The sequence below is a fragment of the Burkholderia sp. AU33423 genome, assembly GCF_002223135.1.
Lineage (GTDB): Bacteria > Pseudomonadota > Gammaproteobacteria > Burkholderiales > Burkholderiaceae > Burkholderia > Burkholderia lata_D.
Window position 1 is genome coordinate 113,081 of sequence record NZ_NKFH01000009.1, and the last position, 57,671, is coordinate 170,751.

Annotated in this window: 47 protein-coding genes (2 of these 47 running past the window's edge); 34 read left to right on the forward strand and 13 right to left on the reverse strand. The window is 66.1% G+C overall.

Annotated features, from left to right (window positions below; genetic code table 11):
• The 3 genes from CFB50_RS33770 to CFB50_RS33780 form a co-directional block, all read left to right on the forward strand.
• Positions 1 to 473, forward strand: partial view of an NAD(P)H-quinone oxidoreductase gene (locus tag CFB50_RS33770; RefSeq protein ID WP_089449050.1) — the 3' end only. It extends 526 nt beyond the left edge of the window; only the last 473 of its 999 coding nucleotides appear in the window; its start codon lies off the left edge, out of view; its stop codon occupies positions 471 to 473.
• 52 nt (positions 474 to 525) lie between these two features.
• Complete coding sequence (locus CFB50_RS33775) at positions 526 to 1,173, forward strand: flavin reductase family protein (protein ID WP_069249689.1); 648 nt, start codon at positions 526 to 528, stop codon at positions 1,171 to 1,173.
• Between the two features lie 154 nt (positions 1,174 to 1,327).
• Entirely contained in the window at positions 1,328 to 2,131 is an 804-nt protein-coding gene (locus CFB50_RS33780; RefSeq protein ID WP_089448804.1) for a hypothetical protein, read from the forward strand.
• 369 nt (positions 2,132 to 2,500) lie between these two features.
• Here the strand turns inward: CFB50_RS33780 and CFB50_RS33785 are convergent, their stop codons facing one another.
• The 3 genes from CFB50_RS33785 to CFB50_RS33795 form a co-directional block, all read right to left on the reverse strand.
• Positions 2,501 to 3,049, reverse strand: coding sequence for a flavin reductase family protein (locus tag CFB50_RS33785; RefSeq protein WP_256979394.1), 549 nt, complete (start codon positions 3,047 to 3,049; stop codon positions 2,501 to 2,503).
• A 101-nt stretch (positions 3,050 to 3,150) separates the two neighbouring features.
• Positions 3,151 to 4,179, reverse strand: a complete 1,029-nt coding sequence (locus CFB50_RS33790) for a methionine synthase (RefSeq protein ID WP_089448806.1) — start codon at positions 4,177 to 4,179, stop codon at positions 3,151 to 3,153.
• A gap of 26 nt (positions 4,180 to 4,205) precedes the next feature.
• Complete coding sequence (locus tag CFB50_RS33795) at positions 4,206 to 5,192, reverse strand: DUF1852 domain-containing protein (protein ID WP_089449051.1); 987 nt, start codon at positions 5,190 to 5,192, stop codon at positions 4,206 to 4,208.
• 303 nt (positions 5,193 to 5,495) lie between these two features.
• On the opposite strand from CFB50_RS33795, the gene CFB50_RS33800 reads away from it, so the two are divergent.
• A complete protein-coding gene (locus tag CFB50_RS33800) occupies positions 5,496 to 6,404 on the forward strand; it encodes a LysR family transcriptional regulator (protein WP_069249693.1) in 909 nt (302 codons plus the stop codon).
• A gap of 408 nt (positions 6,405 to 6,812) precedes the next feature.
• Here the strand turns inward: CFB50_RS33800 and CFB50_RS33805 are convergent, their stop codons facing one another.
• Positions 6,813 to 7,475 (reverse strand): OmpA family protein, encoded by a 663-nt coding sequence (locus CFB50_RS33805; protein ID WP_089448807.1) that lies wholly within the window; start codon positions 7,473 to 7,475, stop codon positions 6,813 to 6,815.
• A gap of 125 nt (positions 7,476 to 7,600) precedes the next feature.
• Positions 7,601 to 12,241, reverse strand: a complete 4,641-nt coding sequence (locus CFB50_RS33810) for a YadA-like family protein (protein ID WP_089448808.1) — start codon at positions 12,239 to 12,241, stop codon at positions 7,601 to 7,603.
• Positions 12,242 to 13,682: 1,441 nt separating this feature from the next.
• Here CFB50_RS33810 and CFB50_RS33815 point away from each other — a divergent pair.
• Both CFB50_RS33815 and CFB50_RS33820 read left to right on the forward strand, forming a co-directional pair.
• Positions 13,683 to 14,519 carry a response regulator transcription factor gene (locus tag CFB50_RS33815; protein WP_069249696.1) on the forward strand — a complete coding sequence of 279 codons (837 nt, stop codon included), beginning with the start codon at positions 13,683 to 13,685 and terminating at the stop codon, positions 14,517 to 14,519.
• Entirely contained in the window at positions 14,512 to 16,860 is a 2,349-nt protein-coding gene (locus tag CFB50_RS33820) for a sensor histidine kinase (RefSeq protein WP_089448809.1), read from the forward strand. Before CFB50_RS33815 ends, CFB50_RS33820 begins: the two co-directional genes overlap by 8 nt.
• Before the next feature lie 133 nt (positions 16,861 to 16,993).
• Here CFB50_RS33820 and yjfF read toward each other — a convergent pair whose 3' ends face one another.
• The 4 genes from yjfF to CFB50_RS33840 all read right to left on the reverse strand — a co-directional run bounded on the left by yjfF (position 16,994) and on the right by CFB50_RS33840 (position 21,667).
• On the reverse strand, positions 16,994 to 18,082 hold the full coding sequence (gene yjfF / locus CFB50_RS33825; protein WP_089448810.1) for a galactofuranose ABC transporter, permease protein YjfF: 1,089 nt from the start codon (positions 18,080 to 18,082) through the stop codon (positions 16,994 to 16,996).
• Positions 18,079 to 19,119 (reverse strand): ABC transporter permease, encoded by a 1,041-nt coding sequence (locus tag CFB50_RS33830; protein ID WP_089448811.1) that lies wholly within the window; start codon positions 19,117 to 19,119, stop codon positions 18,079 to 18,081. The genes yjfF and CFB50_RS33830 overlap by 4 nt, the downstream gene beginning before the upstream one ends.
• Positions 19,116 to 20,630 (reverse strand): sugar ABC transporter ATP-binding protein, encoded by a 1,515-nt coding sequence (locus CFB50_RS33835; RefSeq protein ID WP_089448812.1) that lies wholly within the window; start codon positions 20,628 to 20,630, stop codon positions 19,116 to 19,118. Before CFB50_RS33835 ends, CFB50_RS33830 begins: the two co-directional genes overlap by 4 nt.
• Before the next feature lie 74 nt (positions 20,631 to 20,704).
• Positions 20,705 to 21,667 carry an ABC transporter substrate-binding protein gene (locus CFB50_RS33840; protein WP_089448813.1) on the reverse strand — a complete coding sequence of 321 codons (963 nt, stop codon included), beginning with the start codon at positions 21,665 to 21,667 and terminating at the stop codon, positions 20,705 to 20,707.
• Between the two features lie 628 nt (positions 21,668 to 22,295).
• Here CFB50_RS33840 and CFB50_RS33845 point away from each other — a divergent pair.
• The gene (locus CFB50_RS33845; RefSeq protein ID WP_089448814.1) at positions 22,296 to 23,342 is read left to right on the forward strand and encodes a DNA topoisomerase IB; all 1,047 of its coding nucleotides are present in this window, start codon (positions 22,296 to 22,298) and stop codon (positions 23,340 to 23,342) included.
• A 274-nt stretch (positions 23,343 to 23,616) separates the two neighbouring features.
• Positions 23,617 to 25,086, forward strand: a complete 1,470-nt coding sequence (gene proP / locus CFB50_RS33850) for a glycine betaine/L-proline transporter ProP (protein WP_089448815.1) — start codon at positions 23,617 to 23,619, stop codon at positions 25,084 to 25,086.
• Positions 25,087 to 25,163: 77 nt separating this feature from the next.
• Here the strand turns inward: proP and CFB50_RS33855 are convergent, their stop codons facing one another.
• The 4 genes from CFB50_RS33855 to CFB50_RS33870 form a co-directional block, all read right to left on the reverse strand.
• Positions 25,164 to 25,988: an alpha/beta fold hydrolase gene (locus CFB50_RS33855; RefSeq protein WP_089448816.1), complete on the reverse strand. Its 825-nt coding sequence runs from the start codon at positions 25,986 to 25,988 to the stop codon at positions 25,164 to 25,166.
• A gap of 196 nt (positions 25,989 to 26,184) precedes the next feature.
• Positions 26,185 to 27,177, reverse strand: coding sequence for a LysR substrate-binding domain-containing protein (locus tag CFB50_RS33860; RefSeq protein ID WP_069249705.1), 993 nt, complete (start codon positions 27,175 to 27,177; stop codon positions 26,185 to 26,187).
• Positions 27,178 to 27,791: 614 nt separating this feature from the next.
• The gene (locus tag CFB50_RS33865) at positions 27,792 to 28,664 is read right to left on the reverse strand and encodes a ferritin (RefSeq protein ID WP_089448817.1); all 873 of its coding nucleotides are present in this window, start codon (positions 28,662 to 28,664) and stop codon (positions 27,792 to 27,794) included.
• Between the two features lie 37 nt (positions 28,665 to 28,701).
• Positions 28,702 to 29,649 (reverse strand): fatty acid desaturase family protein, encoded by a 948-nt coding sequence (locus tag CFB50_RS33870; protein ID WP_089448818.1) that lies wholly within the window; start codon positions 29,647 to 29,649, stop codon positions 28,702 to 28,704.
• 417 nt (positions 29,650 to 30,066) lie between these two features.
• Between CFB50_RS33870 and CFB50_RS33880 the strand changes: the two genes are divergently transcribed.
• The 26 genes from CFB50_RS33880 to CFB50_RS39235 all read left to right on the forward strand — a co-directional run.
• Positions 30,067 to 31,836 (forward strand): fatty acyl-AMP ligase, encoded by a 1,770-nt coding sequence (locus CFB50_RS33880; protein ID WP_306427294.1) that lies wholly within the window; start codon positions 30,067 to 30,069, stop codon positions 31,834 to 31,836.
• Positions 31,833 to 32,543: an ABC transporter ATP-binding protein gene (locus CFB50_RS33885; RefSeq protein ID WP_069249709.1), complete on the forward strand. Its 711-nt coding sequence runs from the start codon at positions 31,833 to 31,835 to the stop codon at positions 32,541 to 32,543. Before CFB50_RS33880 ends, CFB50_RS33885 begins: the two co-directional genes overlap by 4 nt.
• A complete protein-coding gene (locus CFB50_RS33890) occupies positions 32,515 to 33,732 on the forward strand; it encodes an ABC transporter permease (protein WP_089448820.1) in 1,218 nt (405 codons plus the stop codon). The genes CFB50_RS33885 and CFB50_RS33890 overlap by 29 nt, the downstream gene beginning before the upstream one ends.
• The gene (locus tag CFB50_RS33895; protein ID WP_089448821.1) at positions 33,729 to 34,469 is read left to right on the forward strand and encodes an outer membrane lipoprotein-sorting protein; all 741 of its coding nucleotides are present in this window, start codon (positions 33,729 to 33,731) and stop codon (positions 34,467 to 34,469) included. The genes CFB50_RS33890 and CFB50_RS33895 overlap by 4 nt, the downstream gene beginning before the upstream one ends.
• On the forward strand, positions 34,459 to 35,778 hold the full coding sequence (locus tag CFB50_RS33900; RefSeq protein ID WP_089448822.1) for a hypothetical protein: 1,320 nt from the start codon (positions 34,459 to 34,461) through the stop codon (positions 35,776 to 35,778). Before CFB50_RS33895 ends, CFB50_RS33900 begins: the two co-directional genes overlap by 11 nt.
• Positions 35,779 to 35,793: 15 nt before the next feature.
• Positions 35,794 to 36,903: a hypothetical protein gene (locus tag CFB50_RS33905; protein WP_089448823.1), complete on the forward strand. Its 1,110-nt coding sequence runs from the start codon at positions 35,794 to 35,796 to the stop codon at positions 36,901 to 36,903.
• Between the two features lie 58 nt (positions 36,904 to 36,961).
• Positions 36,962 to 37,216: an acyl carrier protein gene (locus CFB50_RS33910; RefSeq protein WP_011350104.1), complete on the forward strand. Its 255-nt coding sequence runs from the start codon at positions 36,962 to 36,964 to the stop codon at positions 37,214 to 37,216.
• 7 nt (positions 37,217 to 37,223) lie between these two features.
• The gene (locus CFB50_RS33915) at positions 37,224 to 38,108 is read left to right on the forward strand and encodes a hypothetical protein (protein ID WP_089448824.1); all 885 of its coding nucleotides are present in this window, start codon (positions 37,224 to 37,226) and stop codon (positions 38,106 to 38,108) included.
• Position 38,109: 1 nt separating this feature from the next.
• Positions 38,110 to 38,733, forward strand: coding sequence for a hypothetical protein (locus CFB50_RS33920; protein ID WP_089448825.1), 624 nt, complete (start codon positions 38,110 to 38,112; stop codon positions 38,731 to 38,733).
• A gap of 1 nt (position 38,734) precedes the next feature.
• Positions 38,735 to 39,718, forward strand: a complete 984-nt coding sequence (locus CFB50_RS33925; protein ID WP_179254267.1) for a ferritin-like domain-containing protein — start codon at positions 38,735 to 38,737, stop codon at positions 39,716 to 39,718.
• Positions 39,719 to 39,721: 3 nt separating this feature from the next.
• Entirely contained in the window at positions 39,722 to 40,705 is a 984-nt protein-coding gene (locus tag CFB50_RS33930) for a ketoacyl-ACP synthase III family protein (protein WP_089448826.1), read from the forward strand.
• On the forward strand, positions 40,695 to 41,870 hold the full coding sequence (locus CFB50_RS33935; protein ID WP_089448827.1) for a PLP-dependent decarboxylase: 1,176 nt from the start codon (positions 40,695 to 40,697) through the stop codon (positions 41,868 to 41,870). Before CFB50_RS33930 ends, CFB50_RS33935 begins: the two co-directional genes overlap by 11 nt.
• Positions 41,871 to 41,894: 24 nt before the next feature.
• A complete protein-coding gene (locus tag CFB50_RS33940) occupies positions 41,895 to 43,469 on the forward strand; it encodes an acyl-CoA ligase (AMP-forming), exosortase A system-associated (protein WP_089448828.1) in 1,575 nt (524 codons plus the stop codon).
• Positions 43,466 to 44,557: a hypothetical protein gene (locus CFB50_RS33945; RefSeq protein WP_069249720.1), complete on the forward strand. Its 1,092-nt coding sequence runs from the start codon at positions 43,466 to 43,468 to the stop codon at positions 44,555 to 44,557. The genes CFB50_RS33940 and CFB50_RS33945 overlap by 4 nt, the downstream gene beginning before the upstream one ends.
• Positions 44,557 to 46,407, forward strand: coding sequence for an acyl-CoA dehydrogenase (locus CFB50_RS33950; RefSeq protein WP_179254268.1), 1,851 nt, complete (start codon positions 44,557 to 44,559; stop codon positions 46,405 to 46,407). The genes CFB50_RS33945 and CFB50_RS33950 overlap by 1 nt, the downstream gene beginning before the upstream one ends.
• A gap of 1 nt (position 46,408) precedes the next feature.
• Positions 46,409 to 47,665, forward strand: a complete 1,257-nt coding sequence (locus tag CFB50_RS33955) for a citrate/2-methylcitrate synthase (RefSeq protein WP_089448830.1) — start codon at positions 46,409 to 46,411, stop codon at positions 47,663 to 47,665.
• 35 nt (positions 47,666 to 47,700) lie between these two features.
• A complete protein-coding gene (locus tag CFB50_RS33960) occupies positions 47,701 to 48,363 on the forward strand; it encodes a class I SAM-dependent methyltransferase (RefSeq protein WP_069249723.1) in 663 nt (220 codons plus the stop codon).
• A gap of 3 nt (positions 48,364 to 48,366) precedes the next feature.
• A complete protein-coding gene (locus tag CFB50_RS33965) occupies positions 48,367 to 49,440 on the forward strand; it encodes a TauD/TfdA family dioxygenase (protein WP_089448831.1) in 1,074 nt (357 codons plus the stop codon).
• Between the two features lie 13 nt (positions 49,441 to 49,453).
• Entirely contained in the window at positions 49,454 to 50,467 is a 1,014-nt protein-coding gene (locus tag CFB50_RS33970) for an ATP-binding cassette domain-containing protein (protein ID WP_089448832.1), read from the forward strand.
• Positions 50,460 to 51,539, forward strand: coding sequence for an ABC transporter permease (locus CFB50_RS33975; RefSeq protein WP_089448833.1), 1,080 nt, complete (start codon positions 50,460 to 50,462; stop codon positions 51,537 to 51,539). The genes CFB50_RS33970 and CFB50_RS33975 overlap by 8 nt, the downstream gene beginning before the upstream one ends.
• A 45-nt stretch (positions 51,540 to 51,584) precedes the next feature.
• Positions 51,585 to 52,127, forward strand: a complete 543-nt coding sequence (locus CFB50_RS33980; RefSeq protein ID WP_089448834.1) for a permease — start codon at positions 51,585 to 51,587, stop codon at positions 52,125 to 52,127.
• A 2-nt stretch (positions 52,128 to 52,129) separates the two neighbouring features.
• Complete coding sequence (locus tag CFB50_RS33985) at positions 52,130 to 53,548, forward strand: FAD-binding oxidoreductase (RefSeq protein WP_089448835.1); 1,419 nt, start codon at positions 52,130 to 52,132, stop codon at positions 53,546 to 53,548.
• A 32-nt stretch (positions 53,549 to 53,580) separates the two neighbouring features.
• Complete coding sequence (locus CFB50_RS33990; RefSeq protein WP_089448836.1) at positions 53,581 to 53,823, forward strand: hypothetical protein; 243 nt, start codon at positions 53,581 to 53,583, stop codon at positions 53,821 to 53,823.
• Positions 53,824 to 54,391: 568 nt separating this feature from the next.
• Positions 54,392 to 55,432 (forward strand): ParA family protein, encoded by a 1,041-nt coding sequence (locus tag CFB50_RS33995; protein ID WP_089448837.1) that lies wholly within the window; start codon positions 54,392 to 54,394, stop codon positions 55,430 to 55,432.
• The gene (locus tag CFB50_RS39230) at positions 55,429 to 56,058 is read left to right on the forward strand and encodes a HEPN domain-containing protein (protein WP_144020735.1); all 630 of its coding nucleotides are present in this window, start codon (positions 55,429 to 55,431) and stop codon (positions 56,056 to 56,058) included. Before CFB50_RS33995 ends, CFB50_RS39230 begins: the two co-directional genes overlap by 4 nt.
• Positions 56,059 to 56,669: 611 nt before the next feature.
• Positions 56,670 to 57,671 carry the 5' portion of a hypothetical protein gene (locus tag CFB50_RS39235; RefSeq protein WP_144020736.1) on the forward strand. 60 nt of this gene lie beyond the right edge of the window, so the window shows 1,002 of its 1,062 coding nt (coding positions 1-1,002); its start codon is at positions 56,670 to 56,672; the stop codon falls past the right edge of the window.

Sequence of the window (57,671 nt, forward strand, 5' to 3'; positions counted from 1 at the left end):
CGCACCGCACCGCAAGCATCGCGCTAGGTGCCGATGTCGCGGTTAACTACCGCAACGAGGATTTCGTCGAGGAAGTCATGCGCGCGACGGATGGGCGCGGCGTCGACGTGGTCGTCGATATCGTCGCCGGTGATTACGTCGCGCGGAATTACGCGGCGGCCGCGATGAACGGCCGCATCGTGCAGATCGGCGTGATCAAGGGGCCCGCGCCAGCACTCGACCTGTTCCCGATGCTGGCGAAGCGCCTCATGCACATTGGCTCGACGCTGCGCTCGCGCACGCACGAGGAGAAGGCGGAGCTGATCGAGGATCTCAAGCGATCGGTGTGGCCGCACATCCGGCGTGGCGCGGTGAAGCCCCTGATCTATCGGACCTTCGATCTCGACGATGCGCGCGGCGCGCATGCGCTGATGGACTCGGGCACGCATATCGGCAAGATCGTGCTGACGACCCGGGCGGCAGGCGTAGACTGACGCGCAGCTCCGGCCACCTGACTTGCCATTACTCACCTCTCCGATCAGAACCATGACTGATGCACGCTACCACTACTACGAACCGTCACAAGGCCATGGATTGCCGCACGATCCATTCAATTCGATTGTCGGTCCAAGGCCCGTCGGATGGATTTCCACGCGCGGCAGCAACGGCATGCTGAATCTCGCGCCATACAGCTTTTTCAACGCCTTCAACTACCATCCGCCGATCATCGGCTTCTCGAGCATCGACGCGAAGGACAGCCTACGCAACGTGCAAGAAACGGGGGAGTTTGTGTGGAACCTCACCACACGCGATCTCGCCGAAAAGATGAATGCAACGTGCGCAATGGTGCCTTACGAAGTCGACGAGTTTGAAGTGGCCGGGCTGACCCCCGCTCCGTCCCGGCAAGTCGCCGTTCCACGCGTGGCGGAGAGCGGTGTCAACTTCGAATGCAAGCTCACCGATGTGATCCAGCTTCGCGATCACAAAGGCACGCCTGTCACCACATGGCTCGTGCTGGGAGAAGTCGTGGCTGTTCACATTCGCCAGGACTTGCTTAAAGACGGCACCTTCGACACCTTCGGCGCAGGCATCATTCTTCGGGCAGGCGGCCCATCGGCCTATGCGCTCGTCGCACCCGAGAGTCGATTCGATATTGGGCGCCCGCCCGGGGCGAATCCCCCCGTCGCACGATGACGGAGATGGCGCAGTCGGCTCGTGAAGGGCCGTTGGACCTCGGAAGCTGCGTTGACTTGATCCCGGGCCAAGCGGCTGTTGAGGGTCGAAAGTGCCTGTTCGCCGAGCCTGACAGCAGACGTTTGGAACTATACTGGGCAACCAGGAGGCTTCCATGACCGATCACGACAGACTGCATCCACTCCGTCCGCTCCTGAAAAATTGGGTTTGGGAGCATGGTCGAATCGGGACTCGCTATCTGGACTGCGTTGATGGCGAAATCAGGTTTGACGAGGGCAAGAAGTCGCATTTCGCGGCCGAGAAATATATCTATGTGCCCCTTGGCAAGGGCGCTGAAGACGATGCATCCGCGGAGGGGCCTGCGATCCACGACGCTGGACTTGCCCGTTTTTTGCGGGCCGCTCAGTTGGTTACGCCGGAGGAAGCCGGTTCTGCAGCGGATGTCCAGCGCGCGGTGCAGGACTGCGTGGAGATTGGCCTGTTCAGCGCATATCAATGGGACGCTCGAAAGGCGTTTGCCCGATACGCGCAGGAACCCATGTTCGATGACGAGATCCGCGCGGCGGTTGTCGATGACATCCGGCGTATTTACGCCGGCATGCGGGATCAACTGGCGCTGTACGATTTCAGTGTGCTCCACGGCTTGCCCATGCCGCTGCTGATCGGCGACACGCCCTTCATCGACTGGCGCGTGCGTGCCAGTCCGGCACTTCCGTTTGTATCGCTCCCGCTGGGTCCTTACTGCCTGCTGGTAGGCGCGCCGTCAGGCAGGAAAAGCCGCATCGCCCCGGTCGTCTGGAAGGCCGCTGCCGCGATGGGCCCGTTGAAGGATCACAACCGCCAGATCGAGGAGCAGGCACGTCTGTGGCTGGTGGCGACCACGGATGACCAACTCGTCGCTGCGCAAAATCGCATTGCTGCGGCCGCAGGCGCCAGGCAAGGGAATGTGAAACCCTGACCGAAGTTCACCTTGAGCGGATCGTCGGCGGTGGCTGAGTGATGAGCGGTAGTCCGGTTGCCTCGTCGGGCGGTTACTGCCTGCAAATATCGCCGGATCACCGGGTTTCCCTGTTTTGCCGTACGTTGCAACGGGTAACGTCGCCGTGCGGCCACCAACAGTCAGTCAAATAACACATTGAATGACCGTTCAGGGCGTGCTTTCGGCCACCGATCACTTTCGGCATCGTGAAGACCGGCAGACCACCTGCCATTCTCCGAGGTGTGATTCAGCGCCCTGCGTCGTATCGTCCGGCTCGAACCATTCGGGCCAGGAGCAGGCTGGCGGCATGGAAGAACACGTGCGCGGGCGCTGAGCGCAGGAAAGCATTCAACCCGCGCCATGCGCGGCGATGTTGCGATATTGCCCTTTGAAATACAGCAACGGCTGCGTAGCAGCAGCTTCCTGCAGATCCAGCGCCTTCACTTCACCGATCACGATCAGGTGATCGCCCGCGGCGTGTTCGGCATAAATTTCGCAATCGAGCCAGTGAAGGCTGCCGGTAATGATCGGATTCCCCAGCGGCGATTCCTGCCATTCGACGTCGTGCCATTTGTCCGTGCCGCGCCGAGCGAATTGGTTGGAAATCCCGACTTGTTCGTCCGACAGGATATTGACGACGAACCGACCTGCCCGGCGAATGCCTGGATAGCTGGCCGAACTGGACATGACGCTGAACGACACCAGCGGCGGGCTCATCGACACGCTGTAGAAAGACTGGCAGGTGAAGCCGACCGGCTCGCCGTCGACGTGTGATGCAATCACCGTGATACCGGATGCGTAATGGCCGAGCGCTTCGCGAAAGCTCGAAGGCTCGATGGCCGTGCTGGAAAGTGACATGGTAGATACCGAATACTGGGTGCGGTTCGGAAAGGTCAAGGCGGTGTATTCCGACAGATTCAGGGAGCCGTTTCAATGCACTCCCTGAAATCCACACGGCCTTCAATTTCCCGATCACTACGTCCGACGTCAGTTCGGAACTAGTTCGAGAGTTCCTTGCGAACGATTTCCGCACCCGCGCTCAAGGCACTCAGCTTGCCTCTCGCGACTGCGCGCGACAAGGGAGCCATGCCGCAGTTGGTGCAGGGATAGAGCTTGTCGGCATCCACGAACTGAAGTGCTTTTCGCAACGTACCGGCGACTTCCTCGGGGGTTTCAATGGTATCGGTCGCCACATCGATGGCCCCGACCATCACCTTCTTGCCCCGAATGAGTTCGATCAGATCCATCGGAACGCGCGAGTTGTGGCATTCCAGCGAGACCATGTCGATACTGGATTTTTGCAGCTTGGGGAAGGCTTCCTCGTATTGCCGCCACTCCGACCCCAGCGTCTTCTTCCAGTCCGTATTGGCCTTGATGCCATAGCCATAGCAAATATGCACGGCGGTTTCACACTTGAGACCTTCGATCGCTCGTTCCAGGGTCGCGACGCCCCAATCATTCACCTCGTCGAAGAAAACATTGAAAGCGGGCTCATCGAATTGAATGATATCGACGCCGGCAGCCTCCAGTTCCCTGGCTTCCTCGTTCAGGATCTTTGCGAACTCCCAGGCCAGTTTTTCGCGACTCTTGTAGTGATCGTCGTACAGCGTATCGATCATGGTCATCGGACCCGGCAACGCCCATTTGATGGGCTGCGTGGTTTGCTGGCGCAGGAACTTGGCATCTTCAACGAAAACCGGCTTCGGTCTTGCCACCGCATCAACGACCGTCGGCACGTTGGCGTCATAGCGATCGCGAATTCGAACGGTCTTGCGGTTCTCGAAATCGACGCCGCTGAGGTGCTCGATGAACGTGGTCACGAAATGCTGGCGCGTTTGCTCGCCGTCACTGACGATATCGATGCCCGCATGTTGTTGCTCTTGCAACGACAGTCGCAACGCATCCTGTTTGCCCTCGACCAGCCCCTCGTCTTGCAATTTCCACGGTGACCAAAGTGTCTCGGGTTGTGCGAGCCACGAAGGTTTAGGCAAACTGCCGGCGGTTGAAGTGGGTAGAAATTTTTTCACGGTAGACGACCTTGCGTTTTTGTTGGTCAAAGAGCGTAGTCCGCAGACCACTGCTCAAGAACGGTCTGGTATGGCTTGATAAATTGCTCTTCAACAAACCTGCCCTGTTCGATAGCCAACCGGCTACGCTCTTCCCGATCGTAAACAATTCGAGTGAGCGAAAAATCCTGATGCTTCAAACTCGGTTGGTAGGATTTTCCTGCCGGAGAATTCGCATTGTAAATTTCGGGACGGTAAATTTTCTGGAAAATATCCATCGTGCTGATGGTGCCGATGAGCTCCAGACTGGTGTAATCATTCAGCAAATCACCGGTAAAATAAAAAGCCAGCGGCGCGACGCTATTCGGCGGCATGAAATAGCGCACCTTCATTCCCATTTTTTCGAAATACTCGTCAGTCAAGGAATACTCGTCCTGCCGGTATTCGATACCCAACACAGGGTGCCGATTTGCAGTCTGATGATAGGTCCTGCTACTCGAAACGCTCAGGCATATAACGGGCGGTTTCGTGAAATTATCCGTGTAGGCGCTCGACTTCACGAAAGACTTGAACAGATTCCCGTGCAGGTCCCCAAAATTCTCCGGCGTGCTGAAGCCGTGCCGATCCTTGTTGTGCTCCAGCAATACCACACTGAAATCGTAATCTCGCACATAAGAGGAAAAATTATTCCCTGCGATGCCTTCAATGCGTTTGTTGTTTTTTCGATCGAAAATATTCGTTTTCAATATTTCGATCAAGGGCAGCGCGGCGCCACTCCTTTCACCGCCGATATTCATTTCGACCGAAATGATTTCAAGCTGGACGGCATAACGATCGCCTTCAGGGTTGTCCCAATGCGCCAACGCATTGAAGCGATTGTCGATCATCCTGAAGGTATTGCGCAAATTCTCCTGACGACTCTTTCCTCTGGCGAGGTTGGCAAAATTGGTCGTGATGCGCGTATTGTCCGAAGGCTGATAGTCTTCATCGAAACGGACACTTTTAATAGCAAATGTAAACTCTTTAATCGTCATGATCTTGCGCTCCGATTCCCGGAATGAAAACCGCATCTGATCCATGCCTTTCGATGCGGCTCGCTTTTCTGTTCCGACGCTTTGCTCAGTAGTCTCATTGGCCTCGACATTCGGACGAATGCGACGTTGGGCCATGGCCGACTGGATATGAATCGATTTCAACCAACCATGAGCGATGCTCACGGTGCGTGCGTCTGGTTCACATCGGAAGAAAAGTAACTGGCAGCGATGATATAGTTTCCGTTGCATGAATAAAAATGGATTTATTTCATGCAAACATTAAATTTGCTCATGGAGTGGTCGATGCTGGATCGCAATCATCTGATGGTTGTGCGGGAAGTGGAGCGGCAGGGCTCGCTCACGGCCGCCGCCGATACGCTCAATCTCACGCAGTCGGCGCTCAGCCATGCGGTGAAGAAGCTGGAGCAGCAGCTCGGCACGCCCGTGTGGACGCGCGAAGGGCGTAGCATGCGGCTCACGCAGGCCGGACAGTACCTGCTGAGCCTCGCGAACCGGTTGCTGCCGCAATTCGAACTCGCCGAGGAGCGCATGAGGCAGTACGCGCAGGGCGAGCGCGGCACGTTGCGGATCGGCATGGAATGCGCGCCGTGCTATCAATGGCTGCTGAAGGTGGTGTCGCCGTATCTCGCGCACTGGCCGGATGTCGATGTCGACGTGAAGCAGCGCTTCCAGTTCGGCGGCATCGGTGCGTTGATCGGCTATGAAATCGACGTGCTCGTCACGCCCGACCCACTCAAGAAGCCCGAATTGCATTTTGAGCCGGTGTTCGATTACGAGCAGGTGCTGGTGGTTGCCGATGATCACCCGCTGGCCGGAGAAGCGTATGTCACGCCGGAACAGCTGACGCACGAGGTGCTGATCACGTATCCCGTCGAAACGGACCGGCTCGATATCTACACGCAGTTCCTCACGCCCGCGAACAGGGTGCCGAAGCGCCACAAGGTGATCGAGACGACCGACATCATGCTGCAGATGGTGGCGAGCGGCCGTGGCGTGGCGGCATTGCCTCGCTGGCTCGCGGAAGAATATGCGGGCTGGATGCCGCTTACCCCCGTGCAACTTGGAAAGAAGGGGATCGCGAAGCAGATTTTCCTCGGCACGCGCAAGACCGATGACGACGTCGATTATCTTGCGGCGTTTGTAAAGGCTGCGCGGGAGTGGAAATGGGCGGAAGCGAAGATGCGAGACTAGTTTTGCATCGGGACATGAACAAAACCAATCGCTACCGCAACGGGTCGCTTTCCGCGCCTTCGTGCTTGTCGACCCGCGCTGCAGTCGAACCCGTTTCAGCCACGCGACCATTGCCGCCCCGCACCCCGGCCGCCGTCTCTCACTTCCCTTTTCACGCAGCAGCACCGGGCATCGCTTGCGCCCTATGCAGCTACACGTTGGCAGGCGCCGATGAACCCACGACATCGGCACCCGTCAACCGGCCCGCATGCCGTCGCGCCGCATCGTCGTCCAGACGACGGCGGCACCGCACACGCGCGTCGTGACGCGTTGCCGGACCCGACCGCCAGCGTCCCCGGACGGCACCGCTGTCGCAAGCGAGCCGTCCGGTTGCGACGGCCACGCCTGCGGCAAGCCGGTGGCTACGTCTTACTTCTGCAGCGAGATTTCCACGCGGCGATTGCGCGCCCGCCCTTCGGCGGTCTCGTTCGACGCGGCCGGGTTGGTTTCTCCATGCCCCGACGCCGCGAACGAATCCGCCTTCAGCCCGTGTTCGCGCAGATACCCCGCGACGGCATCGGCGCGGCGCTTCGACAGTGCCTGGTTGTGTGCATCCGAGCCGGTCGAGTCGGTATAACCGTCCACTGCCACGCGCGAGAAATGCTTGTCGCCCTGCTGGTTCAGCAGCGTGTCGAGCGCGGCGGTGGCGGCGGACGTCAGCACGGCGGAGTCGGTCGCGAAGTACGCATCGCCGGTCAGGCTCACCTTCTCGACCGCGGCGGGCGCCGGCGCGGCCGCCGCGGCGACCGGCGCGGGTGCCGCACCGCACTGGAACACCATCGAGTGCGGATCGGCGCCGTCGCGGTACGGTGTCGTGGAATCAACCGTGCGCACGGCCTCGTTGCCGCACATGCGCGTGGCGACCTTCATGCAGGTATTGGCGCTCGACAGGATGCCGTGGCAGTCGACGCGGAACGTCCGGATGCCGTCGCGGGGTTGAAGTTCGTACGCGTTGTACGTCGGCCCCGATGCGCTCGAACAGGCCGCGAGGGAAACGACGGACGCCAGCAGTGCAAGATGAATGTTTTTCACTTGATTACTCCGAAAATGCGAGGGGCGCAGCGCGGGCGGCGCAATGGCGCAGCCGCCTCCGCGTGCGTGTGCGTTCGACGCGGTCCGCCCCGGCAGTGCGTGCCGGCGCGAACCGCGGCGCGCGATTACTTCCACTGATACAGCATGCCCGCGCCGACGACGCGCTGGCTGCCGGCGAAGCCGCCGTTGAGCGTCGCCTTCAGGTTTTCCGTGACGCGCGCCTGCACGCCGACCGCCATGGCCTTCTGCCCCTGGAACGTCGCCGTGCCGACCCCCATCGCGAAGTTCGAGTCGCGGTCCATGTGCGGGATCGACGCCATCGCGGCGGTGGCCGCGATCCCCTCGCGTGCCATCGAATCGGTCTGCTGGATCTGCTGCTGCATCTGCGTGAGCTGGTTATTGACCGTGTTCAGCGACTGCGTGAACTGGTTCGACACCGCGTTCAGCTGGTTCACGTTCACCGCATCCGTGCCCTGCGTACCGGCCGCGACGTTGACCACCTGGCGCGCCGATTCCGCCGAACCGACCGCGACGACGTTCGAGCGGCCGCCGTCGTTGCTGCCCGTGCCGATCGCGGTCGAGTTGTTGCCGGCTGCCGTCGCGCCCACGCCGATCGCGCTGGAGCCGTTGCCCGATGCGAGCGCATTGTTGCCGACCGCCGTGCTGTTCGAGCCCGATGCCACCGCCCCCGAACCACCCGCCGACGAATTCGGGCCGGTCGAACCCGGCGGCACGTTCGTGCCGGCCGGGTTCGTCGTGTATTGGCCGCCGAGGTTGGTCGTGCGCTGGTCGATCAGCGTCGTCAGCTGGTTCGCGACCGAATCGAGCTGCGACACGTTCACCGCGTCGGTGCCGCTCTTGCCGGCCGCGAGGCCCGTGATCTGCCGGTTGCCGATGTTCACTTCGCCGGCCGACGATTGCGGGCTGCTCAGCCCGTACGCTACGTAGTTCGTCAGCGCGCCGACCGTCGTCAGCGAACCTGCGCCCAGTGCCACGCTGTTCGCGAACGTCGCGGACGCACCGGCGCCCAGCGCGAGCGCATCGGTTGCGTTGCCGAGCGCGCCGGAACCCAGCGCGACGCTGCCCACGCTGACCGCCTTCGCATTTGCGCCTTGCGCGACCGACTGCGCGCCCAGTGCCGTCGCGCCACTGCCGAGCGCGATCGCGTCGGCCTGCGCGGAACTCGCCGCCTGCCCGATCGCGACGCCGCCCGGGGCGGTCTGGTCGACGATTGCGCCGTTGCCGATGCCCACGCCGTTGTCGCCGTTGACGACCGTCGTCGGCCCCACCGCGACCGATTCCGCGCCGACGGCGAGCGAGTCGGCCGCCGTCGAATTCGCGTGGAAATACTTCTGGCCCGTGACCGCGAACGACTGCAATGCACCGGCCAGCTGCCGCACAGTCACCGCATCCTGCTGCCCGGTGCCGTCCGCGACGTTGGTGATCTGGCGATACGTCTTGCTGGTCGCGTCGCCGACCGATACCGCGCCGAGCAGCGTCTGGTCCGTCGTGTTGAACGGGATCGATGCGGTGCCGTTGCGGAGGATGCCCGACGACGGCGTCGTCGCGCGGTCGGATACCGACCCCGACCCGAGCGCGATGCTGCCGTCCACCTTCGAGATCGCATTCGGGCCGATCGCGACGCTGTCGACGCCGACCGCCTGGCTGTCCGGCGCGGTCGAGTTCGCGTGGAAATACTTGATGCCGTGCGCGTTGATGTTGTCGATCGCCGAGCCGACGTTGTTGTTGATCGTCGTCGAACCGTCGCTGTTGTACGTCACGTACGACGGAGCCGAAATCGTGCCGGTCGTCGGATCGTAGGTGGCCCCGCCGCCGATCGCGCCGGCCGTGCTGTTGCCGAGGTTGGTGTTGTTGTTGGCGATCGAGCTGAGGCCCGTCGACAGCGAGCTGATGCCGGTCGACGTGGCGGTCGACAGCGACGTCAGGTTGCTGTTCGTCGAACTCAGGCCGGTGGACAGCGAATTGATGCCCGTCGAGGTCGATGTGGACAGCGACGTGATCGAGCTGTTGGTCGAGCTCAAGCCGGTCGACAGCGAGCTGATGCCCGTGGACGTCGACGTGGACAACGACGTCACCGTGCTGTTGGTCGAGCTCAGGCCGGTCGACAGCGAGCCGACGACGGTCGAGGTCGACGTGGACAGCGACGTGACCGTGCTGTTGATCGAACTCAGGCCGGTGGACAACGAGCTGATGCCCGTCGACGTCGACGTGGACAGCGACGTCACCGTGCTGTTGGTCGAGCTCAGGCCGGTCGACAGCGAACTGATGCCCGTGGACGTCGACGTCGACAACGATGTCACCGTGCTGTTCGTCGAGCTCAAGCCGGTGGACAACGAGCTGATGCCCGTGGACGTCGACGTGGACAGCGACGTCACCGTGCTGTTGGTCGAACTCAGGCCGGTGGACAGCGAGCCGACGACGGTCGAGGTCGACGTCGACAGCGACGTGACCGAACTGTTGGTCGAACTCAGGCCGGTGGACAGCGAGCTGATGCCGGTCGAAGTCGACGTGGACAGCGACGTGATCGCACTGTTGGCCGACGACAGGCCGGTAGACGTCGAGGTCGACAGCGACGTGACCGCGCTATCCGTCGAGCTCAGGCCCGTCGACAGCGAACTGATGCCGGTCGATGTCGACGTCGACAACGACGTGATCGCGCTGCCGACCGTCGACAGCCCCGTCGAGGTGGAAGTCGACAGCGACGTCACCGCGCTGTTGGTCGAACTCAGCCCGGTCGACAACGAGCTGATGCCCGTCGACGTCGACGTGGACAGCGACGTCACCGTGCTGTTGGTCGAACTCAGGCCGGTGGACAGCGAACTGATGCCGGTCGACGTCGACGTCGACAACGATGTCACGGTGCTGTTCGTCGAACTCAAGCCGGTGGACAGCGAACCGATGCCCGTCGACGTGGACGTCGACAGCGACGTCACCGCGCTGTTGGTCGAGCTCAGCCCGGTCGACAGCGACGACACGCCGGTGGACAACGACGTGATGCTCGATGCGGTCGACGTCGACAGCGAATCGAGCGCCGTGTTCGTCGCGGCGAGCTGCGACCCGTTGATCGCATCCGTGCTCGACGAATCGACGCGTCCGGCCGCGACGTTGGTGATCTGGCGTTCCGCGTTCGGCGCGCCGACGCTGACGACGCTGGTCGGATTCGTGCCCTTGTAGTTATACGTAATGCCACCGAGCGTTCCGGTCGCGGTCGGATGCGGCACGTCCGTCACCGAACCGGAGCCGAGCGCGACATCGTTCGCATTCGTCGCGACGGCCGACGCGCCGAATGCGACCGCACCGGCCGCCGCCGCGGTCGACGTGTTGCCGAACGCGAGCGAGCCGGTGCCCTGCGCATTGTTCGAATTGCCGATCGCCACCGCGCCGTTGCCGTTCGCGGTGTTGTTCGAACCGAGCGTGACCGCGCCGGTGCCGATCGCGCTGCTCGGATCGCCGATCGCGACCGCGCCGTTGCCGCTGACGGTCTGGCCAAAGCCGAGCGCGACGGCGCCCGTGCCGCCCAGCACCTTCGACAGGTTGCCGCCGGCGATCGAACCCGCGCCGGCGGTTGCCGCGACCGAGTTGCTGTCGCCGATGGCCACGGTCGACGTCGCCGCCGCCACGCTGTTGATGCCGACTGCGGTCGCATTGGTGGCAGACGCCGTCGCACCGGGCCCCAGTGCGCTCGCCGACACGCCGGTCGCAAGCGCGAGATTACCGAGCGCGGTCGCGAACTGCTGCGTCGCGGTCGACTGCACACCCATCGCGATCGAGCTGACCCCCGACGCATTCGCGCTCAGGCCGAGCGCCAGCGCCGAATTGGCGCCGGCCGTCGTATTCGAGCCCAGCGCGATCGAACTGGTGCCGAGCGACTGCGTGCCCGAGCCCGGTACGCCGGCCGTCCCGCCCCAGCCGATCGCGATCGACGACGTGCCCTTCGCACCGCTGTTCACCCCCATCGCCACGCCCGAATTGCCGGAAGCCAGCGCGCCGCTGCCCACGGCAACGGCGGCCGCGCCCGAGCTGGTCGATTGGTTGCCGAGGGACACCGAGCCCGTCAGGTCCGCATGCGATGCATAGCCCAGCGCGACGCTTTGCGCGCCGGCGGCGCTCGCCCCGAGGCCGAGCGCCGCCGCGTACTGGCCGGAGGCCAGCGCATTGTTGCCGAGCCCGATGGCCGACACACCGGTCGCGGCCGCACCGCTGCCCATCGCCACCGACCCGCTTTGCGTCGCGCTCGACAGGTTACCGATGGCAACCGAGTAGTTGCCCGAACCGATCGCCTGCACGCCCATCGACGCGCTGTTGACGCCGGTCGCCTGCGCATTGATGCCGACAGCCGTCGAGCCGTCGCCCATCGCATGCGCGCCCGGGCCGAGCGCCGTGGCCGACAGCCCCTGCGCCGTCGCCAGATTGCCCAGTGCGGTGGAGTTCTGCTGCGCGGCACTCGAGCCGATGCCGATCGCGATCGACGTGATGCCGCCAGTGGCCGTGCCGCCATCCGGGTTGTACTGCGCATGCGCACCGGCATGGAACAGCGCGAGGTACGCGGACGCCATCAGCACGGTGAGCCGCCTGAGCGACGGAGCCGCAGGCGTGCCCGCGCGTACCGCAGCCCCTTCGTCCACGGCACGCTCCGGCGCGCCACGCGACGACGCAACGCGCTTGCCGCGCGCCCGATCAAGCTCCGAAGCCGCAACCCAGGCTCCCAATGCTTCGTTCCAGATCGACTTGAACGACTTGTTCATCTTGTCTTCCCTCGGTTCTCATGTGCTGGATGACGCAACGGAGAACACGGCAGCCGGCGAGAACGTTCTCTGCACATTCCCGTCCACCTGACGACGCCCCGCCACTCACTTTGGATCACTAATTAAACAGCCGGGTAATGCTGCACGACACACGCGATGGATATCGCGATCACGCAATCGCGCGCCGCCCGTGTCGGTAGACACGAGGCGAGGCGACGATCGCCGGTTATCGAATCATGGAAGCCGACACGGCAAGCCCGGCGGCTCGACGCTGGGCGTGCGGTTCATCCGCGCACGCGCGCGCCATCGCGCCGAACCCGCGACGACCTCGAATTTCATGGGAAAGCGTCATTCAGACGCCGGATGGACGGAAGCCGGCCCGCACCCGGGGGCGGCCCGCCCTGTTTCATTCAGGAGGAGGATGACGCCGTGCGATCCCCGGGACTGAAGCATGCGCCACCGGTTCGTGCGAACCGGTGCGTTGGCCTGTCATGCCTGTTGTGTTCATCGTTTTCGTACCCGCCTGATTCGAAAGCGTGCCGCGCGCGACCGTCCCCCGATGGATCGAACCCTCGGACGGCCCACGCGCAGCCACTCACCCTTTCCGTCCGGCATTCAAACGCATTTCCGGAATCCCGGAACAGCATCGACGACTTGCCGGACGACCCCTGCACCGAATTAATCGATCGAATTTCCTTGATGATTTCGTCTCGACAGGTGCCTCATGCCCAACCGCACTCCAGAACTCACCAATTTCTCTTATATAGCAACGTATTCGGTGAATGATGAAATTTGCATTACCCTCGTGCCAGTTATTTGTTCACCGATGCCATCCCATATCATGGGATATAACATCGATCAATGTCTCATTGGTATCGCATGCATCGGAATAAAACTTCGGCATGCGATCCGCGCGATCCAGACCGTTTGAAAGAACCGATTCCAGCCGCGCCGGGGCTAGTTTGCTGGCATCCACCAGAACGAACCTTTTCCCGAGCGGAAAAAATCTTTTCCTGAGCAGACAGCATTTACATTCATACGTTCAGACGCAAAATATGATTTCATGACTAACATGATTTCAACCTGTCGTCATAAAAAAATTAATCTGGCAATCCACAATTTCTTCATTCTCTTCACATAGAGGCGTCGTCTTCGAGACGAATGTCAAACTGATTCCAGACCCCTTCCAATTCCAATTATCCCGAATTGAACCGGCAATAAAGACCGATTATTAAAATCTGGTTCGGCATGTTTTTCCACTTCCGTTTCTTCCGGCCGGACGCCGTGGCGGCGAACACGCAACACCCCGCCGCACATGCCCCCACATGCCGCACGGAATCCTCACAAGGTGACCTGTTGTCGGCATATAATTTTTCGCAACAATCGTGCAGAGCGCGATGCTTTCACATTGACCGGCCACCCTTCCATCGCATCCGCAACCATGTCATCCCGCTCGTCCAGTTCGGCGTCGCCTCGTCCCACGCCGGATCTTGCTGACGCACATATTCTTGTCGTCGACGATCGCCCGAACGACCTGCGGCTCCTGACCGAGATCCTGCGTGCCGCACGGTGCCGGATCAGCGTCGCGTTCGACGGGCTGCAGGCGTATCACCGTGCCCAGGCGATCGCGCCCGACCTGATCCTGATGGATGTCCGGATGCCGCGCATGGACGGCTTCGCCGCGTGCCGGCTGCTGGCGTCGACGCCTTCGACGCAATCGATCCCGGTCATCATCCTGACGGCCGCGGGCGATCTCGAGGATCGCATCGCGGGGCTCGAAACCGGTGCGATCGACTACATCATCAAGCCGTTCGAGCCGACCGAAGTGCTGGCCCGGATCCGCAATCACCTGAAACGCGCGCGGCGCAGCCAGCCGTTCGCGCATCTGCCCGAGCTGCCCGACAACCCGGATGCGGCCCTCGTGCGCGCGGCGTCCGAGGTCCTGCTACGCGACCTGCGCCATCCGCCGGCGCTCGAGGAGCTCGCCAGACAGGTCGGCACGCATGAGAAGCGCCTGTCCCGCGTGTTCCGCGACCATCTCGGCCAGACCGTGTTCGAATACCTGCGCGACACGCGCCTGCGCGCCGCGATGCACTTCCTCGCGGAGACGTCGATGGGCATCGGCGACATCGCCGAGGAAATCGGTTTTTCCACGCCCGGCAACTTCGCCACCGCCTTCCGCGAACGCTTCGGCGTCACGCCGTCCGACTGGCGGCGCCAGCGCCATGCGGTCAATGCCCCGCCCGCCACCCCCGGGGCGCACCATCACGATGCATAGGCGCCACGCGGCATGGGCAGCCGGATGTCGCGCGGTGCTGCTGCTTCTGCTCGCGATGGCCGTCACCTGCGCGACGGCGCGCGCCGCGTCGACGCCGAACCCCGCGCAACTGGACGCCGTGTCGGTATTCGAGGACGCGAGCACGACGATGTCCGCCGAGCAGGTCGCCGCACGGCTCGCCGATCCGGCGCATGGCACGCCGGTGGCCGGCACGTCGTCGTTCAACGTCGAGTTCTCGCGATCGGCGTGGTGGATCCGCGCCACGCTGACCAACCGCGACAGCGCCGCGCGCCCGCTGGTGCTGGTGATTCGCGACGCCCGCGTCGACCGGGCGGACTTCTATCTCGGCCAGAACGGCCAGTGGACGCTCGACGGCCACTTCCCGGCCGCCGGCCCCGGCGGTGATGCCGCCGCGCCGTCATCGCGCTACCCGGCGATCGACGTCACGTTGCGCGCCGGCGAAAGCCTCCCGGTACTGATCCGCGTCACGTCGCGCAAGGAAATGCGGCTCGCGCCGGCCGCGTTCACGCGTGCGGCGTGGGATGCGCTGGAACGGCGCGCGACGATGTGGGACTTCGGCTTCTTCGGCGGGCTGCTCGCGCTCGTGTGGTGCGCGCTGCTGATCGGATTCTTTTCGCGCAGCGGCGTGTTTCACGTGCTGGCCGCGGTGGCGCTGGGCACGACACTGTTCGAAGCGGCTTACCGGGGCTATATGGCGATGGCGTTGCCGCCCGCGCTGCGTGAATGGTCCGCACGCGGCGAAGTGATCTTCGCGTACCTGGCGGTGTCCTGCTTCATCGTCTTCATCCTGATGGTTGCCCGGCGCGAGCAGGCGAAACTGCCGATGCGCGCGATCTACATGGCCTTCCTCGCGCTCGAAGGGGTCGGCATGATCGGCGCCGCGTGTGGCGACCTGCTGACGTTCACGTGGTTCTGCCTGCGGCTGAACGCCGTGCTCGGGATCGTCAACATCAGCCTCGCGCTGCTGCTCGCGATCCGCCGGACGCCGACCGGCCGCGTGATGCTGATCGCCATCGCGATCGCCACCTTCAACATGCTGATCCGCGTGCTCGACGGCATGAACACGCTGCCGCCGGCGCTCGTCTGGCTGAAATCCGACATCTTCCCGAACCCCGTCATCGCGATCGTCGGGCTCGCCACGCACCTGCTGGTGCTGGCCGCATGGATTCATCACGTCGGCCGCCAGCGTACCGAGGCGAGGAAGCGGCTCGAACACTGGCAGCTCACCGAACAGGATCGGCTGCGAGACGAAGTCGCACGACGCACGCTCGCGCTCAACGACGCGCTGCAACAGGTGACGACCCACATGCAGCAGAAGATCGAGACGCTCGGCTACGTCAGCCACGACCTGCGCGCGCCGCTGTCCACGATCAACGGCTACGCGAAGCTGCTGCTGCAAGGCGCGACGCGCGGCCAGGCGCGGCTGATCCGGTCGATCGACCGCAGCATCCGCTACCAGCTCACGCTGATCGACGAGCTGCTCGCGTTCACGAAGGCCGAGCTGCAGCCGCTCGGCGTGACGCCGGACACGACCGACCTGCCCGGCCTGCTCGACGACATCGGCCACTATGCGGTCGCGCTGTGCGCGCAGCAGGACAACCGGTTCGTCTACCGGCCGGCCACGCCGCTGCCGCACATGGTGTCGATCGACGGCATGCGTCTGCAGCAGGTGCTGCTCAACCTGCTGTCCAACGCATCGAAGTTCACGCGCGACGGCACGGTCACGCTGTCGATTCATGCCGCGCGCGAAGGCGACACCTGGCGACTGCTGTTCGAAGTGGCCGATACGGGCATCGGGATCGACATCAGCGGAAACCGCGACATCTTCCGCGCGTACCAGCAGGTGCAGGCCGTGAACGGCGGCACCGGGCTCGGCCTGTTCATCGCGCAGCGCATCGTCGGCGCGATGGCGGGCGAGCTGGCCGTCGCCAGCCAGCCGGGCGTCGGCACGGCATTCTCGTTCGCGATCGTCGCGCCGGCTGTCGGGCACGCGCTCGTGCCGGTGTCGGAGCTCGTCCGGCGGTTTCAACCGGACGGCGAGGCCGAGCCGGACGTCCCCGCGCCCGCGATGCCGTGCCCGCCCGACGATGCGCTCGACCAACTGATCCTGCTGGCCGACAACGGGCAGCTGACCGATATCGAGGAATGGCTCGCCCCGTATGCGGACGTGCAGGACTACGCGGCCTTCGTGCGGGACGTGCGCGAACACCTCGATGCACTGGACCTGGACGCGATCGGGAAACTGGCCGGCTCGCTGAAACAGGCGCGCCGCGCCGCGACGGCGTTCGACGCCGAAGCCGACGCGGCCGGGCCCGCCTGACAGCACGGGCCACCGCGTCCCGCACGCGCCGATCGGGCACCGGCCGGCCGCCGGATGCGACAGCCCGCGCATCGGCACCGCCCACCGTCGCGTCAGGACGCGTCGTGCCGCCCCCCGCCGGCCGATGCGCGCGCTACAACCGCCGCATCGTCGAAACCAGCGCGGTGCCCTCGTCGGGCGATGCCGGCCGCGCCCGCACCGGGTCGCGTTCCGGTCTCGGCGCGCCGAGCCCCGTGCCGCCCGTGCGCCGCCGCGCGGCGTGCCGTTCGATCACACGTTGCAGCACGCAGAACACGCACAGCAGCGCGCCGATCACGATCCGCGTCCACCACGAACTCAACGTGCCGTCGAACGTGATCAGCACCTGGATCGTGCCGAGGATGCCGACGCCGAACACCGAGCCGACCACGTAGCCCACGCCGCCGGTGAGCAGCGTGCCGCCGATCACGGTCGCGGCGATCGCGTCGAGCTCCATCCCCTGTGCCTGCAACCCGTAACCCGACAACACGTACAGCGTGAACACCACGCCGCCGAGCGCCGAACAGAAGCCGCTCAGCGCGTACACGCCGACCTTCGTGCGCGCGACCGGCAGCCCCATCAGCAGCGCCGAACGCTCGTTGCCGCCGATCGCGTAGACGTTGCGGCCGAAGCGCGTGAAATGCGCGACGTAGATCGCGCCGGCCAGCGTCGCGAGCGCGATCAATGCGCCCGCGCTCAGCGTGCCGCCGCCCACCGGCACACTGACGCCCGCGATCGCATGAAACACCGGCTCGTTGATCGTGATCGACTGCGTCGTGATCAGGAAGCACGCGCCGCGCGCGAGAAACATCCCGGCCAGCGTGACGATGAACGGCTGCAGCCGGAAATAATGGATCAACGCCCCCATCGCCGCGCCGTACAGCGCGCCGAACGCGAGCACCAGCGGCACGATCACCCACACGGGCCAGTGCAGCCGCTCGGCGCCCACCGCGCAGAAGATCGTCGTCAGCGCGACGACCGAGCCGACCGACAGGTCGATGCCGCCCGACACGATCACGAACGTCATCCCGATCGCGACGATCAACAGGAAGGCGTTGTCGACGAGCAGCCCGGTCAGCACCTGCATCGAGAAGAAGCCCGTGTAGGTCACGGACCCGAAGCCGAATAGCGCGGCGAACAGCACGATCGTCACGACGATCGGCAGCGTGCGCGGGTCGGCGAGCCGGCCAAGGAATCGGTTCATCGCGGCGTCGCTCCGGAAGTGGCGCGCGAACGCGCGGAAGACAGCAGCCGCGACGCGTGCCGGACGACCAGCGCGCGCGCCGCGTCCGACTGGATCAGCGTCACGACGATCACGACCACCGCCTTGACGACGAGCGTCGCCTCCGGCGGCACGCCGATCGAATAGGTCGTGTAGGTGAGCGTCTGGATGATCAGCGCGCCGAGCACTGAGCCGGCGAGGCTGAAACGGCCGCCGAGCAGCGACGTGCCGCCGAGCGTCACCGCGAGGATCGCGTCGAGTTCGAGCAGCAGCCCTGCGTTGTTGCCGTCGGCGCTGCGCACGTTCGAGCTGGCCAGGATGCCCGCGAGCGCCGACATCACGCCCGAGCACAGGTACACGCCGAACACGACCGCGCCCGAGCGCAGCCCGACGAGCCGTGTCGCGACCGGGTTCACGCCGATCGCGCGGATGAACAGCCCGAGCGCGGTGCGGTTCACCAGCAGCGCGGTCGCGGCGATCGTCGCCAGCGCGATCCACACCGCGCACGGCACGGCCGCGAGATAGCCGCCGCCGAGCGCGAGGTAGCCGGGCGCGCCGATCGGGATGATCTGGCCGCCCGTCAGCAGTTGCGCGACGCCGCGGCCAGCCACCATCAGGATCAGCGTCGCGATGATCGGCTGCATCCCGACGAACGCCACCAGCAGCCCGTTCCATGCGCCGGCCAGTAGCCCGACGCCGAGCGCGGCGGCGAGCGCCGCGCCGACCCTCGACGGGTCCCCATCGAGGACGATCGCGGCCGCCGCGCCGGCGATCGCGACGATCGCGCCGACCGAGATGTCGATCCCGCGGGTCGCGATCACGAGCGTCATCCCGAGCGACACGATCACGAGCGGCGCCGCGCGGTTCAGGATGTCGACCGGCGCGCCGAACAGGTGACCGTCGAGCAGCGTAATCGACAGGAAGCCCGGGCGATGCGCGACGTCGAGCGCGAACAGCAGGACGAGCGTCAACGCCGGCCATGCGAGCGGATGACGAAACAGCGTGCGCAGCCGCGTCATGACTGGCCTCCCGCGATCAGCCGGTACACCTGCTCCTCGGACGCATCCGCGCCGGTGAGTTCGGCGACCTTGCGACGGTCGCGCAACACCGTGATCCGGTGGCTCACGCGTACGACTTCACTGATCTCCGACGAAATGAACAGGATCGCGAGCCCCTGCGCGCACAGCGCGAGCACGCGTTCCATGATGTCGAATTTCGCGGCGACGTCGATGCCGCGCGTCGGCTCGTCGAGGATCAGCAGCTTCGGTTCCGTCGCGAGCCAGCGCGCGAGCAGCACCTTCTGCTGGTTGCCGCCCGACAGCAGCCCGATCGGCTGCTCAGCGTCGCGCGCCTTGATGCCGAGCCGCGCGATGTACGTATCGGCGAGCTCGCGCTGCCGCGCCCGCCCGATCAGCCGCCACCAGCCGCGCCGCGCCTGCAGCGCCAGGATGATGTTCTCTCGGATCGACAGCGCGGCGACGATGCCCTCCTTCTTGCGATCCTCCGGGCAGTAAGCGATGCCGTGCCGGACCGCGTCGTGCGGCGACGCGAGCCGTGTGCGCGCGCCGTCGATCTCGATCGCGCCGGTGTCGGCGCGCTCCGCGGCGAATGCCAGCTGTGCGGTTTCGGTGCGCCCCGAGCCGAGCAGCCCGGCCAGCCCGACGATCTCGCCGGGCCGCACGTCGAGGTCGAGCGGGCTCATCATCCCGCGACGGCCGACCTGCTGCATCGACAGGAACGGTTCCGCCTCGCCGGCGGTGCGTTCGACCGCTGCCGCACCCGCCTGCAGCGTGTCCGACATCCGTTCGCGGCCGGTCATCTTCGCGACCAGCACGTCGACCGGCAAGTCGCGCGCCAGATACTCGCCTTCGCGCTCGCCGTTGCGCATCACGGTGATCCGGTCGGACACCGCATAGGTCTGCTCGAGAAAGTGCGTGACGAACAGGATCGCGATGCCCGATGCCTTCAGCCGGCGCAGCACGTCGAACAGCCGCGCGACCTCGCCGTCGTCGAGGCTCGACGTCGGTTCGTCGAGAATCAGCACGCGCGCGTCGACGGATACGGCCCGTGCGATCGCCACCATCTGCTGCACGGCGATCGGATACGCATCGAGCGAGCGCGTGACGTCGAGCGACAGGTCGAGTTCGGCCAGCGCCGCGCGCGAGCGCGCATGAATCGTGTTCCAGTCGATCGCGCCGCGCCGCATCGGCTGCCGGCCCGCGAAGATGTTCTCCGCGACCGACAGGTTCGCACACAGGTTCACTTCCTGGTAGAGCGTCTGGATGCCGGCCGCCTCGGCTTCGCGCGGCGCGGCGAAATTCACCGGCGCGCCGCCGACGCGAATCTCGCCTGCGTCGTGTGTATGCACGCCGGTGAGCACGTTAATCAGCGTCGACTTGCCCGCGCCGTTCTGGCCCATCAGCGCATGGATTTCACCCGGAAACAGCCGGAAGTTCACGCACTGCAGCGCGTTCACGCCCGGAAACGACTTGTCGATGCCGATCATCTCGACCACCGGCGGACTCTCCATGCATCCTCCCTCGAAACGGTTGGCGTCCGGGCGGCCGCGACACCGCCGCCCGCGCCGGATCGTCGGTACGTGGCTCAGTACTTGCGGGTCGGCAGCACCTGCGCCGCGACGTTCATCGGGAACACGGTCTCGTTCGTGACGATGCGCTTCGGCAGTTGTTTGCCGGCGACCACGTCCTTCACCGCGGTCATCAACTGCGGGCCGAGCAGCGGGCTGCATTCGACGTCGACGTTGATCTTGCCGGCCACCATCGCCTGGAAGCCGCCCTTCGTCGCGTCGAACGACACGACGCTCACGTCCTTGCCGGGCTTGATCCCCGCTTCTTCCATCGCCTGGATCGCGCCGAGCGCCATGTCGTCGTTGTGCGCGTAGACGACGTTGATCTGCTTGCCGTAGGTCTTCGCGAACGCTTCCATCACCTGCTTGCCGCCGGCGAGCGTGAAGTCGCCGCTTTGCGACGCGATCACCTTGAATTTCGGATTGCTCTTGATCACTTCGAGCAGGCCCGCGCGGCGGTCGTTGGCCGGCGCGGAACCGACCGTGCCCTGCAACTCGACGATATTGATCGGACCCGGGTCGTTCTTGTAGTGCTCTTCCATCCAGTGGCCGGCGCGCCGCCCTTCCTCGAGGAAGTCCGAGCCGATCATCGTCACGTACAGCGACGGGTCCTTCACGTCGACGCCGCGGTCGGTCAGGATCACCGGGATATGGGCCGCCTTCGCTTCGGTCAGCACCGGCTCCCAGCCTGACTCGACGACCGGCGAGAACGCGATCACGTCGACCTTCTGCGCGATGAACGAGCGGATCGCGCGAATCTGGTTCTCCTGCTTCTGCTGCGCGTCGGAGAATTTCAGGTTGATGCCGGCGTCCTTCGCCGCGCCCTTCACCGACACGGTGTTCGCGGTGCGCCACGCGCTTTCCGCGCCGACCTGCGAGAAGCCGAGCGTGATGGGTTTCTGCTGCGCGTGCGCGCCGCCGGCCAGCACCGCTGCCGCGGCGACGATCGCGCCGGCCGCCAGCTTCCTGATGAATGTCATGGTTCGTCTCCGATGATGTCGTTGTGTGCCGCTGCGCTGTTGTGTTTCTGCTTGGCGCAGGCGCGGGTCGGGGCTGTGCGCCGGCCGGGGCTTCGCGTCGGCCCGGTCTGCATGCCCCGCATCAGTCTAGAAACAAGTCCGATAACCTTCTAATGAAATATTGGATTGGGGAGATGTCGGATTCGGCATACGTATAAACACCTAAACGGGCGGTTCAACCCGTTCTAGCCGGCCCTGGCCGCGTTTGCGCGACCTTTGCACGGGCCACGCGCACCACCGGCGCGTTGCTCGCGGCATCGTAAAGCGCTCGTTCCAGCCGTTCGATGTTCGTTGAACGCGACACGGCATCGACACGATCCGCCTGATGCCGACATCGGGCTGCAGTCAGCTTGCCCGGGCGAGGCCGTTGCGTGATTTCGTCCATGCAGCGGTAACAAACGCCCGATCACCCGTCCGGCGCGCGCTTGCGCCGGGCATCCTCGCGTGTGCCAGGAATGGCGCACGGTTCTTGCTGCACGACGCCGGAACGTACGCACAAACAGGAGAAAAACGTGCGCGCAGGATGTCCGCCCGGAACGCAGCCCGACGACACGCGGCTCGGCACTGACGTCGATCGACGCGCCGCAGCATGAAGAAGCGCGCCACGTCGCAGCCGAATGCACGCATGCCCGCCGGACCGCTGCGTCATGTCGACGATCGTCGCCCCGGCTATACGCGCCGGCGCATCCGCAACGGCTTCGCGTATTACGGGCCGGACGGTGTGCGAGTGCGCGATGCCGACGAAATTGCCCGTATCAACGCGCTGGCGATTCCACCCGCGTACACCGACGTGTGGATCTGCATGGACCCGCGCGGCCATCTGCAGGCAACGGGCCGCGACGCACGCGGGCGCAAGCAGTATCGCTATCACCCGCTGTGGCGCGAGACGCGAGACGCGAACAAGTACACGCGGATGGCGGCGTTCGCGCGTGCGCTGCCGCGCATCCGCACGCGCGTCACGCGCGATCTGGCGTTGCCGGGCATGCCGCGCGACAAGGTCGTGGCGACGATCGTCCGCTTGCTCGACACGACGCTCGCGCGGATCGGCAACGCGGAATACGCGCGCGAAAACGGCTCGTACGGTCTGACGACGCTGCGCAAGCGACATTTGAAAATTCAGCCCGGCCAGGTGCGGCTGCGCTTCGCCGGCAAGAGCGGGATCGAACACGACGTGACGGTTGACGACGCGCGGGTCGCGCGGATCGTACGGCGCTGCGCCGAGCTGCCCGGGCACGAGCTGTTCCAGTATGTGGACGACGACGGCGCCCGCCATCCGGTCGGCTCGTCCGAGGTGAACGACTACCTGCGCGAAGCCGGCGGCGCGGATTTCACCGCGAAGGACTACCGGACGTGGGCCGGCAGCGTGCACGCGCTCGGGTTGTTGCGGCGCACCGAGCATCGCGGCGTCACGCACGCGCGCAAGCAGATCGTCGAGACCGTGCGCGCGGTGGCCGAGCTATTGCGCAACACGCCGGCCGTGTGCCGGCGGTGCTACATCCATCCGGCGGTGCTCGACGCGTTCGAGGCGGGCACGCTCGCCGCGCTCGCGGTCCGGCGTACGCCGCGCGGCTTGCGCGCGGATGAAGCGGCGTTCGTGGCGTTGCTCGTCACTGCCAGCCGGCGAGCGGGGAGATGATCCCGCCCGTCGCACCGAGGCCCGGTCGCCGCGATCGGCGCGGCGTGAACCCGATGTCGTTTACCACCGGGTTCCGGGCGCATAACCGATAGCCGCTCGCGCCCGTTTCCCTAAACTGGTTCGCACAACACACCTGCCCGGTGTCGTCCGCTGCGCGCGTCACGCCACCGGCATCGAGGCATCCCCGAGACATCCGCCTTCGCTGTCCGTCGGCCCGCACGCCCCCGCTGCATTCCTGCTGGCCGCGCCGCCAAGGCCATTCCAGGAGAGTTCATTGAGCCCGTCGCAAACGCGCCCCGCGAAAGCCCGATCTTCGCGCAAGTCCGTCAAGCTGGATGACATCACGATCGTCGACCCCGCCGTCCTCAAGCGCGCGGTCGGCGCCATGGCGTTCGGCAACGCGATGGAATGGTTCGACTTCGGCGTGTACAGCTACATCGCCGTCACGCTCGGCAAGGTGTTCTTCCCGTCCAGCAGCCCGTCCGCGCAGCTGCTCGCGACCTTCGGCACGTTCGCGGCCGCGTTCCTCGTGCGCCCGCTCGGCGGCATGGTGTTCGGCCCGCTCGGCGACCGCATCGGCCGCCAGCGCGTGCTCGCCGCCACGATGATCATGATGGCCGTCGGCACCTTCGCGATCGGCCTGATCCCCAGCTACGCGTCGATCGGCATCATGGCGCCCGTGCTGCTGCTCGTCGCCCGCCTCGTGCAGGGCTTCTCGACCGGCGGCGAGTACGGCGGCGCAGCCACCTTCATCGCCGAATTCTCGACCGACAGGCGTCGCGGCTTCATGGGCAGCTTCCTCGAATTCGGCACGCTGATCGGCTATACGCTCGGCGCGGCGACGGTCGCGCTGCTCACCGCGTCGCTGTCGCAGGACGCGCTGCTGTCGTGGGGCTGGCGCGTGCCGTTCTTCATCGCCGGCCCGCTCGGTCTCGTGGGGCTCTACATCCGGCTGAAACTCGAGGAAACGCCCGCGTTCAAGAAGGAGGCCGAAGCACGCGAAGCGGACGAACGCACGCGGCCGAAGCAACGCTTCGCGACGCTGCTCGTCGAACAGTGGAAGCCGCTGCTGCAATGCGTCGGCCTCGTGCTGATCTTCAACGTGACCGACTACATGGCGCTGTCGTACCTGCCGAGCTACCTGTCGGCGACGCTGCATTTCCGCGAATCGCACGGCCTGTTCCTGGTGCTGCTCGTGATGGTGCTGATGATGCCGATGACGCTCTACGCCGGGCACCTGTCGGACAAGGTCGGCCGCAAGCCGGTGATGATGGCCGGCTGCGTGGGCCTGCTCGTGCTGGCCGTGCCGGCGCTGATGCTGATCCGCACCGGCGGCATGCTGCCCGTGTTCGGCGGGATGCTGATCTACGGCGTGCTGCTGTCGACGTTCACCGGCGTGATGCCGTCGGCGCTGCCCGCGCTGTTCCCCACGCGCATCCGCTATGGCGCGCTCGCGATCGGCTTCAACGTATCGGTGTCGCTGTTCGGCGGCACGACGCCGCTCGTCACCGCGTGGCTGGCCGATCGCACCGGCGACCTGATGATGCCCGCGTACTACCTGATGGGCGCATCGTTCATCGGCATCGTGTCGGTGCTCGCGCTGCGCGAAACGGCGCGCCAGCCGCTGCCGGGCTCCGCGCCGTGCGTCGCGAGCCGCGCGGAGGCGCTGAGCCTCGTTCGCGGCCGGGCCGACGAAGCGCGCGGGCGGGACAGGAAGCTCACGCCGGTCAGCGAACGCGCGTGAAGCGGGCGCGCGTAGCGCTGGCGCTCATGACGTGACGCGACGCCGCGCGACATGCGCCGGCGTCGCGCGCGTGAGCGTCAGCCTGCCGACAACTGCTGCGCGTCGAACCAGTCGAGCAGCCTGCGCGTGACGAACGCGGGATTTTCCAGATTCGAGATGTGGCCGGCATCCGGCACCAGCGCATGGGTGCACCCGATCACGCTCGCCATCTTCACGGTTTCCGACGGCGGGCGCGCCATGTCACCCGCGCCGCACATCAGCAGCGTGCGTTCGGCGTCCAGTTCGGCGAGTGCCGGCAGCGTGTCGGGCCGGCCGAAGATCAGCCGGCCGAGCGGGACGATCGATTGCCGCAACCGGTCGGCCGGCAGGTTCGCCAGCGCGTCACGAAACGCGGACGGCACCGGGCCCGCCAGATTGACGTCCGGCCGGAAGAACAGCGGCACGATCGCATCGAGCAGCGGCGGCGCGATACAACCGGCCGCAGCGATGGCGTCGAGCATTCCGAAGTAACGCAGCCGCGTCGCTTCGGGCTCGGCCTCGAGCGACGCATCCATCAGCACGAGCGCGCGCACGCGCTGCGGTTCGCGCAACGCGAGCCGCGCGCCCCACATGCCGCCGACACTGAGCCCGACCAGCGCGCACTGTTCGATCGCCAGCGCGTCGAGCAGCGCACTCGTCTGCGCGGCGAGATCGTCGAGCGTCTGCGTGCCTTCGGGCAGCGCGCCCGATGCGCCGTGTCCCCACAGGTCCGGCACGATGACACGATACTTGCGCGACAGCGCGTCGATCTGCGGCGCCCACATCGCCGAATCCCACAGATAGCTGTGCCCGAGCAGCACCGGGAACCCGGTACCGTGATCCTGGTAATGCAGGGTGCTGCCATGAATGTTCACTGCGGGCATGTCGTCTCCGGTGTCGGCGCGATCGGCAGCGGCCCGGAACCGGGCGCCGCGGTCGGCGGCGTGCTGCAACGAATGCGAAGCGGCGCATCATCGCACAGGTGGCGGGCGCGGCGTATGACGGTTCGCACATGCGTGCGCGTCGAACCTGCCGCATGACACCGGCAACACACACGCGCGACGGCGTGGCGCGACCGTCCTATCCGACGCGATACATCGGCACCACGTTGCTGCCGCCCGTTTCCTGGTCCGACGCGAGTGGATGACTCGCCTGTTCGAGCAGCCAGTTGGTCAGCACCGCGATATCGAACTCGTTGCATGCATCCGGGTTCTGCACCAGCACGTAGCTGCCCGATGCGACCGTGCAGTGCGGGAACAGCTCGACGAGCCGGCCCTGCTTCAACAGCCCGTCGACCAGCGGCCGCCGCCCGATCGCGATGCCGTGCCCGTCGACCGCGGCCTGCACCAGCTGGTCGTACTGGCTGAAATGCAGCGCGCCGGCGGGTCGCAGGCGCGGCACGCCCAGCTCCTTCAACAGATGGCTCCATCCGTGCCACGGCCACTCGCCGCGCGGATCGTCGAGATGCAGCAGCACGTGCTTGTCGAGATCCTCCGGCTTCATCGACGCGGCGTCGCCCGCCGCCGGCATCAGGCTCGGGCTGCAGACCGCCACGACATGCTCGCGAAACAGCACGTCCGTCTCGTCCGTCGACGTATACGGCCCGGCATATCGCACGGCCAGGTGCAAACGTTTGCGTTTAAGATCTTCAATTTCGCTCGTGGCCGATACGCGTACGTCGATGTCGGGGTAGCTTGCGCGGAACGAACCGAGGCGCGGAATCAGCCACAGTGCCGCGAACGAAACGGTGGTCGACAACGAGATCGCGCGCTGGCCCACACTCGACGACAGCTTGCCGATCACCGATTCCAGGTCGGACAACGCGAACGAGATCGCGTCGTACAGCTCGCGCCCCTTGTCGGTCAGCGTCAGGGAACGAATGTGCCGGTGAAAGAGCTCGATCCGGAGCTGCTCCTCGAGCGCCTTGACCTGGCGACTCACGGCGGATTGCGTGACGTTCAGTTCCTGCCCGGCACGCGTAAAGCTCAAATGACGCGCCGCGCATTCAAAGCCTCTCAGGAAATCCAGCGAAGGCATACTTCTCAATCGCTTTGCCAATCTCACATTAGCCATACCGCCGCCTCAAAGTTGCACCCACCGACAGGCAAGTCGCCGTTCGTCTCCCTGACTCGTTTCTCCTAATTGGATTCGGAAACGATTTTATATTGAAGCATGGATGCGGATCATTCTTATTTTCAATCGTGACACCTGTATTTATCTATCGATTTTCATCGGCCAGATATTCTTACATTACCATTATCAAGTAGTGATTTTGTAAATCAATAAGCAGCTGGAATGGCGCGAAAGATGACCGACAAATTCGCATAAAAACAGGACATTACAGGCACAAATCGACGCTGTGACAACCATGCTGACGCTATAGCAGACGAACGTCCGCATGCCTACAATACAATTTCAATTACCAGACAGTTTTATTCATTTACCGGATTGCGAGAAGAAAACGCACTTCAACATACATGCGGAATACCATTTAAATCCGAGATTTCATGTTTACGAAAACATACTAAACGCATGAAATTGAATTGCGGCATGCAATTCCCGTAAATTGATGAACCAATTATGTCCGGCAATGAATATTCCGCCGCCCGGAAACGGCAACCCGTATGCATGACGCCACCCTGTCGTCCGGAATCGGTTCCGCCCTTTACCGGACGGGATGCGCGTCGCTATACGCTGTCCACCACGCCGTCCGTCACACGGGGCGTTCGCGCGGTCACTTCGCGGCGATAGCGGTTCAGCTCCTGCGCGGTCGTGAACGGGCGCTCGAACAGGATCGACAGGTTGTGCAGGATCCGCTCGACCACCTTCTTTTCCCATTCGCCGTCGAAGCGGATCTGCTCGTCGAGCCAGCGCTCGAGCCATTCCGGATCGGGCAGGCGCGACTGCACGGTGTCGCGCGGGAACAGCGCCTGGTTCACGTGCAGGTTGGTCGGGTGCAGCGGCTTCTCGGTGCGGCGCGCCGACGCCATCAGCACGCCGATCTTCGCGAACGCGGCACGTGCGACGTCGCCGCAGTCGTTCAGCGCCTTCTTCATGTAGCGCAGGTATGCGCCGCCGTGGCGCGCTTCATCGCGCGAGATCGTTTCGTAGATCTGCTTGATGACCGGCTCGGTGTGCCAGTCGGCCGCGCAACGGTACCAGTGGTTCAGGCGGATCTCGCCGCAGAAGTGCAGCATCAGCGTCTCGAGCGGCGGCGCCGGGTCGAATTCGAAGCGCACCGCGTGCAGTTCCGCTTCGGTCGGCACCAGTTCCGGCTTGAAGCGGCGCAGGTATTCCATCAGCACGAGCGAATGTTTCTGCTCTTCGAAGAACCACACGCTCATGAACGCGGAAAAGTCGCTGTCGTGCCGGTTGTCGCGCAGGAACATTTCCGTCGCGGGCAGCGCCGACCATTCGGTGATCGCGTTCATCCGGATCGTCTCGGCCTGCTCGTCGGTGAGCCGCGATGCGTCGAACGTGTCCCACGGAATGTCCGTCTCCATGTCCCAGCGCACCGCTTCCAGCGACCTGAAAAGTTCCGGATAGAGCATCGTCGTCACCGCCGTTGAAAGGCATTCGGGCACGGCACCGGCCCGGTCATGCCGACTGCGTGGACGCCGGCGCCGCCACTTCGGCGTCGGGCGCACGATCGTCCGCGTCGTCGTCCACCGTGCGCGGCGACAGCCTGCCGCGCAGCAGCGCGTAATAGAACTGGCGGTAGGTGCGGTGGTAATAGCGGATACGCGGCCCGATCGCGCCGTGCAGATCATGCAGCCGCTCGATCGGCAGGTTCGGCATCATGTGGTGCTCGACGTGATAGTTGTTGCCGTTCGTGAACCACGTCATGAACGCATTGCTCTCGATCGTCCGCGTGTTGCGGAACGGGTCGGTGCTCGTCAGGTCGCAGCGGTAATGCTCGGGCATCTCGACCAGCGCATGCACGGGCGCGGCCACGAACACGAGCGGCACGACCCACACCCACACGACGAACCACGTGTGCAGCGCGAACGACACGCCGGCCAGCAGCGCGATCGCCGCGACCATCAGCAGGTGATCGCGGCGGATTGCACGCGACACGAGCGGGTTGTCGCCGAAACTGGCGCCCGGCACGACGAGCTTCGCGACGTTCTTCGCGAACTGGATATAGTGCGCGGCCATCGACAGCCGCCACGCCCACAGGCCGAGATTCACGACGGGGCTCGCGCCGTACTGGTCGCCGTAGTCGAAGAACTCCTTGTTCTCGGGCGTGCCGAGCAACCGGTGATGGCGCAGATGGCTGTCCTGGTATGCATGGAACGACACGAGCATCGGCATGCCGAGCAGCACGCCGAACACCATGTTGAGCCGCTTGCTCCTGAATCCCTGGTAATGCAGCGCCTGATGCTGCAGCTCGACCCCGTGCGCGTACATCGCGCCGATCAGCAGGATGCCGACGATCTTCAGGACCACAACCGTCGACAGCGCGAACAGCATGCCGTGCGCGATGAGCGCGACGTAGACCGCGAGCTTCAGCGAGAAGACGACGCCGCTCGGGCGGCTCTTCATGTCTGCAACCGGTTTCTGACGGGCGAGAAGCGATGAGGTGACGGACAAAATGCTCTCCTTGGCCGGACTCTGCCCGGCACGATGACGCGGCGACACTGGCGCGCTGCCGGGTTGCAATTCTTCTGTGAGTCGATGCTTCGGACAAGCGAATTTTCCGAACGCATTGCATGACGCCCGCGCATGAGCGCACCACATCGTGAACTAGACGACCGGTCGAATGCGCACCGACCATTCACCTCGCGCGGGCTCGCACGTATACACACATGGCAGCGCCGAGTGGATGCGTGCTGCTCATGCATAGCCTGCAAATATTCCGTTTGTCGCGTCATGTCGATCCGGCAAGAATCCCCTCACTCGACGAACGGCGCCGCCGGCACCGTGGCGCGAGCGGCCGTGTTCCTCAAGGGGAGAATCCTCGTGACGAAGTGCGCATCCACCATTCATCGCCTCATCGAATCGCTCGAGGACGTCGCGGGCGCCATGCATCGCATGACGTTCGTCGACGACGCCGGCAACGAGGCGAGCATCACGTACCGGCGCTTCGCTGAAGAAGTGTTTCGCCAGGCCGGCGCACTGCGCGAACTCGATGTGCGCGAGAACGACATGGTGATGCTGGCCTTGCCCGCGTCGGTCGAGCATGCGGCCGCGATGATGGCCTGCGTGATGACGGGCGCACTGCCCTGCACCGTGCCCGTTCCCGCGCGTCGCGCCACCACCGGGCGGCAGGTGATCGACGTCGCATGCGAGCTGTACCGGCCGCGCCTCGTCATCGCCGCGGATGCGCAGTCGGCCGTCTGGCGCGACGATGCGTTTCCCGCTTCGTCCACGCGCGTCGTCGATCTCGACACGCTATCGCTCGCCGCGGATGCCGGTGCGCGCGCGCTGATCAGCGCGAAGCATGGCCGCGATCCGCATCACGTCCAGCTCACATCGGGCTCGACGTCGCATCCGAAGGCTGCGGTGCTCAGCCACGAGAACGTGATCGCGAACGTGCTCGGCATCGGCGGGTCGGTGCGCTTCGACCTCGCGGCCGGCGACGGCACCGCGTCGTGGCTGCCGCTCTATCACGACATGGGGCTGCTCACGCTGCTGTCGAACATGCATTACCGTGCGCCGCTGCTGATGATGCAGCCGAACAGCTTCATCCGGAATCCGCTCGGCTGGTTGAAGCGCATCGCGTCGGTGCGTGCCACGACGACATCGGTGCCGACCTTCGCATTGCGCTACTGCGTGCGCCGTTTCAATACCGCCGCGATGGAAGGCGTCGATCTTTCCGCGTGCCGCAACATCTTCATCGGCGGCGAACGTGTGGACGACGCGACGCTGCGCGACTTCGCCGCGACGTTCGCGCCGTATGGTCTCGCGGCATCGGCACTGCAGCCGTGCTACGGGATGGCCGAATCGACGCTCGCGGTATCGATGCATCGTGCGTGGCACGAAGGCACCGTCGACGGCGCGCCGTACGTGATCGCCGACACGCTCGACCGGCGCGCGCTGATCGAGCGCCGCGACGCGCAACCGGCCGCCGCGAACGACGGCGCCGACACCGACACCGACACCGAAACCGTGCTGGCGATGGGCACGCCGATCGAGGGCATGGCGTTCCGGATCCTCGACGACGGCGACCACGCGCTGGCGAATCGCGCGGTCGGCGAAGTCGCGATCCGCGGCACGTCGTTGATGCTCGGCTACCTGAATCCCGACGACGGCTCGATCGCCGCGCCGCTGACGGCCGACGGCTGGTTCCGCACCGGCGACATCGGCTACGTCGCGGATGGCCAGCTCCATATCCTCGGGCGCAAGAAGGAAGTCATCATCATTCGCGGCAGCAACTACTTCCCGCACGAAATCGAGGAAGCGCTGGCCTCCCATCGCACGCTGCGCAAGAGCACCTGCATCGCGTTCGGGCTGCCCGATCCCGAGACGGGCACCGAGCGGCTGGTCGTCGCGATCGAGGCGCGGCCCGTCGATGCGACGCCGCAGACGCGCGCCGAGTGCCAGCAGCTGCTCGCCTCGCGGATCGGCTTCGCCGCGCAGGATCTGTGTTTCGTCGAGCCCGGCTCGCTGCCGCGCACGACGAGCGGCAAGCTGCAGCGCCTGAAGTGCCGCGACCTCTATGCGACCGGCGCGCTGCCCTTGATCCACGCGGCGGCGGCCGCCGAAGCCGGCCAGGGAGCGTACGCATGACGACCGCCACGCTCACGCCGGTGCTCGAACTGCGCGACGTCTCGCGCGTGTACGAGGGCGCGGGCCGCGTCGTCGCGGTGCGCGGCGCGACGATCTCGATCGGCCCGCGCGACGTCGTCGCGCTCGTCGGCCCGTCGGGCAGCGGCAAGAGCACGCTGCTCAACCTGGCCGGCTTTCTCGACGTGCCGAGCACCGGCGAGCGCTGGCTCGAAGGCCGCCGGATCGACGACGCGCCGGACACGCTCGAACGGATTCGCCGCGAGCGCATCGGCTTCGTGTTCCAGCAGTTCAACCTGATTCCGGTGATGTCGGCGCTCGAAAACGTCGAGCTCGGCTGCTTCGCGTGGGGCACGCCGCGCACGCGGCGCGAGCGCGCCCGCGCGATGCTCGACGCGGTGGGGCTCGCCGCGCGCGAACGTCATCGTCCTGGCGAGTTGTCCGGCGGCGAGCAGCAACGGGTCGCGCTGGCCCGCGCACTCGCGAAGGAGCCGGCGATCGTGATCGCGGACGAACCGACCGCCAGCCTCGATAGCACCAACGCACGGGCGGTGGCCGAACTGATCCTCGACACCAACCGCACGCTGGGCACCGCCTTTCTGATTGCGTCGCACGACGATCGTCTGTGCGCCCACCTGCCGCGTCGCATCGAGATGCGCGACGGCGTACCGGGAGTGAATCGTGAACTGGTCGACGTTTGCGTGGCGTAACCTCTGGCGCAACAAGCGCCGCACCGTGCTGACGATGGCGATGATCGGCGTCGCCGCGTTCGCGTCGAGCCTTGCGCTCGGCTACGTGATCGCGACCTTCGATGCGGTGCGCGAAGGATCGATCGACAGCGGCGTCGGCCACGTGCAGGTGCTGCACCACGGCTATCTCGACCTGATCGGCGAGCGTCCGCTGCAGTACGGGCTGACCGCCGACGAACAGGCCACCGCCAAGCACGCGATCGCGGCACTGCCCGGCGTCGCGACCACGGCGCGCGGCATCGACTTCGACGGGCTGATCTCGAACGGCGATCTCAGCTACGGCTTCGTCGGCGAAGGCATCGAGCCGAACCGCGAGCCGCCAGGCTTCTTCGACTATCACACGGTGCTGTCGGGCCGCTACCTGTCGCCGACGAATCCCGGCACCGAAGTCGTCGTCGGCGCCGAACTCGCGCGCAAGCTCGGCGTGCACGTCGGCTCGGTCGTGCAGCTGATGGCGTCGACCGCGCACGGCGGCATCAACGCGACCGACGCGCAGATCGTCGGCGTGATGAGCACCGGCAACAAGGACGTCGACGAACGGATCGTCAACGTGACGTTCACGGCCGCGCAGGCGCTGCTGCGCACCGACCGCGCGTCGCGCCTCGCGGTGTTCCTGTCGGACACCGCGCGCACGCCGGCCGCCGCCGCGACGTTGCGTGCCGCGCTGCCGACGCTCGACGTGAAGACCTGGGACCAGTTGGTGTCGCTCTATCACCAGGTCGTCGCGCTGTACAAGAACCAGTTCTCGGTGTTCGGCGCGATTCTCTGCCTGACGATCCTGCTGTCGATGAGCAACTGGATCCTGATGAGCATCGTCGAGCGCCGCCGCGAGATCTCGACACTGCGTGCGCTCGGCGTGCCGGCGGCGACGGTGCGCGGGGTGCTGATCCAGGAGACCGCCTTCCTCGGCCTGCTGGGCGCCGCCGCCGGCATCGCGGTGGCGCTGCTGACGATGGTCGCGCTCAATCACGCACAGATCCACCTGCCCCCGCCGCCGGGGCGCGTGAAGTCGATCCTGCTCGAATTCACGGTCTCGCCGGCCGCCGTGGCCGCCGTCGAAGGCGCGTTCGTCGTGCTCGGGGTGGCCGCCGCGCTGCTCGCGACGCTCGGGCTCGCCAAACGCAACATCCTCGAAGGACTCGCCCCATGATTCGCATTCGCCACCTGGCCGCCGCGCTCGTCGCGTGCGCGCCGCTCGTTCATGCCGCCGACGCCCCGACGGCCCAGACCATGCTCGCCCGTGCCGACGCATATCGCAGCACGGCCGCCGATACGCAGACGAACATCCAGATCACGAACGAAGTCGGCGGGCAGTCCGGCGACGCGACGCGCTACCTCGTCTATACGCGCGGCAACGGCGACACGCTCGCGCTGACGCGCGGCGGCGAGAACGACGGCCAGAAATACCTCGCGACGACGCGCGGCCACTGGTTCTACGTGCCGAACACGCGCAGCGCGGTCCGCATCAACGGGATGCAGCGGCTGCAGGGCGAGGTCGTGATCAGCGACATCACGCGCACGCACTGGGCGGACAGCTATCACGCATCGGCCGCGCCGGGCGCGACGACGATCGCCGGCAAGCCGGCCACCGAGCTCGACCTGACCGCGACCGATCCCGACAACGTCTACCCGACGATCAAGCTGTGGGTCACGCCCGACACCGACGTGCCGGTGCGCGCGCAGTTCTTCCTCGCGAGCGGCCTGCTGTTCCGCAGCGCCGACTTCTCCGCGCCGGTCGATGCGAACGGGCGCAAGGTGATCCGCAAGATCACGTATCGCAACGAGATCGAAAAGCAGCGCGCGAGCGTCGTCGACATCCTCGACGGCCAGCCGCGCAAGATTCCGTCGGGCTGGTTCAATCCCGACACGCTCGCCGATGGCCAGTGACAACAACGCCCATGTCGACGCCCATCGTGACCGCCGCCTTCCATCATCCGGCCGACGCTGGCCCGCCGCCGCGCTCGCCGTCCCGCTTGCGCTCGGCTGCACGCTCGCGCACGGAGAATCGCTGATGGAACAGTTGAGCACGCTGAACGGCATCGCGTACGCACGCACCGTCGACAGCATGGACGGACACGCGCTGTTAGGAAACCTGATCGGCGACCAGCCGCGCAACCTGCAGGAAGCGGGCCTGCTCGCGCGCATCGACGGCGAGAACCTGTTCATGAACGCACGTGCCGTGGCCAGCAATCACTCGCTCGGCGCGCAGGCCACCCGCTTCAACGAGGCCGGCGTGCGCTACGCGTTCGACAACGGCATCACGCTCACGGCCGGCAAGCGGATCGATCCGCTCGACACGTCGCAGGCGTTCTTTCCGCTCGGCTTCTTCCAGAAGCGCGCCGCGACGGCCGACATCTACGACCGCTACGGCGATGTCGAAGGCACGCCGCTCGTCGAAGCGAAATGGGCCGGCGAACAGACCACGCTGCAGTTCATCGCCGGGGAAAACCGCACGCTGCGCAGCGACGTCGACAACCGCGACGTGCAGGGCGCGACGCAGTTCGTGCGCGGCGCGTACAACTGGTCGGGCGGTTCCGCCGCGTTACTCGCCGGCCGGCATGCGGGCCACGGCGGCGCCGGCGCGACGCTGTCGTTCGACGTCGCGCGCTCGAACACCGTCTATGCGAGCGCGTGGTTCGAACGCGGCACGACGCGGCCGCTGCCGGCCTTCATCGCGAACGGCACGCCGCTCGATTCGCCGGCCGCGTACGACGCCGTCGATCGCCGCAACGATCGCCAGTTCATGTGGCGCAGCGCCGTCGGCATGCAGAGCGCACTGCCCGGCAACTTCTCGCTGATCGTCGAGTGGTCGCACGACGAGGCGCGCTACGACGCGAACCAGTGGCGCCAGATGGTCGGCGCGGTCCGCGCGAACAACGCGCTGCTGCCCGTCGGGCCTGGCGCGGCGCTGGCCGGCCTCGGCGGCACGGCCAATTTCGTGAGCGTCGACGGCAACCTGCGCGACTACCTGTTCGCACGGCTCGGCAAGAAGATCGGCCGCGTCGAGTATTCGCTGCGCGGCGTCTATTCGCCGCAGGACAAGGGCCTGCTCGCGATCGCGCAGGTCGTCGCCGACGTGAACAAGCGCGTGAGCGTCGATGTCGCGGTCACCCGCGCGTTCTCCGACAGCAACGCCGAGTACCGGATGGTCGGTCTCGGCACCCGTATCGACGCCGCCGTGCGCGTGCGCTTCTGACAGGAACCCTGCCCCATGTCCACGCTTTCCGCTCCCGCTTCGTCCGCCGACCCGCTCGCGACCGCGCCGCTGCTGCTGCGCGTGGCCGACCAGGCCGCGTATCCGGTGCTGCGCCACTTCGACACGATCGCGTCGCTCGGCACGCCGCCGCGCGCGGCGGCCCGGCTCGTCGAAGCCGCTGCCGTGCGGTTGCTCGACAGCGAGATGGTGATCGCGCTGCATGCCGCCACGCCGGACGTGCTGCCCGATTCGTCCGCGTCGACGCCGCTGCGGCACGACGAGGCGCCGCTCACCGAAGCACTGCTCGAACAGATCGGCCGTGAAGGGTTTCATCACCTGTTCAAACCGTTCATGCGCGCGTTCATCCGCATCATGTTCGGGCTGTTCTTCTCCGATGACCAGAACCGTCGCGCGTGCGACTGCATCGACAGCGGCCACAACTTCGCGTTCCTGATGAGCGACGGCGGCGGTCCGACGCTCGCCGCATGGCGCACGGTCGTGCGCAGCGACGACAACGGCCTCGCGCTCACCGTCGACAAGGTATGGGGCATCGAGGCGCATCGCGACTGCATGGCGGTGGTCGCCGCGCGGCTGCCGGGCGTGATGTTCCCGGCCGCCTACCTCGTGTGGCCCGACGAGTACCGCAAGCTGAAGCGCACGACCTGCGGCGCGCCGTTCCTCGCCGGCAACCTCCAGCTCGCGAACGTCGGCGGCCAGGCGCGCGTCCATGCCGAGGATCGCCTGCGGATCGGCGGCCCGACCGTGTTCAACAAGTACCTGACCGTCGTGCGCCCCTACTTCGTCCGCGCGCTGATGGCGCACGTCGGCTGGCTCGCGCAAACGGGCCGCGTCGAACTCGACGCCGACGCGCGTGCCGTCCACCAGTTCATCACGGACGCCGCACGCAGCCAGACCGACGACGCGCACTACAGCTTCGGCAAGGTGCAGCGCGTGCTCGCGATCAAGCTGCTGTCGAACGAATTCCTGACCGCGCTCGTGCGCGACGGCAGGGTGGCGACTTTCGACGACCAGCGCGACCTGCTGGCGTTTTCGAAGATGGAAGGCAGTTCGTACCGTTGTTATCACGAGCTTCGCAAGAGCCTGCGCTGCGAAGCCGGCAGTTGACCCACGCGACAGGCCGATCGATCCCGATCAACCCACTTCATTATCAGGAGCTCCTCTCATGACGACCCAGAACGTTCCGGCCGACGCGCTCGACATCCTGTCCCGCGAAGTCGCGAAGATCCTCAACGTCGAAACCGTCGACACGGACGCCGGCATCGGCGAACTCGGCATCGATTCGCTGAACATCGTCGAGCTGATCGTGTTCTGCGAACAGCTTTACGGTTCGATCGACCCGGAAGCGCTGAACATCACGCAGTACACGACGCTGCAGCAGCTCGACGCGCAGCTGCGCCGCCAGCAGCACGCCGCCTGACACGACGATGCTCGCGCCCCTTGCGACCGCGGCGGCCGCCGCCGCCCAGCCGGCCCCGGCCACTGCGCTGACCGTGCAGGCGCTCGCGTACCGGCGCGTCGCGCCGTCGCGCGACGGCGCGGCCGTGCCGCTCGACGACACGACCCGCGCGATCGGCACGCTCGCGTGCGCCGAACGCGAGCGGCTGTGCGGCGCGGTCGGCGCGGACGACTACGTGGTCAGCTCGACGATCCTGTCGATGCTGCTGATGAACGATTCGCCGCAGCATCGCGTGTTCGCGCAGGCACTGGCCGGCGCGAACGACTACACGCCCGACTGGATGACCTGCTCGTACGAATGCGCGGGCTGGGGCTACGTGCTGCGCCGCTCGCTCGCGACCGCGGCCGAAACCGGACCGCGCACGCTGCTGCTGCAGATCGTCGACATCGACGTGCACGGCTTCACGTACTGGCACGGCAACCCCGCCTGGGGTCGCTCGGGCTTCGGCGTGTGCTCGCTGCTCGTCGACGTCGGCCGCGAAGCGTCACCGTCGGCGCCGTCGGTGCTGGCCGAGGCCGCGCCGCCGGCCAGCGCGGTCGTGCGGCTGGGCCGCGACATCCGCACGTTCTGCGCGGCCCGCCCCGGCTTGCAGGCGGCGCTGCCGTTCTTCCCGGCGACATCGCGCCGTGCGCTGCTCGCGTCCGTCGGCAAGACGCCGCTGCTGCCGGACGGTCACGGGCTGTTCGGCCACGCATTCGGCAGCGATCCGTGGCTGTCGGTGCTGCTCGCGCATCGCGACGGCGACACGCCGCGCCGCGCGGCCGTCTGCTCGCTCGCGCTGAACGGCTATTACGCGATCGCCGACGTCGCGTTCGCGCCGGACGCGACGTTCTCTCTCGACGACGAGGCGTGACATGGTGCGACCCGTTCACTTCACCTACCGGATCGAGCGCGACGCGCGGCAGCCGGTCGCGGTCGCCGCGAGCGCGTACCGGATGCCGCTCGACACGCCGGCCGACTATGCGCGTGCCGCCCTCGCGGAAACGGCCGGCAACGTGTACGACGCCAGCGATGCGCTCGCCGGCGATCGCCGCGTGTTGCTAGACCACGTCCAGTACTTCGCATTCCTCGCAGAAGTCACCACGCGGATCCGCGACGACGTGCATCCGGACGCACGCGTGTTCATCGAAGTCTGCGCGCCGTATTTCGGCGCGCTGCCGGCCGAACTGCTCGCGCCGCACGTGCTGCTCGGCGTGCACCTGTACGACGAAGCGTTGCGCGACGCCGCGCGCGGCGCACCGGTCGTGTGGATCGGCGACCGGATCCTGCGCGACGCGGAGTTCGCCGGCGACAACCGCGTGTGCTGCGCGATCTGGCCGGCGCGGCTCGCCGACGCCTTCGATGCGCAGCTGCGCGGCGCCTGGCCGTCGTATGCGATCCGCCTCGACCCGCACCCGGCCGCCCCGCGCGCCGCCGCCACGACGCTTACCGATTCCGCCCATCATTCCGGCGCCGCCGCGCGGCCGGGGAGACCCTGAAATGACTGACACGCTCACCGTTATGCAGGACACGGCCGACATCCGCTGGTCGATGCCCGTCGACGCCCTGATGTCGAACGACTACGCACTGCGCGAAGAGGCGCTGAACCGGTTGTACGAAAAGGCGAAGGCCGCGCAGTGGGACGTCGCGACCGACGTCGACTGGAGCCACGACCTCGATCCGGCGAACCCGCTCGGCATGCCCGACCCGACGCTGCTGATCTACGGCACCGAGCTGTGGGGCAAGCTTTCGGAGGCCGACAAGCGCGAGGTGCGCCATCACGCACAGGGCTGGCTGCTGTCGCAGATCCTGCACGGCGAGCAGGCCGCGCTGATCTGCGCATCGAAGCTCGCATCGGCCGAGAACGGCCTGAGCGCGCGGCTGTGCGCGGCCGCGCAGATGATGGACGAAGCGCGCCACGTCGAGGCGTACGCGAAGCTCGTCAACGAAAAGCTCGACGTCAGCTACCCGATGAGCCGCTCGCTGAAGGGGCTGCTGCACGACACGATCACGAGCAGCGCGCTCGACATGACGAACCTCGGGATGCAGGTGCTCGTCGAGGGCATCGCGCTGTCGATCTTCCAGAGCGTGGTCGCGTACAGCACCGATCCGTTCATCAAGGACCTGTTCGTGCGGATCCAGCGCGACGAATCGCGCCACTTCGCGGTCGGCCGGATCACGCTGTGCCGCGTGTATGCGGAGATGAGCGCGGTCGAACTGCGCGAGCGCGAGGAGTTCGTCTGCGAAGGGGCGGCCGTGCTGTACGAGCACCTGTGCGCGGATGACATCTGGGAACCGATGGGGCTGTCGAAGCGCGAATGCAGCGCGATGGTGCGCGAATCGCCGGTCTCCAGCTCGATCCGCCGCTCGATCTTCCGGCGCCTGGTGCCGACGATCCGCGAGATGGGCCTGCTCACGCCGACCGTGCAGGCGACCTTCGAAAAACTCGACGTCCTCGACTACGCGGCGATGCCGCTCAACTGAACCATGACGACGACCTCCTCCCAAGCGTCACGCGATTTCTGGATCGGCATCGACGCGGTGGCCTACGAGTTGCCGGGCCTGCCCGTCGATATCGAGGCCTGGGCCGCCGAGCGCGACTATCCCGCGCAACGGGCCGCGGCGATCGCGCACTCGGGCAGCCGCTATTTCCACATGGCGCTCGACACGAGCGAGACCGATCTCGCGATCGCGGCGGCCGGCCGCCTGCTCGACACCGCGCGCGTGCATCCGTCCGACATCGGCGCGATCGTGCACGTGCACACGCAGCAGTTCAGCGTGCCGCCCGCGCCGCGCAGCCTGCCGCACGAGCTGGCCGCGCAGCTCGGCATCGAACCGCTGTGGCTCGGCTCGGTTGCACAGCTGAACTGCGTGTCGGTCGCGGCCGGCATCGAGACGGTGCGCGCGCTGATGCGCCGCTATCCGCAGCTCGACGCGGCGCTCGTCGTGTCGTCCGACCGCGTGTACGGCGAGGACTACCGGATGCGGCAGATGACGGGCGTGCAGTGCGACGGCGCGGCCGCGATGCTGATCGCGCGCAACAGCACGAAGAACCGGCTCGGCGGCATCGCGATCGAGACGCATGCGAAATGGCATCGCGGCTCGGATACCGTCGCCGCGAACGAGGCCGACCTGATCATGATGGAGTGGCCGTACACCCGTAAGGCGATCGACGCGGCGGTCGCACTCGAGCCGCACGCGCTCGACGCGTACGAACTCGTGCTGCCGCACAACGCCGACCTGCCGGGCTGGAACGCGCTGTGCCGCGCGATGCGCGTGCCGGCCGAGCGGCTCTATGCGGAAAACATCCATGCGCGCGGCCATGCGTGCTGTTCGGACTTTCCGATCAACCTGGCCGACGTCGGGCTCGACGCGGTCGCGCGCGGCCAGCGCGTGCTCGGCGTGATGCAGTCGAACTGCGGCGCGTACGCGGCCGCCACGCTCCATCCGGTGGACCGCCATGACGCCTGAGCGCCCGCTTCCGCCCGCCGGCGACCACGCGTGGATCGCCGACCTGCGCACGCCGTGCTACGTGTACGAGCCGGAAGTCGCGATCGCGCGCTACCGGTCGCTGAAGGCGCGGCTCGGCACGCGGCTGATCGTGTCGCTGAAGGCGAACCCGAACCAGGACATGCTCGCGCGCTGCGCGCATGCGTACGAGGACGGTGTCGAACTCGCGAGCCGTGGCGAACTCGATGCGGTGATCGGCCGGATCAAGACGCCGCGCTACCTGAACAACCCGTCGATGGACGAGATGTTCATGCGCGCCGGGCTCGCGTCGCGCTGCCATTTCGTGCTCGACAACCCGGACGCGGTCGCGCGCTTCGTGCCGCTGGCGCGCGAGGCGGCGGCCGGCGGCAGCACGCCGGGCGCCGTACTGCTGCGCGTGAATGCCGGCGCGCTGGCCGGCGACGATGCGCGCGCGCTATGGCACGACCACTTCGGGATGACGCCGAACGAGGCGCACGACGCGGTGCGCACGCTCTCCGCTGCCGGTTTGCCGGTGGCCGGGCTGCACGTGTTCTCCGGCCCGCATTCGTTCATCCGCCAGGACGCGACGCAACCCGACACGCTCGTGCTGCCCGAGCGGCTCGCGGCGCTCGCCCGCGATCTCGCGCCCGCCAACGGCGCGCCGCTCGCGTCGCTGAGCCTCGGCGGCGGCTTTGCCGACGATCACCCGGCCGATGCCGCGTTCGAGCGCTATGCCGCCGCGCTCGCGCCGCTGGCCGGCCAGTACTCGCTCGCGCATGAATCCGGCCGCGCGATCTTCGCCGATGCGGGCGTGTTCGCGACGCGCGTCGTCGCGGTCAAGACGTGGCAGGACCGCACGATCGCCGTCTGCGACGGCGGGCTGTCGCATGCGTTCCTGCTCGCGCAGACCGAATCGGTGATGCGCCGGCTGGCCGCGCCGTCGCTCGTGCGCCGCGCTGCGGCGCCGCCGGTACGCGGCGTGCCGACGATCTATGTCGGCAGCACCTGCAGCCGCGCGGACGTGATCGGCCGCGACGACACAAGCGCGCCGCCGCAGGTCGGCGACATCGCGGTGTTCGCACGCTGCGGCGCGTATCACCGCACGTACTCGATGGCGGATTTCCTGTCCCACGAAGCCGCGCACGTGTACGTGCGGCCCGCCTAGACCCACCTGAGAGAGGAGCCGATCATGAACGCCCTGATCAGCGTCGCCGACCTGCTCGAACACGGCGCCGCGCGCTGGCCGCAACATCCCGCGTATGCCGACGGCGGCGGCACGATAACTTACGAACAGCTCGCGCGCGCGGTCCGCCGCGCCGCCGCCGCGCTCGCGTCGCGCGGTGTGCAGCCCGGCGAGCGCGTCGCCATCTACGCGCCGAAGCGCATCGAAACCGTGGTCGCGATGCTGGCGGCCAACGCACTCGGCGCGATCTTCGTGCCGGTCAATCCGCAGTTGAAGGAAGCACAGATCGAACACATCGTCGCCGACAGCGGCGCGGCGCTGTTCATGACCGGCGCGCAGCGGTTGAAGCGCCTGCCGGCGCTCGCCGCGCTCGTCGGCGAACGCGCGATGCTGATCGAGGAACTGGCCGACGCGATCCACGCGCCCGGCACCGACACACCGGCACCGGCCCCCGCCGGCCGGCCGGTGGACGACGATCCCGCCGCGCTGCTCTACACGTCCGGCTCGACCGGCAAGCCGAAAGGCGTGGTCGTGTCGCATCGCAACCTCGTGTCGGGCGCATTCAGCGTCGCCGCGTACCAGGGGCTGGCCGACGACGACGTCGTGCTCGGCGTGCTGCCGCTCAGCTTCGACGCGGGCCTGAGCCAGCTCACGACCGCGCTGGCGTCCGGCGCGTGTTACGCGCCGCTCGACTTCCTGCAGCCCGCCGAAGTGCCGCGCCATTGCGATGCGTTCGGCGTGACGTCGATCACCGGCGTGCCGCCGTTGTGGATGCAGCTCGCGTCCGCCGGCTGGAGCGACACGGCGCGCACGCGGATCCGCCGCTTCGCGAACACCGGCGGCCATCTCGCGACGCCGCTGCTGCACCGCCTGCAGGCGCTGTTCACGAACGCCGCGCCGTACCTGATGTACGGGCTGACCGAGGCATTCCGCTCGACGTACCTGCCGCCGGCCGACGCCGCGCTGCGCCCGACGTCGATCGGCAAGGCGGTACCGAACGCCGAAATCCTCGTGCTGCGCGCGGACGGCAGCGAATGTGCGGCCGACGAACCCGGCGAACTCGTGCATCGCGGCGCGTTCGTCACGCTCGGCTACTGGAACCGGCCCGAGCTGACCGCGCAGCGCTTTCGCGCGCTGCCGCGCCGGCACGGCGAGATCCCGCGCCCCGACGTCGCCGTGTGGTCCGGCGACATCGTGCGGCGCGACGCGGACGGCTACCTGTATTTCGTCGCGCGCGGCGACGACATGATCAAGACATCCGGCTATCGCGTGAGCCCGACCGAGGTCGAGGACGTGCTGTTCGCGCTGCCCCATATCCGCGAGGCGGCGGTATTCGGCGTGCCGCACGCATCGCTCGGCGAGGCGATCGCCGCGTGTGTCGTCTCGACACTCGACGCCGACGCGTGCCGCGCCGACATCGCGCGCGCCTGCCGCGACGCATTGCCGACCTACATGTGCCCGCTCGTCGTCGAGCCGCTGCCGGCTTTGCCGCGCAACCCGAACGGCAAGATCGACCGCCCCGCGCTGAAAAACCAGTATCGCGACGCGTTCGCGCACACGAACGAGGAGACCGCAGCATGACCCTGTCGACGCTCGATGAAACCTGCCTCGGCGCGCGCCGCGTCGCCGAGCCCGGCACGCTGGCCCTGTCGGGCGGCGTCGTGGTGCTGCCGCCGTCGGTCGTGTTCAGCGCGATCCAGGCGCAGGAACGCCATCCCGGCTACCGGCACCTGCTGCTGCCGCAGGCGCGCTTTGCGCGGCCGCGCGGGATGGGTGCGTTGACGCCCGACGAAGGCACGCGCCTCGCGCCGGGCGGCCGGCCCACGCTGCGGGTCGCGCCGCCCGGGCGCAGCCTCGCCGATCTCGCCGCCGACGCGGCCCTCGACCTGCGCGACCAGCTCGGCTCCGGGCAGCTGGCCCGCACGACCCACGTGATCGTCGCAAGCTGCGCGCTCAACGAAGGTATCGGCGATTCGGTCGTCGGCCGCATGCAGTACGAACTGGGCCTGCAACGCGTGACGCCGTTCGCGCTCGGCCAGAACGGCACGCTCGGCTGGTATTCGGCGCTGATGCTGCTCGACGGGCTGCTCGACGAAGGCGACCAGGCGCTCGTGATCCTCAGCGACAAGTGGCTCTACCCGTTCTTCCGCCAGTTCGGCGACCTGGTCGGCTACGGCGACGCGGCCGCCGCGCTGCTCGTGTCGCGGGCGGGCCCGGCGCCCGAGCCGGCCGATTGGGGCGGCGTGCGGTCCGTTGCGATGGAATTCGGGCCGTCGATCGCCGATCCGTGGGCCGACGCGCCGGGCACATTGCGCGACACGCTCGCGCCGGTCGCCGCGCGTGCGATCCGCCGCGCGCTCGACCTGGCCGGGCTGCGCGCCGGCGAGATCGACTGGTGCGTACCGCCCGGCTTCGATCCCGGCTTCGCGGCGCGCGTGGCCGACGCCGCGTCGATCCCGGTCGCCGCCCGCATCCAGCATGAAGCGGCCGGCCACCTGTCGTCGGCCGAATCGGCGGCCGCGCTGATCCGGCTCGCCGGCGCGCTCGACGAAGGCGAACGCCGCACGGTGCTCGTGTGGGATGCGGCACTGCATGGCGCGGCGGCGGCGGCCGTCGTCGACCTCGCCGGCGGCCTCGATGCCGCGCTCGATATCGAAGGAGACGCGTGATGAGCGCCTACAAGGTGAGCCTGCGCGAACTGCGCTTCTTTCTGTGGGAACTGTTCGAGGCCGACCGGCGATTCCTGGCGGAACACGGCCTTTACGGCACGCACGACCGCGCGGCGATCGACGCACTGCTCGAACGCGCGCGCGACTTCGCGCTCGACCTCGGCCGCAGCTACCAGCAGGCGGACGTCGAGGGCTGCACGCTGCTCGACGACGGCCAGGTGCGCATCCCGTCGCATTTCCACGCGCTGTGGGCGCGGTTTCGCGACGAATGGTCGAACACGCTGTTCGGCACCGCGCACGGGCTGCCGCCGATCGTCACGCAGATGATCTACGAGATGTTCATGGGCGCGAACCCGTCGTTCATGACGTACGGCGGCTTCACGCGCCCCGCGATCAAGCTGCTGCAGATGCACGGCACGCCGCACCAGAAGACGCTAATCACGCCGCTCGAGGCGTACCGCTGGGATGCCTGTTTCTGCGCGACCGAACTGCAGGCCGGCACCGACCTCACCGCGGTCGCGCTGCGCGCGACGCCGCTCGAGCGCGACATCTACGCGATCGACGGCGAGAAGGTCTACATCTCGGCCGGCATGCACGAGCTGACCGAGAACACGCTGTATTTCGTGCTCGGCCGCATCGATACCGCGTCACCGGACTCGTTCTCGCTGTCGTGCCTCGTCGTGCCGCGCTTCTGGCCGGACGAGGAAACGGGCGAGCTGCAGTCGAACCATGTCGATTGCATCGGCCTGCCGCGCAAGATGGGGCTCAAGGGCTGCGCGAACACGCACCTCGTGTTCGGGTCGAACGGCACGACCAAGGGCTGGCTGCTCGGCGGCCGGCGCAACGTCGGCTTGCTGCAATTGATGCCGCTGATGAACCAGGCGCGGATGAGCACCGGGATGTTCGGCGTCGGCGTCGCGTCGAGCGCGTACCTGCATGCGGTCGAGTATGCGGGCCGCCGGCTGCAGGGCCGGCCGATCGAGCGCGCGTCGAACACCAACGCCGCGCGCGTCGCGATCGTCGAGCACGCGGACGTACAGCGCATGCTGGTCGACATGAAGAGCCGCGTCGACGGCTGTCGCGGCCTGCTCGGCAAGCTCGCCGCGACCGCCACGCGCGCGGCGATGCTCGAAGCGACGCCCGATGCCGACCCGGCCGAGATCGAGCGCCACCGCAAGCTCCAGCTGCTGCTGACGCCGATCTGCAAGGCGTTCATCTCCGACCAGGCATGGCGGATTTGCGAAACCGCGATCCAGGTGCACGGTGGGCTCGGCTATACCGATGCGAGCCCGGTCGAGCAGAACGCGCGCGACGTGAAGATCCTGTCGATCTGGGAAGGCACGAACTACATCCAGGCGCAGGACCTCGTGCGCGACAAGCTCGGCTTCGGCCGCCATTCTCGGCTGATCCAGTACTACCGCGACGAACTCGACGTGTTCCTCGCGCGCCAGCATCACACCGGCACGCATGCGGAGCTGCGCCCGCTGTTCGATGCGCTGCGCACGGGCGCCGACCGGATCGCCGCCGCGCTCGACGACATCGCGCGCGACGTGCAGGACGGTCACACGCACCGCAGCAGCCAGTTCTACACGCGCTTTCTCGAGATGTTCGGCGTCGTCACGTCGGCGTGGGTGCTGCTCGAATCGGCGACGATCGCCGCGCGCCGGCTCGACGCGCCGGACACCGCCGATACGCCGGCCGAACTCGCGTTCTATCGCGGCAAGCTGAAAAGCGCGCGCTACTACTTCGCGAACGTGTTGCCGGTGGTCGACCAGCACGCGGCCGTGATCGCCGCGATGGCGCATGCGGCGATCAGTGTCAGCAGCGAAGAACTCGCGCAGGTGGAATGACATGGATACGACGCTCGATTCCGGTACGACCGCTGCAACCGCCACGACCACCTCGGCCGGCGACGCACCGCGCAACCTGCTCGGCCGCCCCGCGACGCGCCATCGCGGCACCGACATCGACGGCGCGACGCTCGAACCCGAAGCGCTGCGCGTGCGCGATCTCGACCTGAACGCGCTGATCGGCGCAACGACGTTCGAAGGCGCGCTCGCGCACCTGTGGTTCGACGTCGCACCCGGTAGCGCCGCGCATCGCGCACACGAAGCGGCAATCGGCGCGCGGCTCGCGGCGTTCGCCGATGCCCTGGCCCCCGGCTCCGCCGCGCAATCCGTCGCCGCGGATCTCGGCGCGGCGGGTGTCGCGCCGGTGTTTGCGGCCGCGTCCGGCCTGTTGCGCGGCTTCGACGACGTGACGGCCCGCGTGCACGGCGAAGCGCCGGGCGACGCCGACCTCGACACGATGCTGCTATGCGCGGCCGCCGCGCCGTTCCTGCTGCACGCGGCGATCGAAGGCCGCCCGTTCGCCGCGCGCAACGACTCGATCGGCGCATCGCTCGCCGGCACGTCGAGCCAGGCGCAACGCATGCTCGTGCTGACCGGCGCGACGCGCGCCGATGCGCCGGCGCAAGCCGCGATGGACATGCTGCTCGTCGCGTGGCACGCCGGCTTCGGCTACATCACGCCGACCGTGCTCGCGCCGCGGGTCGCGATCGGCACCGGCGTCACGCTCACGCAGGCGATCGCATCCGGTTTTCTCGCGAGCGGGCCGTCGCACGTCGGCGCGGCGCTCGAAGCGATGCAGTGGCTCGCCGCGCTCGCGCAGTCGGTTCCGGGCGGCACCGGCGCACCGCCTGCCGCGCTCGACGCAACCGGGCGCGCGGCAATCGATGCCACGCTCGATGCGAAACGCACGCTGTACGGCTTCGGCCATCCGCTGTTCGTCGCCGACCCGCGTCCGCCGCACATGCGCGCGCGGTTCGCGGCGCAAGGCTTCGACGGCGCGTACGTGACGCTGTTCGACGCGTGCTGCGCGCAAGCCGACGCGCGCCGCGCCTTGCGCCCGAACATCGATTTCCTGACGGCCGCGACGCTACTCGAACTCGGTGTCGCCGCGCCGTCGTGGGGCGTCGGCGTCGGGCTCGGCGCACGCATCGCGGCGATGGCCGCGCATGCGGTCGAGCGGCGCCGCCGCCCGGCGTTCGGCGTCAACAGCGCGACCGCGCGACGGCTGCTGGCCGCCGTGCCGGTCGGCTGGCTGTGAACCCTCATCCCTCCGCACTCCGCAAAAGGACCGTCATGCTGCTCAAGAACCTGCGCCCGGCGAACGACTATGATCGCTTCGCCACCGAAACGCTCGAACCGTGGGACCTGCTGTTCATCAGCCGGATCCGCCAGCTCGCACGCGGGATGACGCCCGGCGTGATCGCCGACATCGGCACGGCCACCGGCGTCGTGCCGGTACGCCTCGCGACCGACCCGGCGATGCGCGGCTGGCGCTACGTCGGCATCGACCTCGATCCGGCGATGCTCGACGAAGGCCGTCCGCGCATCCATGAACTCGACCTCGACGACACGATCGAGATGCGCGTCGGCGACGCGCTCGCGCTGCCGTTCGACGACGGCACGCTGACGATGGCGGTTGGCCGCGCGACGCTGCACCACCTGCCGAACAAGGCGTTGAGCCTCACCGAGATGTACCGCGTGCTGGAACCGGGCGGCATCGCGCTCGTGCACGACATGCGCCGCGACGCGCCGCAGCACCTGCTCGACCGCTTCACCGAGATGCGCGCCGCCGCCGACTATCCGCCGACCCACGTCGAGGAAAAGATCACGCTCGACGAAGCGCATGCGCTCGTCGCCGAAGCCGGTCTCGCGGCAGTCGCGTCGATCTACAGCCCGAGCGCCGGGCTCGGCGCGCTCGGCTTCGAGATCCTGCTGAAGAAACCGGCGCTGGCCTGAGCGATGACCGACCTCGCCTTCCTCGCCGCGCACGCCGCCGCGCGGCTCGGCGCCGACGACGTGCACTGCGCGCCGCTCGCGCCCGGCGCGACGCTGCCGCTGTGCGTGACGCCGCGCAGCGCCGAACTCGCGACCTCGCCGGAGATGTTCGTCGCGTGGTACCGCTCGCGGCTCGACACGATCGACACGCTGCTCGACGCGTGCGGCGCGCTGCTGTGGCGCGGCTTCGCGGTGCCCGACACCGCCGCGTTCGGCCAGCTCGGTGCACTGTATCCCGCGTACGCGAACGGCTACACGGCCGGCGCCGCGCCGCGCAAGCAGATCGACGGCCAGGTGTACGAGTCGACCCGCATGCCGCCGCCGTTCAAGATCGGGCTGCACCAGGAGATGGCCTACATGCCCGCGTTCCCGCGCCTCGTCGCGTTCTATTGCCGGCAGCCCGCCGACGCGGGCGGCGAGACGCCGATCTGCGACATGCGCCGCGTGACGGCGCGCGTGCCGGCCGCGCTGCGCGAACGGTTCGCCGAACGCGGCGTGATGTACCTGCGCAATTTCGCAGCGCCCGGCGCGCGCGCGGACGGCCTCGCCGCCCATCCGGGCATGCCGTTCGCCGAATACCACCGGCCGTGGGACGACGCATTCGGCACGACCGAGCGCGACGAGGTCGAGCGGCTGTGCGCGGAACGCGGCGTCGGCTGCCGCTGGCTCGACGACGGCAGCGTGACGGTGTCGCACGTCGGCAGCGCGCTGCGCACGCATCCGCGCACCGGCGAAACCGTGTGGTTCAACCAGGCGAGTGCGCAGCACCCGAACCCGCGCTCGATGGGCGAGCTCAGCTACCGCTACCTGCAGCGCATGTACGGCGGGCGCGCCGCGTTCCCGTACGAGATCCGCTATGGCGACGGGTCGCCGATGCCGTTCGACGATCTCGTCGCGATCTACGACGCCTTCGACGACGAGGAGCGCGCATTCCCGTGGCAGGCCGGCGACGTGCTCGTCGTCGACAACATGCTGGTCGCGCACGGCCGCAACCCGTACCGGGGCGCGCGCGACACGCAGGTCATGCTGTTCGACTGACAGGAAGCCGACGATGAGCGAATCGTTCCTCGCCTCCGTGCGCGCGCTGTTCGGCCCGCACACCGCGTTCGACCGGCCGCTGCGCACGGCCACGCAGCCGCTGCCCGATGCGCACGCGCCGGGCGCGGCGCTCGGCGCGCGCGCGATCGACGTCGCGGCCGGCGATTTCCGTTTTTCCGCACGGCATGTGCGATTCCGGCTCGGCGCCGTCACCGCGATCGTCGGGCCGAACGGCTCCGGCAAGACCACGCTGCTCGAAACGCTGCTCGGCTTCCGGCGCGGCGGCACCGACGTGCGCGTGCTCGACGTGCCGGCCGCGCGCTTCATGCGCGATACGCCGTCGCTGCGGCGCATCGGCGCGCAATTGCAGAAGGTCGAGTATCCCGACCATCTCCGCGTGTCAGAGATCGTCGCGCTGCACCGCGCGATGTACGTGCACGCGGACGCCGCGGTCACGGATGCGCTCGGCATCGCCGAACTGCTCGACAAGCCGTGCCGCGCGCTGTCGAAGGGGCAGCGCCAGCGCATCGATCTCTACGTGGCGCTCGCGCACCGGCCCGAACTCGCCGTGCTCGACGAACCGTTCACCGGGCTCGACCGCCGTTACGCGGGCGTCGTGATCGACCTGCTGCGCCACCGCTCGCGCGGCACGAGCGTCGCGATGATCTGCCACGCCGAGGAAGAGCTCGCCGTCGTCGACGATCTCGTGTGGGTCCGCGACGGCGGCGTGCGCTACCAGGGCGACAAGGACGCGCTGCGCGCCGAGCTCGTCGGCGAGGCCCGCGCGGTCCTGCATTGCCGCGACGAAGCCGACGCGCGCGCGCTGCGCAAGTGGCTCGCGGCGCTACCGGGCGTGACCGGCGTGCGCGTATCGGCCGCGCATGTCGTCGAGGTGTTCGGCGATGCGACGCTGCATCCGAACGTGCACCGCATCGTCGGCGAACAGGGCATCCAGCATCTCGCGCTCGCGCCGAGCACGCCGGGCGACCTGCTGCGCCTCTGTACCGAGGGCCCCACCCATGACTAAGGTGTTCCTGATTCTCGTGCGCAACGAGCTGCTCGGCTATCTGCGCAGCCGCTCGTCGCTGTTCTGGACGCTCGTGTTCCCGGTGTTCCTGCTGAGCGTGATGCTGTTCGCGTTCGGCGGATCGGGTTCGCTCGGCACCGCGGACATCGCGTTCGCCGTACCCGGCGGCGCGACCCCGTACAGCCGCGCATGCGAAGCGCAGATCGTCGCGAGCCTCACGCACAGCGACACGGTGAAGGCGACCTTCGACGGCCGCGGCGCGGCAACCGATCGCGTGACCGTCGTGCTCGGCAACGACGAGCGCACGCCGGCGACGATCCGCTACGACTTCAACGGCTCGCTCGCGGTCAAGGCCGCGTCGCGCGTCGTCGAGATCGCGCTCGCGCGCTGCGCCGCGCAGCGGCTCGGGCTGCCCGCCGCGCAGGCCCGCTTCGAGAACGCGGCGCCCGCGCGCCGCCCGTTCGACTATGGCGCGTTCTTCGCGACCGGCATTCTCGTGATGGCATTCATGGCGATCGGCCTCAACTCGACGACGACCGCGATCGCATCGCTGCGCGAACGCAATACGTTCAAGCTGTACGTGTGCTTTCCGGTCTCGCGCGGCGTGTTCCTCGCCGCGCTGATCGTCGCGCGGATGATCATGATGGCGCTGTCGGCGCTCGTGCTGCTGACCGTCGCGCGCGTCGCGTTCGGCATCGCGCTGCCGATCGCCACGCCGGACGGGCTGCGCGCGTTGCCGATCGTGCTGCTCGGCGCGGCGATGGTGCTCAGCATCGGCGTGCTGCTCGCGAGCCGCGCCAAATCGCTGGCCGCCGCCGAACTCGCGTGCAACGTCACCTACTACCCGCTGCTGTTCTTCAGCGACCTGACGATCCCGATGCACGACGCGCCGGCCTGGCTGAAGGCGGTGCTCGCGTTCCTGCCGACCAACCAGTTCGCGGTCGCGCTGCGCGGCGCGCTGGTCGACGGTGCCCCGTATGCGCAGCTCGCGCCGCAACTGCTCGGCATGGCCGCGAGCACGGCGCTGTTCCTGTTCGCCGCCGCGCGGCTGTTCCGCTGGCACGACGCGTGACGCGTCGCCCGATGTTTCGATGTTTCGACGAAGGAGAATCCCCTGATGAAATCGAGCAATCCCATCACCGACTACCTGCTGCACGCGAGCAACTTCCTGCCGGCGATCGTGTTCCTGTTCTACGGCCGGCTCGGCCCCGAACAGCCGGACGTGCGCTGGACGCACGCGTTCCTGATCGGCGGCGTGCTCGCGCTGGTTCACGGTGCGTGGCTGATCCGCCGCGCGGACCGCAACAGCATCGCGATCGGCGTCGACCTGTTCCTCGTGATCGGCGCGGTGCTCGCGCTCGTGTCGCCGACAGGTAGCCGTTTGTGGGGCGAAGAACTCGGGCCGGCCGCGATGCTCGTCTGCGTGCTGGTGGTCGGCATCGTGCATACCGCGTGGTCGGACGGCGGGTTCGTCGACGGCACGTTCGTCGACCACGCGCGCGCACGTTCGCTGTCGATCGTGCTGCTCGCGGTCACCGTCGTCGCGCTCGCGGTGTCGATCACGATGCGCCACAGCCCGCTGTGGGGCGGTGTCGTGCCGCTGATCGCGCTGGTCGTCGTGCGCGGCCGGCTGCGCAAGCAGCTCGTGCGGGCCGGCTGACGATGAGCGCGCTGCCCGACCGCGCCGCGCAGCGGCACGTGCTCGCCGCGACGCTCGGCGATGGCTGGCTCGATGGGGCATCTGCTGACGGGTGTTCATCGTATGTAACGGATGTGACACGCCACGGCGGCATCGCGCTCGGCATCGCTCGGCCCGCGTCGACCGCCGACACGAGCGCACTCGCCCGAATCGCCGTCGCGCACCGCATCGCGCTGGTCGCGCAGGGCGCGCGCACCGGGCTCGTCGGCGCCGCCGTGCCCGATCGCAGCGGCACGCAATGCGTGGTGTCGTTCGACCGGATGCGCGCGGTGCGCGCGTTCGACGCGGCGAATCGCAGCATCACGGTCGAGGCCGGCGTGCGGCTGTCGGACATCAACCGCGTGGCGGCCGAAGCCGGCCTCTGCCTGCCGATCGACCTCGGCAGCGATCCGGCGGCCGGCGGCCTCGTCGGTGCGAACGCGGGCGGCAGCCGCCTGATCAAATACGGCGACGTGCGCCGCAACGTGCTCGGCGTCGAAGTCGTGCTCGCCGACGCGGCGGGCACCGTGATCGACGCGCTCGCGCCGCTGCGCAAGCGCAACGCGGGCTTCGACGTCGCGCAGTGCTTCATCGGAGCGAACGGCGCGAACGGGCTCGTGACGGCCGTGTCGTTCGCACTTGCGTCGCTCGAACGCTCGTCATGCGCCGCGTTCGTCGCGTTCGCGTCGTACGACGCGGCGCTCGCCGGCCTGCTCGCGTTCGAGCGTGCATTCGGCGAGATGCTGTCGGCATTCGAATTCATGTCGGCCGCGGCCGTCGGCTGCGTCGCGGCCGCGTTTCCGGCGTCCCGCATTCCGTTCGAAGCCGACGCTGCCGCGTGCTATGCACTGGTCGAGATCGCGACCGGCATGCCGGGGCTCGATGCGCTGCTCGAGGAACGCACGATCGCGACGCTCGACACGCTGGCGGGCGAGCACGTGGTGCTCGACGCGGCCTGCGCGCCGGCCGAACGGTTCTGGCGAATCCGCGACGCACTGCCGGCCGCGGTGGCACAGGACGGCATCCCGCTGTCGTTCGACGTGTCGTTCCCGCGCGGCGCGCTGGCCGCGTTCGTCGCCGACGCCGAACGATGGATCGCGGCCGCGCATCCGTCGCTGCGCTGCCACACGTTCGGGCATTTCGGCGACGGCGGCTGCCATCTCGTCGTGTCGATCCCGCACGCCTGTGCGGAGCGCTACGGGCCGCTGCAACAGGTGGCGCTGCGCGGCGCGCTGTACGATCGCGTCGTGCGGGCCGGTGGCTGCTTCAGCGCCGAGCATGGCGTCGGGCCGGTCAACGTCGCGTACTACCGCAAGCATGTGCCCGCCGCACAACGGCAGGTCGCCGCCGCCATCCAGCACGCCGTCGACCCGCTGGGTCTGATCGGGCGTGTCCGCTACTGATGCGCCGTTGCGCGGCGCCACGGAGAATTCGCATGATCCTTCGACACCCGCCCGGCCCGGGTACCGTTTCCGAACCGGATGACGAACCGACGTTCGCCGGCATCCCGGCCACGCTGCCCGACTCGGGGGTCGTGGTCAACGTGCGAGGGGTGGCGTACGTGATCACGCTGCCGCCGCGCGATCATGCGCGCCCGGCGCTGTGGCGCGAGCTGGCGGACTGGCGCGACGACCGGTCGGCCGGCAGTAACGGCGAGCCGGATGCGCGGCAGGATTGAGCGTTCGCTGCATGCCCCGACGACGATTCATCGCGACCGTGATTCAGTTTGTCCGGTCGTAGGACACAGTCCACATCAGACTATGATCTCCGAGCTGAGACAGGCTGACGTGTCAACATGTCGGTGCTGCGGCTCATCTGTCAGCCGTACATCACTCATGATGGACAAGGATGCAGGTCAGTCTGAGATGCGTACCGAGCTCTGTCATTAGCCGAAACTTTGCCGCTATGCCGTGAAGGTGAATTTGCATACAACGCTCGTCGGGTTCGAGGGGCTGAAGCACGCGCCACCGACCCAAGATTCTCAGGCGTTTTATAACGAGCTGCTGGCGTGGCTAGCAGCAACATCAGAATAACGTTATCAATCAAACCGGCCTCTGCTTCTTAGCCAAGCGTTGTCACGAACCGCTAGGAAGAACTGCTTAGTGTTATTTTTCAGATCAATGTGCGTTTCCGGAGTGTCTACCTGCAGCAGACAATAACAGACGCCGATATTTATAAGCCACGCTTGATATTCCTGTAGACTTCATGCGAGCAGCTGGTCCACGGTCAAAACTGGGATAGTCGATATGGCAAAAATCATCACCTTGTTCAACCATAAGGGTGGCGTAAGTAAAACCACGACAACGTTCAATTTGGGATGGATGCTTGCGTCGCTCGGCAAGCGTGTTTTGCTTGCTGACTTCGATCCCCAGTGTAACCTGACAGGTATGGTACTGGGATTCAAGGGGATAGAAGACCTCGAGGAAACCTATCAGGCAGATCCGCCAAACAACGTCAAAGACGGCCTTTCACCCGCATTTGAATCCAAGCCGCGCCAAATCGTCGGCGCAGAGTGCGTGCAAGTGCCCGGTAATGAGGGTCTGTTTCTTCTTCCTGGTCATATTGGGCTCGCAGAGTACGAAACAACTCTTGGTGTTGCACAAGAGCTCAGTGGCTCACTTTTAGCGCTGCGAAACCTGCCTGGTTCGTTGCGGTTTCTGTTAGATGCCACCGCTGAAAAGTACAAAACCGACTACGTGCTCGTCGATTTGAGCCCAAGTCTCGGACCGATGAATCAGAACCTCCTGATGGTTTGCGACTACTTTATCGTGCCGTTACACCCCGACTATTTCTCTTCAATGGCCCTGAGCTCGCTGTCAAAGTCGTTGCCACGTTGGGCTGCGTGGGCACGCACCGCCTACGGTATTGCTGCTCTACGGGACGCTGACTACCCGTTTCCTCAACCAAAAGCCAAATTTATTGGCGCCGTGGTTCAAAAGTATCGCCCACGAAATGGACAACCTAGCGCTGCTTTTCAACGTTGGGTCGATCAACTTGCACGTGGCCTTCGAGAAGAACTTATCCCGAGTTTAGAAGCGGCTGGGTTACTCGATGTGGCCGAATTTAAACTGAAAGTGGGGTTAGAGCCATCTGAACCTTTGCTCAACGTCGCTGACTTTAACAGTTTGATCGCACAGTCTCAAGAGCATCTGGTCCCGGTATACGCTCTAACAGCCGCAATGCTTCAACAGGCAGGTGCTGTGTGGGATAGCACAAAAGAAAGCATGGAAAAATTCGAGACTGCATTCCGAGACTGCGCCAATAAGGTAATTGAGCTAACTGCATGACGCCTCTCGATCACTTCAACTCAATATGGGACCGATGTGAACAGTTGGCGGCGATGCATGCATATCTCGCTCGGCAGCTCACGGTTGCATTGCGGCCCGATGAGCTCTTGCGTGCGGAGTGGGTCACTCGCGTCAGCGCACTCGACCTCTACGTGCACGAACTAGTTACTCAAAAAATGTTGGAGACATTCGAGGAAAATCGAATTCCTTCGAATGGCTATTTGCGTTTTCAAGTCGCAAACGACACGTTGATGAGAATAAAAACAGCCCCCACGCCGTACGACGCGCGTCAAGCGTTTGACTTGGAATTGCGTACGCGACTCGGCTACTCCACATTTCAAGATCCAGACAAAATTGCAGATGGAATACGTCTTTGTTCAGATGTAGAACTTTGGAACGAAATCGCATTAAAACAGGGGGCAGCACAAGCAACTAAATTTGCTGTTGCGAAAGGGATAAAGCGCGAATTGTCGCTGATTGTAGAGCGGCGAAACAAGATAGCTCACGAGGGAGACCTGCAACCGTTTTCACCACGCGTTCCTTGGTCCATTGATCGCCCCGACGTCCAGCGGGTAGCGGATTGTATAAAAGGAATCGTACACGCAATTGATGAGATTATTAAGTGACCAAGGAAACACGAATCGCTCCCTGCGAGCGATAAACGAAATTCCAGATAATTTAAATGAAAATTCTAGAATCAATTGAAAATCTACATCTACTGCTCTCGCATCGTGACTTTTACGGTACCGAACGCGACATAGACGATATAATTAATTTCCCTATCTCGAAAGATCTACTTTGCCTACTCTCAATATTAGCTTTCGACAACAACGAAGAGAAGCGATTCAGGAACTGGGCTGCGTCCAGTCTAGTCACATCTGATCGTCGGCCTTCAGATGAAAAAGATAACGCTTACTCGCGCACAGTATTCGGCCGCCTCCAAATTTTCGAATGCTAGAAGCAGCTACTGTCGCGAGCAGACACACTCGAAATCGGCGAGCAAAACCGTATAGAACTGGCCTACACACTGCACGAGTTATTCGCACATATTAACGACCTTGAGGTCGACGAAGATCTGCATCAGTATTGGGTAAAAGGATGGATCCATTACGCACGCGACGATTATCTTTTTAAACTATACCGCTCACAGAATATCTTCCTCGACGGGCCACACGTCGCACCCTACGTTCAGACGTTCGAACTGCAACACGGTTTCGAGCTCGAGATTTACCTCGGAGTGATCTTCGCAATCGTCACGCGGTATCACGAGAAACGACGGCGGACACACTTCGACCCACGTGACCTCGAAGGCTGGTGCATCGATCTGAATGAGATGCATCGGGATATGGGAATTGACTTTGAGTTACTGAAGGCGATCATGAACTCGATCGCCTTCACGCTTGACGAAGGCATTGCCTTCGCTAAAAGCACCATCAGCGATGGCACTAACTTTGAACTTTTCCGGAACCAGCCCTTTCTTAAACTGTCCGAAACCTGCTTCCTACCGATAGAAGGAAAACTCGTCGAAGAATTACTTTTCGACAATCTCTTGCATCGACTGCACTCTGCGTCGAATCGAAATATCAAATTCCACGCAAAGCTCGGTTACGACTTCGAGCAGTATACACAATGCCTAATCGAGGAGTTCTGCGCATCGAGAACCGGGATCGCATACGAGTACATACCGGAATTCACTTATGGGAAAGCAAACGCCCTGTCGCCCGACGCCATGATCCGCTGCGAGCAGAACCAGACTTTACTAGCCTTCGAGGTGAAGTCAGCCCGATACCTCGACAGCATTCTCACGAGCAACAATGCACCGGAAGCAATCACGGATAGCTTCACCAAACTCAGATACAAGCCTTGGGAACAGGTACAGGAAGCAATAGGACGAATTGTCGACGAACACCGCCACCCCAAATTAACCGCAGAACTCAAGTATCTGTTTGTCGCGGTTACAATGAATGAAATTCCACATTCACTGGAGAATTATCGAATCCTGGCAAACGGGCACGACGTAAGCCATCTTTTTCATTCACTCGGAATCCATACACTTGAATTACTATTGATCGCAGCGAGCCCCTCCACAAAATACACGCTTTACGACATCCTTCGCAATGCATTTGCCTCACGAGCTCGAATCTCAACTCGCACCACTATCGTACGATTTTTAAAAACAAACAATCTCCCCAGCCCATTTTTCACAAAAATCAGAGATAAAACAATTCAAAGATATGCA

Coding starts and splice junctions, on each gene's coding strand:
- CFB50_RS33775 (WP_069249689.1), top strand. CDS start 526: ATGACTGATGCACGCTACCACTACTACGAACCGTCACAAGGCCATGGA.
- CFB50_RS33780 (WP_089448804.1), top strand. CDS start 1,328: ATGACCGATCACGACAGACTGCATCCACTCCGTCCGCTCCTGAAAAAT.
- CFB50_RS33795 (WP_089449051.1), bottom strand. CDS start 5,192: ATGACGATTAAAGAGTTTACATTTGCTATTAAAAGTGTCCGTTTCGAT.
- CFB50_RS33800 (WP_069249693.1), top strand. CDS start 5,496: ATGCTGGATCGCAATCATCTGATGGTTGTGCGGGAAGTGGAGCGGCAG.
- CFB50_RS33810 (WP_089448808.1), bottom strand. CDS start 12,241: ATGAACAAGTCGTTCAAGTCGATCTGGAACGAAGCATTGGGAGCCTGG.
- CFB50_RS33815 (WP_069249696.1), top strand. CDS start 13,683: ATGTCATCCCGCTCGTCCAGTTCGGCGTCGCCTCGTCCCACGCCGGAT.
- CFB50_RS33820 (WP_089448809.1), top strand. CDS start 14,512: ATGCATAGGCGCCACGCGGCATGGGCAGCCGGATGTCGCGCGGTGCTG.
- yjfF (WP_089448810.1), bottom strand. CDS start 18,082: ATGAACCGATTCCTTGGCCGGCTCGCCGACCCGCGCACGCTGCCGATC.
- CFB50_RS33830 (WP_089448811.1), bottom strand. CDS start 19,119: ATGACGCGGCTGCGCACGCTGTTTCGTCATCCGCTCGCATGGCCGGCG.
- CFB50_RS33835 (WP_089448812.1), bottom strand. CDS start 20,630: ATGGAGAGTCCGCCGGTGGTCGAGATGATCGGCATCGACAAGTCGTTT.
- CFB50_RS33840 (WP_089448813.1), bottom strand. CDS start 21,667: ATGACATTCATCAGGAAGCTGGCGGCCGGCGCGATCGTCGCCGCGGCA.
- CFB50_RS33845 (WP_089448814.1), top strand. CDS start 22,296: ATGAAGAAGCGCGCCACGTCGCAGCCGAATGCACGCATGCCCGCCGGA.
- CFB50_RS33855 (WP_089448816.1), bottom strand. CDS start 25,988: ATGCCCGCAGTGAACATTCATGGCAGCACCCTGCATTACCAGGATCAC.
- CFB50_RS33860 (WP_069249705.1), bottom strand. CDS start 27,177: ATGGCTAATGTGAGATTGGCAAAGCGATTGAGAAGTATGCCTTCGCTG.
- CFB50_RS33870 (WP_089448818.1), bottom strand. CDS start 29,649: ATGAAGAGCCGCCCGAGCGGCGTCGTCTTCTCGCTGAAGCTCGCGGTC.
- CFB50_RS33885 (WP_069249709.1), top strand. CDS start 31,833: ATGACGACCGCCACGCTCACGCCGGTGCTCGAACTGCGCGACGTCTCG.
- CFB50_RS33895 (WP_089448821.1), top strand. CDS start 33,729: ATGATTCGCATTCGCCACCTGGCCGCCGCGCTCGTCGCGTGCGCGCCG.
- CFB50_RS33900 (WP_089448822.1), top strand. CDS start 34,459: ATGGCCAGTGACAACAACGCCCATGTCGACGCCCATCGTGACCGCCGC.
- CFB50_RS33905 (WP_089448823.1), top strand. CDS start 35,794: ATGTCCACGCTTTCCGCTCCCGCTTCGTCCGCCGACCCGCTCGCGACC.
- CFB50_RS33910 (WP_011350104.1), top strand. CDS start 36,962: ATGACGACCCAGAACGTTCCGGCCGACGCGCTCGACATCCTGTCCCGC.
- CFB50_RS33915 (WP_089448824.1), top strand. CDS start 37,224: ATGCTCGCGCCCCTTGCGACCGCGGCGGCCGCCGCCGCCCAGCCGGCC.
- CFB50_RS33920 (WP_089448825.1), top strand. CDS start 38,110: ATGGTGCGACCCGTTCACTTCACCTACCGGATCGAGCGCGACGCGCGG.
- CFB50_RS33925 (WP_179254267.1), top strand. CDS start 38,735: ATGACTGACACGCTCACCGTTATGCAGGACACGGCCGACATCCGCTGG.
- CFB50_RS33930 (WP_089448826.1), top strand. CDS start 39,722: ATGACGACGACCTCCTCCCAAGCGTCACGCGATTTCTGGATCGGCATC.
- CFB50_RS33935 (WP_089448827.1), top strand. CDS start 40,695: ATGACGCCTGAGCGCCCGCTTCCGCCCGCCGGCGACCACGCGTGGATC.
- CFB50_RS33940 (WP_089448828.1), top strand. CDS start 41,895: ATGAACGCCCTGATCAGCGTCGCCGACCTGCTCGAACACGGCGCCGCG.
- CFB50_RS33945 (WP_069249720.1), top strand. CDS start 43,466: ATGACCCTGTCGACGCTCGATGAAACCTGCCTCGGCGCGCGCCGCGTC.
- CFB50_RS33950 (WP_179254268.1), top strand. CDS start 44,557: ATGAGCGCCTACAAGGTGAGCCTGCGCGAACTGCGCTTCTTTCTGTGG.
- CFB50_RS33955 (WP_089448830.1), top strand. CDS start 46,409: ATGGATACGACGCTCGATTCCGGTACGACCGCTGCAACCGCCACGACC.
- CFB50_RS33960 (WP_069249723.1), top strand. CDS start 47,701: ATGCTGCTCAAGAACCTGCGCCCGGCGAACGACTATGATCGCTTCGCC.
- CFB50_RS33965 (WP_089448831.1), top strand. CDS start 48,367: ATGACCGACCTCGCCTTCCTCGCCGCGCACGCCGCCGCGCGGCTCGGC.
- CFB50_RS33970 (WP_089448832.1), top strand. CDS start 49,454: ATGAGCGAATCGTTCCTCGCCTCCGTGCGCGCGCTGTTCGGCCCGCAC.
- CFB50_RS33975 (WP_089448833.1), top strand. CDS start 50,460: ATGACTAAGGTGTTCCTGATTCTCGTGCGCAACGAGCTGCTCGGCTAT.
- CFB50_RS33980 (WP_089448834.1), top strand. CDS start 51,585: ATGAAATCGAGCAATCCCATCACCGACTACCTGCTGCACGCGAGCAAC.
- CFB50_RS33985 (WP_089448835.1), top strand. CDS start 52,130: ATGAGCGCGCTGCCCGACCGCGCCGCGCAGCGGCACGTGCTCGCCGCG.
- CFB50_RS33990 (WP_089448836.1), top strand. CDS start 53,581: ATGATCCTTCGACACCCGCCCGGCCCGGGTACCGTTTCCGAACCGGAT.
- CFB50_RS33995 (WP_089448837.1), top strand. CDS start 54,392: ATGGCAAAAATCATCACCTTGTTCAACCATAAGGGTGGCGTAAGTAAA.
- CFB50_RS39230 (WP_144020735.1), top strand. CDS start 55,429: ATGACGCCTCTCGATCACTTCAACTCAATATGGGACCGATGTGAACAG.